Here is a 53,889-nt window from a genome sequence, read left to right as displayed (position 1 = left end):
GCGTGGAGCATCGAGGTGGCGACCGGGTCGGCGCCCAGGGTGAGGCCGCCGACGCAGTCGAAGTCCAGGTCCTGGGTCAGGTCGAGCATGACCTGACCCACGAGCGGCGCGGCCTCGCCGTCCAGCGTGATCCGGCGAAGGTCGATGTAGTAGTCGGCTTCCAGACCCGACGAGAGGGTCACCTTGCCGTGCACCACGGCCTTGTCCTTGATCTGCTGGAGCAGTTCAGCGCGTACGTCAGTCATGCCCCCGAGCTTAAGGGCGACGCCACGCCCAGACGCTCTCGACCTCCAGCGGCTCGATGGGGGTGACCAGGTGCGGGTGGGTGTTGAGGCCGTTCGGAGGGCCGGACTGCGGCTCGACGCAGACCGCGTCCTCGGGCTCGTCGTAGATCACGACCCACGCGGCGCGGCTGGTCACCCTGAGCTCCAGCTCCTCCGGCCAGGTGAGGGTGACGTCGACGCCGCCGGGCATGCCGAAGCAGTCGTCCCAGGGGCCGGGGGTGGGGCCGATGCGGCGGCCGGTGGGCAGGTGGTCGTCGCCGCGCTCCTCCTGCCAGTCGGGCGTGAAGCCGATCCGTACGTCCTCGCCGCCCCGGCCGAGGTTCCGCAGGAACCAGGGGTGCCAGCCGGCCTGCGCCGGGAAGGAGTCGTCGTACGCCTCGACCCCGAACCGCAGCGTCAGCCGGTCCTCGGCCAGTTCGAGGACCTGGGTGACCCTGCCCTTGTACGGCCACGGGTCGCCGAGCTCGCAGGTGAGGACGGCCTCGGTGGCGGAGACGCGGGCCACGGTCCAGGTGATGTCGCGGACGGTGCCGTGGATGGCGTGCGGGTCCGCGTTGACCGGCAGTCGGTGGGTGGTGGCCCCGTCGCGGAACACGCCGTTCCTGGTCCGGCCGCACCAGGGCACCATCGGGAAGCTGCCGTAGCGCTCGCCCTGCTTGAGGACCTCGGTGCCGGCGATGCGCAGACTCTCGATCCGGCCGCCGTGCTCGGGGTTGATGGTCAGCTCGGCGTCGCCCGCCGTCAGTCGCGTCAGGTTGCTCACGCCCCGAACCCTAAGTCCTGGGGCCCGGTCGATCGGACCGTTTCGACGGCGTGCGTCCGCGACGGCACGCCGTCGGCAGTACGGCGGGGGGGGCAGGACGCCGGGGGCGGTACGCCGGGGCAGCAGGTCGGCGCCAGTACGTCAGCGGCGGCGCCGCAGCGCGCGTCCGACGATCACCGCGGAGGCGAGGGCGAGCGCGGCGGCGGGGGCGACCCAGCGGAGGGTGGCGCCGGCGCCGCTCGGCTCGGGGGCGGGCACGGGGGCGTACCGGCCGCGCGGCGGCGCGTGGTCCACCTCCTCGGCGCTCCGGCCGATCATCGTCCGGCGGGCGTGGGCGGCCTCGGCCGCGGGCGCGGCGGGGATCTCCACGGGCGCGGCGGGGGCGGCCGGCTCGGGCAGGACGTCCTCGTCGAAGCCGGGGCCGCCGTCGAAGGCGCCGGTGCCGAAGGAGGTGTCGCCCCCGGGGGCCTCCGCGGCGGTCTCGGCCGCGAGGGCGGCGACGGCCTCCACGAAGGCGTCCAGGAGCCGGAGGCGGGCCGCGTCCCGGGCCTCCTCGGGCTCCTCGGCGAGCCGGCCGGTGGCCGTCAGGGCGCCGGTGAAGCCGAGTCCGGTCCCTTCGGCCGCCGGGGTGAGGACGACGGTGAGGGAGATCTCGGCGACGCCCTTGCCGCGCGCCTCGGTGCCCTCGCCCTCGTAGGTGATGGCGCCGTCCCGTTCGACGATCCGCAGACCGCCCCGGTAGGTGATGGTGTGGCCGCCGACCCGGAGCCGGAACCGCCCGACGAGGTCCTCGCCCGCGCCGGAGGCCGCCTCGGAGACGTCGCGCTGGAAGCCGGGGACGCAGCGCGCCACCCTGGCCGGGTCGGTGAGGGTGGCCCGCAGGGCCTCGGCCGGGACCGGGACGAACACCTCATGCTCCATGGGATCCGAGCCTACTCAGCGGGGCGCCCGGCGTCGCCCGTTCGTCCCGGGAGCCGCGCCCGGGTCCCGCTCAGTCGCAGTACCGGGGGTGCACGAGGGTGGACGGCGGCAGCCCGGCGATCCGGGTCCGCTCGGCCCGGCGGGCGGCGGCGGCCAGGTCGCGGCGGGCGAGGGAGCGGAGCGGGGGCGCGTCGGCGGCGAGCCCGAGGACGGGCGGCCGGGCGCCGCGGACGGCGAGCAGGAAGCCCCAGTCGTCGGGGTCGTGCCGGGTGCCGCTGTCCCGGTCGGCGCGGTCGGGGCCGGCGGCGAAGCCGGGGGCGCGGCCCTCGGTGCTGTACGGCCGGGTGGAGTAGCCGGCGGCGCGGAGGGTGGCGTCGGCGGTCCAGTAGGTGCGGGGCCGGTCGGTGGCGGGGCCGGCGTGCACGACGAGCCGGCCGCCGTCGCCAAGGACGCGGGCGGCGAGGCCGTAGAACTCCTGGGCGTACAGCTTGGTGCTGTGGGTGATCCCGGGGTCGGGCAGATCGGAGATCAGCACGTCGTACCGTTCCTGCACGTGCTCGGCGGTGCCCCTCAGCCAGTTGAAGGCGTCGGCGTGGACCACCCGCACCCGCGGGTCGCGGAACGCCTGTCCGTTGAGCGCGGCGAGCGCGGGGTCGGTGCGGGCGAGCCGGACGACGCCCGGGTCGAGTTCGACCACGGTGACGGAGCGGACGTCGCCGTAGCGGAGCACCTCGCGGGCGGCGAGGCCGTCGCCGCCGCCGACGATGAGGACGCGCGCGCGGGGACCGTTCATCGCGGGGTGGACCAGGGCCTCGTGGTAGCGGTACTCGTCCGCGCCGGCGACCCGCAGCCGGCCGTCGAGGTAGAGGTCGGGCGGGCCCTCGCGGCCGCCGGTGACCACCACCTCCTGGAGGTCGGTGTGGACGGCGACCCGGACCCGCTCCCCGTACACGGCGCGGCGGGCCGCCTCCTCGAAGTCGTCGACGAGGACGGTGGCGGTGGCGAGCACGCCGAGGACGGCGACGTTGACGCCGACGACGAGGGCGCGGGTACGGGCGGTGAGGTCGCGGCGGAAGAGCCAGAGCACGAGGACGGCGCCCGCGACCGCGTTGACCGCGCCGGTGACGAGCGCGCCGGTGAGCTGCCCCAGCCAGGGCAGCAGCAGGAACGGGAAGGCCAGGCCGCCGACGAGCGCGCCCACGTAGTCGGCGGCGAAGAGGTCGGCGACCGTGCCGGCCGCGTCGTCGGGGTCGCCGGCCCGGCCCGACCGGCCGGTGCCGACGGACCGGCCCGGCGCACGCTGTATGAGCGACATCAGCAGCGGGATCTCCGCGCCGATCAGCACCCCGATGGCGAGCGAGAAGGCCACCAGGACCCACCGCGATTCGCCGAACCAGGCGAAGCAGGCGTACAGCACCAGGGCCGAGGTGCCGCCGATGAGCGCGAGCGCGCCCTCGACCAGGCCGAAGCCGACGGCGGCACGGCAGCGCAGCCGCTTGGCGAGGAGCGAGCCCAGGCCCATCGCGAAGACCATCACGGAGAGCACGACGGACGCCTGCGTGACCGAGTCGCCGATCAAGTACGAGGCGAGGGCGACGAGTTCGAGCTCGTAGACGAGACCGCAGGCGGCGCAGACGAAGACGACGGCGAGGACCGGCCACCGCACCGTGTCGCGCGGCCGCGGCGGCGGTCGGCGTCGCACCCTCGTGGGTGGCAGGGTCACGGTCGGCTCGATCATGCCCGTAACGCTACGTCACGACCCCTTCGCCCCTTGTCACCCACACGAGTGCATCTGGGGCTCTTGGGGGTGCATTCAGAGCGTGGCGGGCATACGGGCGCCGATCCTGGTGCGGGTGACCACGAGCTGGCCTTCCTGCGGGTAGGCGTGCCAGGTCCGCCAGCGCACCTGGCCCTCGTGACGCTGCGCCAGCATCGCGGTGAAGGCGTGCGGCGAACCGGGGAACGTCCCGGCCAGGCCGTGGGGGTGGTCGGCGACCAGCGCGAGCAGCTCGGAGGCCCGGCCCGCGAAGGAGCCCTGGGTGAGCGTCTCGACGCGGGCCGCGAATTCGTACTCCCATTCGCCGATCCGCTTGGAGACGCCGAGCGGCAGCGGGGTGCTGCTGCCCGGCATGCAGGCGACGGTCTCGGAGCAGCTGCGGCCCTCCTCCTCCAGGAGGACCTGGTGGGAGGCGCCCAGCAGCCGCAACTGGAGTTTGGCGCCGGAGAGTTCGAGATCGAGCACGGCGAGCGCGGGCAGCGGCTCGCGGCCCAGCGCCCAGGCCAGGTCGGCCGCGCGGGTGTCGGTGTAGGAGGTCTTCAGGGTGGTGAGCATGGGTCGGCTCCGCAAACACGGTTTGGCGGGTGGGCCGGGGGCGCCCCGGAGAGGGTTTCAGCGGGAGTGGGGGTATCGCCGACTCGGGTCCACACACGGTCCGAGGGCTGTCTCTGACAGGAGCGAGGGAACCACGTGTGCCGGACGACTCGCAGCGTTTTTACCCAACTTGCCGTAGTTTCCATCCCCTTCGGGGACCCCACAGTTCACTTGTTCAAGCGGATTCGATCGCCGGACGACCGGCAGGAGCGCTCAGGACGCCAATCCCGCACCACACCGCGGCCGTTGTCCCAACCGTCCCGTCAGTCACCCCCGCCACCACCGCCACAGCCGCCGCCCCCGCAGCTCGAACCGCACGAGCTCGATCCGCCGCAGCCGCTCCCCCCGTCGGACCAGCCGCCGCGCCGCCGCTTCCGCCCGCCGCCCGTGGCACCCGAGACGATCATGCCGACGATCACCGCACCGATGACCGCGAAGACCAGGAACTCCATGGCCGTCCTCCCCCGTCCGGCGGCTCCCTGCCGCCTCTGCCCCGGGGATTCCCGGCCCGCTCACCGCCCAAAGCGCACTTGAGCAAGTCCAGAGCTTCGGCCCAGGATGACCGGCATGACACGACCGCTGCTCAACCGCCGGCTCGCGGAGTTCGGGACCACGATCTTCGCCGAGATGTCCGCGCTCGCCGCCAGGACCGGGTCGATCAACCTCGGCCAGGGCTTCCCCGACACCGACGGCCCCGAGGAGGTGCGCGAGGCGGCCGTACGGGCCCTGCGCGACGGCCACGGCAACCAGTACCCGCCCGGCCCCGGCGTCCCCGAGCTGCGCACCGCGATCGCCGACCACCAGCGCGCCCGCTACGGCCTGGAGTACGACCCCGACACCGAGGTCCTGGTCACGGCCGGCGCCACCGAGGCCATCGCCGCGGCCCTGCTCGCCCTGGTCGAGCCCGGCGACGAGGTCGTCGCCCTGGAGCCGTACTACGACTCGTACGCGGCCTGTGTCGCGATGGCCGGCGGCACCCGCGTCCCGGTCACCCTCCGGCCCCACGAGGGCCGCTACGTCCTCGACCTCGACGAGCTGCGGGCCGCCGTCACCCCCCGGACCCGCCTGATCCTCCTCAACACCCCGCACAACCCCACCGGCACCGTCCTCACCCCCGCCGAGCTCACCGCCGTCGCCGAGCTGGCCGTCGAGCGGGACCTCCTCGTCGTCACCGACGAGGTCTACGAGCACCTGGTCTTCGACGGTGCCGCCCATGTGCCGATCGCGACCCTCCCCGGCATGCGGGAGCGGACCGTCACCATCGGCTCAGCCGGCAAGACGTACTCCTTCACCGGCTGGAAGGTCGGCTGGACCACCGCGAGCCGCGAGCTGACGGCGGCCGTCCGCTCGGCCAAGCAGTTCCTCACCTACGTCTCCTCCGGCCCGTTCCAGTACGCCGTCGCCGAGGCCCTCCGCCTCCCCGACGCCTACTACGACGGGCTGCGCGCCGACCTCCAGGCCAAGCGGGACCTGCTGAGCGACGGGCTCGCGGAGGCCGGCTTCGAGGTCTACCGGCCGCGGGGGACGTACTTCGTCACCACCGACATCCGGCCCCTCGGCTCCGGCGACGGCTTCGCGTTCTGCCGCTCGCTGCCCGAGCGGGCCGGCGTCGTCGCCATCCCGAACGCCGTCTTCTACGACCACCGCGAGGCCGGCGCGCCCTTCGTCCGCTTCGCCTTCTGCAAGCGGACCGAGGTCCTCCAGGAGGCGGTCGACCGGCTCAAGCGGCTGGCCTGAGACGCCGGAAGCCGGGTCCCCCGCGGGGGACCCGGCTCCTGTGCGGTCGGTCGCGGCGGGGCTGTCAGCCCTCTTCGCCGTCCTCGGTCTTCTCCTCCGGGGAGGCCAGACCGAACTGCTCGACGATCCACTTGTCGAACTCGATGGAGGCGCGGACCCAGCTCACCGTGGAGGAGACGAAGTGCTCCAGGGCGACGCCGGTGCCGATCAGCATCTGCGCCTCACCGATGAGGCGGAGGGTGGCGGAGCCGTCCTCCTCCTCGTGCAGGTGGGTGTAGACCTTGGGCCACAGGGTGCGGCGGTTCCAGTCGTCGATCGCGTCGAGGATCCTGGCGCGGTCGTCGGCCGCGTGCGGACGGTCGTAGAACGTGCGCACCGAGAACACCTGCTGCTCGTTCTCGCCGCGGAACATGAAGTACGTGCGGAAGTCCTCCCACGGCGCCGCGAGGTCACCCTCGTCGTCGACGACGTACTTCAGCTCCATCTGCTCCAGGAGCTGCTTCACGAGGTCCTGGTCGGGGACGACGGGGCCCGCCGGTCCTGCCTGGGGCTGGGGCTGTCCCCCGAAATTCGGAATCGAGGACGGGTCGATGCTCACCGTGAATTTCCCTTCGTACGGATGTTGCCATCCTCCCCCATCCCGGCCGGTCCGTGGCAACCCCGTGCCGCTCAGAACAGGCCGAGCTTGCGGATGAGGGCCCGATCCAGGTCCCTCGGCCCGTCGGCGTCGAGCGCGCCCCGGAACGCGCCGAAGCGCGCGGCCGGGCCGACGGAGTGGATCCGGCCGGTCAGGACGCGCGTCGGTCCGCCGCCGGACTCGATCACCGGACGGCAGATCGTCGGGGCGGCGCTCGTCGACGTCGTCGCGACCGTGACCCATCGAGGTCGCGATGACGTCGACGAGCGGATCACCCTCTCGCACCACGCATTACAGGGCGGCGGGCCCGACGATCAGGCCGTCCTCGAAGCGGTCCACGCGGACGGTGTCGCCGTCGCGGACCTCGCCGGCCAGGATCTCCTTGGCGAGCCGGTCCCCGATGGCCGTCTGGATGAGGCGGCGCAGCGGCCGGGCGCCGTACGCCGGGTCGTTGCCCTCCTCGGCCAGCCACTCCAGGGCCTCCGGGGTGACGTCCAGGGTGAGCCGGCGGTCGGCGAGCCGCTTGGCGAGCCGGTCGATCTGGAGGCGCGCGATGCGGCCCAGCTCGGCCCGGTCGAGCGCCGAGAAGACCACCAGGTCGTCGAGGCGGTTCAGGAACTCGGGCTTGAAGCTGGCCCGGACGACCTCCAGGACCTGCTGCTTCTTCTCCTCGTCGCTGGTCAGCGGCTCCACCAGGTACTGGCTGCCCAGGTTCGAGGTGAGGATCAGGATGGTGTTGCGGAAGTCCACGGTCCGGCCCTGGCCGTCGGTGAGCCGGCCGTCGTCGAGGACCTGGAGCAGGATGTCGAAGACCTCCGGGTGCGCCTTCTCCACCTCGTCGAGGAGCACGACGCTGTACGGGCGGCGGCGGACGGCCTCGGTGAGCTGGCCGCCCTCCTCGTAGCCGACGTAGCCGGGGGGCGCGCCGACCAGACGGGCCACCGAGTGCTTCTCGGAGTACTCCGACATGTCGATGCGGACCATGGCCCGCTCGTCGTCGAAGAGGAAGTCGGCGAGCGCCTTCGCCAGCTCGGTCTTGCCGACGCCGGTGGGACCGAGGAAGAGGAAGGAGCCGGTGGGCCGGTCGGGGTCGGCGATCCCGGCGCGGGTGCGGCGCACCGCGTCGGAGACGGCCCGGACGGCCTCGGACTGGCCGATGAGCCGGCGGCCCAGCTCGTCCTCCATACGGAGCAGCTTCTGCGTCTCGCCCTCCAGGAGGCGCCCGGCGGGGATGCCGGTCCAGGCGCCGACGACGTCGGCGATGTCGTCGGGGCCGACCTCCTCCTTGACCATGGTGTCCTTCTGGACCTCGCGCTCGGCCTCGGTGGCCTCCGCCAGCTCGCGCTCCAGGGTCGGGATCTCGCCGTAGAGCAGCTTGGAGGCGGTGTCGAAGTCGCCGTCGCGCTGGGCGCGCTCCGCCCGGCCGCGGGTCTCGTCGAGCCGTTCCTTCAGCTCGCCGACCCGGTTGAGGGACTGCTTCTCCTTCTCCCAGCGGGCGGTGAGGCCGCGCAGCTCCTCCTCGCGGTCGGCGAGGTCGCGGCGGAGCTTCTCCAGGCGCTGGACGCTGGCCGGGTCGGTCTCCTTGGCGAGGGCCAGCTCCTCCATGCGGAGCCGGTCGACGGAGCGCTGGAGCTCGTCGATCTCGACCGGGGAGGAGTCGATCTCCATGCGGAGCCGGGAGGCGGCCTCGTCGACGAGGTCGATGGCCTTGTCGGGGAGGAAGCGGGAGGTGATGTACCGGTCGGAGAGGGTCGCGGCGGCCACCAGGGCGGAGTCGTTGATCTGCACCTTGTGGTGGGCCTCGTACCGGCCCTTGAGGCCGCGGAGGATGGCGACGGTGTCCTCGACGGACGGCTCGGCGACCAGGACCTGCTGGAAGCGGCGCTCCAGGGCGGGGTCCTTCTCGATCCGCTCGCGGTACTCGTCGAGGGTGGTCGCGCCGACCATGCGGAGCTCGCCGCGGGCCAGCATCGGCTTCAGCATGTTGCCGGCGTCCATCGCGGAGTCGCCGCCGGCGCCCGCGCCGACGACGGTGTGCAGCTCGTCGATGAAGGTGATGATCTGGCCGTCGCTCTCCTTGATCTCGGAGAGGACGGTCTTCAGCCGCTCCTCGAACTCGCCGCGGTACTTCGCGCCGGCGACCATCGCGCCGAGGTCCAGGGAGACCAGCCGCTTGTTCCGCAGCGACTCGGGGACGTCGCCCTTCACGATCCGCTGGGCGAGGCCCTCGACGACGGCGGTCTTGCCGACGCCGGGCTCGCCGATGAGGACCGGGTTGTTCTTGGTCCGGCGGGAGAGGACCTGGACGACGCGGCGGATCTCGTGGTCGCGTCCGATCACCGGGTCGAGCTTGCCCTCGCGGGCGGCGGCGGTGAAGTCGGTCCCGAACTTCTCCAGGGCCTTGTACGAGCCCTCCGGGTCGGCGGTGGTCACGCGGCGGCCTCCCCGGGCCTTCTCGAAGGCGTCCTGGAGCCGGCGGGCGGTCGCGCCCTGCTGGTCGAGGACCTGGCCGGCCTGTCCGCCCTTGGCGGCGAGGCCGATGAGCAGGTGCTCCGTGGACAGGAACTCGTCGCCGAGCTTCTTCGCGCGGTCGGCGGCGTCGGCGATGACGGCGAGCAGCTCGCGGTTGGGCTGCGGGGGCGCGACGGTCGCGCCGGTCACGCTGGGCAGGGCGGCGAGCAGCCGCTCCGCGCCGGCGCGGACGGCGGCCTGGTCGGCCTCGACGGCGGCGAGCAGGTCGGTGATGTTCTCGTTGTCCTGACCCGCCAGCAGCGCGAGAAGAAGATGGGCCGGGGTCAGGTCGGCGTGGCCCTGGGACACGGCGCGGCTGCTCGCCGCGTTCAGCGCGTCCCGGCTCCTGTTGGTCAGTTCGGCGTCCACGTGCGGGGTCTCCTCCTGGGTGTGGTCCTCTGGTGCCCTGATCTCTACTGACTCATACAGCGTACATAAAGTTGAGTCTATTCCGCTCAAGGTATCGGAGGCCGGCGGAACGGCGGTAGTTTCCGGGCATGGCGACTGACCCGAGGAACCCCACGGACTCGTATCTCAGCTTCTGGCGCGAGTACCACATGAGCACGCTGACCACCCCTCGCCCGGACGGCACCCCGCACGTGGTGGCCGTCGGCGTCACGTACGACCCCGAGAACGGACTGGCCCGGGTCATCACCAACAAGCACAGCCGGAAGGTCGCGAACGTGCTGGCGGCCGGCGCGGACGGGGCGCGGGTCGCGGTCTGCCAGGTCGACAAGGGGCGCTGGGCCACCCTGGAGGGCGTCGCCCGCGTCCGCACCGAGGCGGACACGGTCGCCGACGCGGTGGCCCGCTACGCGGACCGCTACGGGCGCACCCCGACCCCCAACCCGGACCGGGTCGTCATCGAGATCACCCTCACCCGGGCGATGGGCCGCGCCTGAACCCGGGAAACCGGAGAACGGGAGAATGGGAGAACCGGGGAACGGGAAACCCGGGAACCCGGGAACCCGGGAAGCACAACGGCGCCATCGCGTTTCAGGTCCGCGATGGCGCCGTTGTGTGGGGGAAGCACCTGAGCGATCTACAACGACGGGGGCATCGCTCAGGCACTGCGGGGGGTGGCGGTGATGGTCTCGGGCTCGATCAGCTGATGGTCCCGCTGATCGAGATTGACGAAGATCATGCCGTACCGGACGGCACAGCGAATGGGCTGCGGCGCGCCGCGAGGCCGCCTCAGACACCGGTACGCCCGGACGTCCTCGTCCTGTTCCCGTGCGACGACCACAGGTTCTCCGAACAGGGTGACCTTCAGCGAGTCGCCACGGTGGGGGATGGCCGTGACGAGATCGACGAAGTGCCAGCCGGACCGGTAGGCCGAAGCCATCTCCCTGCGGAAGACCCGGTCGTCCGGAGGTACGGTCATGCGCCCGCGCCCTTGGGGGCGATCTCCCAGGAAGGCTCGGAGGGAGACGCGGGCAGGGCGTCGGCGGGCGTACTCTCCCATGAGGGCTCACCCGGCTTCGCCAGCACGGAGTGCGCCGGGGTGCTCTCCCACGAGGGCTCACCGACCCCGGCGAGGGCGCCGAGAGCAGCCGCCGCAACGGCTATGGCGCTAAGTGCACGAACCATCCTGGTCATGGCCGATCTCCACCTCTTTTGATCACTACCTCCCCCGCGCCTAGAACGATGGCTCACGCGCATCCCTTTCCACCACCCAAGCCGGGCATCATGTTCCTGTAATTCATGACCCTGAGGGGGGTGCACATGGGGCGAGAATGCGACATATCCGCTCATAACCACAGTCACGGTGAGCTATGCGACGTGGGGAGGGAGCTGTACGCGGACGCTCTCCGCAAAGGTCGCATCACCCGTTCCGAGGCCGAGGCCGCCCCGTGTCTGACGGACATGGCCCTCCTCCACCCCGACCCGGACGACAGCCAGTGGCTGCACCCGGTGCCCCCCTCGCTCGCGCTCAACCAGCTCATCCGCCCCATCGAGCAGGAGATCCAGGCGCGCCGGCAGCACGCCGTCGCCCTGGCCGACGCCTTCGAGCCGTTCATGGCCATCCACACGCAGGACCCCTCCGCCACCCAGGCGATCACCGTCCTCGAAGGACTCAGCGTCATCAACGCCGCGCTCGACCGGGCCACCGGCGAGTGCGCCGTCGAGCTGCTCACCATCCAGCCGGGCAGCGGACGCCGTCCGGAGACCCTGGAGAAGGCCCTGCGCCGCATGGAGCCCCTGCTCGACCGCGGCATCACCATGCGCACCCTCTACCAGCACACCGCCCGGCACCACCCGGCCACGCTCGCGTACGTGGAACGGGCCGCCCCCTACGGGCTCGCGCTGCGCACCCTGGAGGAGATCGTCGACCGGCTGATCATCGTCGATCGCAAGGTCGCCTTCGTGCCCGCCCGCAGCGACCGCCAGGTCGCCCTCGAACTGCGCCACGAGGGCCTCGTCCAGTACCTCGTCGGCGTCTTCGAGCAGTTCTGGCTGCACGCGGTCCCCTGGGACGAGGAAGTCCCCTACAGCCCCGCCGTCGACGGCATCGGCGGGGTCCAGCGCTCCATCGCCCGCCTCCTCGTCGAAGGCCACGTCGACGAGGCCATCGCCCGCCGGCTCGGCATGAACGTACGGACCTGCCGGGCCCACATCGCCAAGCTCGCCGCCACGCTGGGGAGCGGGAGCCGGGCACAGCTCGGGTACCTGATCGCCCGGTCCGGCATTCTCGAACGGGACAACTGACCACCGTGCACGCACGCATCGCGCTCGACGGCCGCGCCGGCACCCTCCGGGTCTCCGGGGCGGGGCTGCCCGTCGTGGAGCTCGTCCGGACGGCGGGGACGCCGGCCGACGAGCACACCCCCATCGGCACCCGGAAGGCCGCCCGCCTGACGCTCACCGTCGACGGCGCACCCGCCGTGATCCGCCCGTCCCGCGGACGGCTGCTGCGGCGCTCGTACCGGGTCGACGTCCGGGCCGGCGGCTTCCGGTACCGGCTCGTGCCCTGCTCGTACGCCGAGAGCCGGCTGACCCGGGACGGGCGGCGGATCGGCACCCTGGACTCCAGCGGCGACGGACGGGTGACCGACGAGTGGGACGCAGGACCCACTCCGCTGGACCTCGCCGTCGGCACCGCGCTGGCCGCCGCGTTCGGCACCGGCGCCGCGCCCTGGTGGGAGACGCTCGGCGACATCGTCAGCGAACTCGTCGCCCCCTGAACGCGCGCGAGGGCCCCTTCCCGCCCGGGAAGGGGCCCTCGCGCGCTCGCTCAGTCGCCGCGCTTCGGCGCCGGACGCCAGACCACCAGCGCGCTGGTCTGCTGGACGTCCTGGTACGGGACCAGGTCCCGCCGGTAGGAGGCGTGCACCTGGGCCTCGCGCTGCCGCATCGCGGCCGCCGCGCCCTCGACGGCGGTCGAGAGTTCGGCGACGCGGGCCTGGAGCGCCGCGACCTGGTTCTCCAGCTCGATGATCCGCTTGATGCCGGCCAGGTTGATGCCCTCGTCCTGCGACAGCTGCTGCACCTGACGGAGCAGTTCGATGTCGCGGGCCGAGTAGCGGCGGCCCCGGCCGGCCGTGCGGTCCGGGGAGACCAGACCCAGGCGGTCGTACTGGCGCAGCGTCTGCGGGTGCAGACCCGACAGCTGGGCCGCCACCGAGATCACGTACACCGGAGTCTCGTCGGTCAGTTCGTACGCCCTGCCGCCGAATCCGGACTGTCGCCTTCGTCCTTCCACCGCGTCACGCTCCCTTCGCCGCCTGGAACAGCTCCGCCCTGGGGTCCGCGTCGGCGGTCGCCGTCCGGTACTGCTCCAGGGCCTCGCGGGCCTTGTCGTCCAGCTCGCTGGGCACCGCGACCTCCACCGTCACCAGCAGATCGCCGCGGGTGCCGTCCTTGCGGACCGCTCCCTTCCCGCGGGCGCGCATGGTCCGGCCGTTCGGCGTGCCCGCGGGCAGCTTGAGCGTGACCGCGGGGCCGCCGAGGGTCGGCACCTTGATGTCGCCGCCGAGCGCCGCCTCCGTGTAGGAGACCGGCACGGTGAGGGTGAGGTTGTCGTCCTTGCGGCCGAAGACCGGGTGGGCGTCGACGTGCACCACGACGAACAGGTCGCCGTTGGGCCCGCCGCGCTCGCCCGGGGCGCCCTTGCCGCGCAGCCGGATCTTCTGGCCGTCGGAGACGCCCGCCGGGATCCTGACCTGCATGGTCCGCGAGGACTTGGCCCGGCCGGAGCCCTTGCAGACCTCGCAGGGGTCCTCGGCGATCAGGCCGCGGCCCTTGCAGTCCACGCACGGGTCGGTGAGCGAGAAGCCGCCGCCGCTGCCGCGCGAGACCTGGCCGGTGCCGACGCAGGTCGGGCACACCCGGGGGGTGCCGTTCTTGTCGCCGGTGCCGGAGCAGGCCGTGCACGGCTGCTGGCTGGACATCCGCAGCGGCACCGTGGCGCCCTCGATGGCCTCGGTGAAGCTGAGCGTCACCTCGGACTCGATGTCCTGGCCGCGGCGGGGCTGGGTGCGGGCACCCGTACCGCCGCCGCGGTTGAACAGTCCGCCGAAGACGTCCCCGAGTCCGCCCCCGCCGCCGCCGAAGCCACCGGCTCCGCCTTGGGCACCGCCGCCGAAGAGATCCCCCAGGTCGAAGTTGAACGAGCCGCCGCCCCCGGGAGCGCCGGCCCGGAAGCCGCCGTTCCCGAAGAGGGCGCGCGCCTCGTCGTACTCCTTGCGCTTCTTGGGGTCGCCGAGGACGTCGTTCGCCTCGGAGATCTCCTTGAAACGCTCCTCCGCCTTGGTGTCACCCTTGTTGGCGTCCGGATGGTTCTCGCGGGCGAGCTTCCGGTACGCCTTCTTGATCTCGGCCTCGGTGGCGTCCTTGGGGACGCCGAGGACCTTGTAGTAGTCCTTCTCGACGAAGTCCTTCGTGCTCATCGACGTCCCTCCTCCCGCACGCGGGTACGGCTGTTACTCGCTGTCCTTCTCGGACGTGTCGGCGTCTTCCGACTCCTCGGCCTTGCCCTGCGCCCCGGGCTGGGGCTCGGCGACGGCCACGCGGGCGGGCCGGATGGTCCGCTCGCCGATCCGGTACCCCGGCTGCAGGATCGCGACGCAGGTCGTCTCGGTGACGTCCGGCGCGTACGAGTGCATCAGGGCCTCGTGGATCGTCGGGTCGAAGGGCTCGCCCTCCTTGCCGAACTGCTGGAGCCCCATCTTGGCGACGACGGTCTCCAGCGACTCGGCGACCGACTTGAAGCCGCCCACGAGCTCGCCGTGGTCCCGGGCCCGGCCGACGTCGTCGAGGACCGGGAGCAGGTCGGACAGGAGGCTCGCCACGGCGATCTCCTTGACCGTGACCCGGTCCCGCTCGACCCGGCGCCGGTAGTTCTGGTACTCGGCCTGGAGCCGCTGGAGGTCCGCGGTGCGCTCGGAGAGCGCGGCACGGGCCTGGTCCAGGGCGGCGGTGAGGCCGGCGTCGGCCGCCGGCGTGCTGTTCGCGTCCCCGGCCGGGGCCGCCGTGTCCTCGGTGGACTCGGCGGCCTCGGCGGCGTCGCCGGAGGGGACGTCGGGCTTCTCCTCGAAGCCCGGGGTCTCCTCGCTCACGCCTGACCGTCCTTCTTGGGCTCGTCGTCGACGATCTCGGCGTCGACCACGTCGTCGTCGGCCTTGGCCTCACCGGCGGGGGCGCCGGCCTGCGCGGCCTGGGCGTCCGCGTACATCGCCTGGCCGAGCTTCTGCGAGACGGCGGCCAGCTTCTCGGTGGCGGTGCGGATCTCGGCGGAGTCCTCGCCCTTCAGCTTCTCCCGCAGGTCGGCGAGAGATGCCTCGACCTCGGTCTTCACGTCGCCCGGGACCTTGTCCTCGTTGTCCTTGAGGAACTTCTCGGTCTGGTAGGCGAGCTGCTCGCCCTGGTTGCGGGACTCGGCGGCCTCGCGGCGGCGGTGGTCCTCCTCCGCGTACTGCTCGGCCTCCTGGCGCATCCGGTCGACCTCGTCCTTCGGCAGCGAGGAGCCGCCGGTGACGGTCATCTTCTGCTCCTTGCCCGTGCCCAGGTCCTTCGCGGTCACGTGCATGATGCCGTTGGCGTCGATGTCGAAGGCGACCTCGATCTGCGGGACGCCGCGCGGGGCCGGCGGGAGGCCGGTCAGCTCGAACATGCCGAGCTTCTTGTTGTACGCCGCGATCTCGCGCTCGCCCTGGTAGACCTGGATCTGCACGGACGGCTGGTTGTCCTCGGCCGTCGTGAAGATCTCGGACCGCTTGGTCGGGATCGTGGTGTTGCGCTCGATGAGCTTGGTCATGATGCCGCCCTTGGTCTCGATGCCGAGGGACAGCGGGGTGACGTCGAGGAGCAGGACGTCCTTGACCTCGCCCTTGAGGACACCGGCCTGGAGGGCGGCGCCGATGGCGACGACCTCGTCCGGGTTCACGCCCTTGTTGGCCTCGTTGCCACCGGTCAGCTCCTTGACGAGCTCGGCGACGGCCGGCATGCGGGTCGAGCCGCCGACCAGGACCACGTGGTCGATCTCGGAGAGGGCGATGCCCGCGTCCTTGATGACGTTGTGGAACGGGACCTTGCAGCGCTCCAGCAGGTCCGAGGTGAGCTGCTGGAACTGGGCGCGCGTGAGCTTCTCGTCCAGGTGCAGCGGGCCCTCGGCGGAGGCCGTGATGTAGGGCAGGTTGATGGAGGTCTCGGTCGAGGACGAGAGCTCGATCTTCGCCTTCTCGGCGGCCTCGCGCAGACGCTGGAGGGCCATCTTGTCGAGCGCCAGGTCGACGCCGTGACCGTTCTTGAACTGGGTCACCAGGTAGTCGACGACGCGCTGGTCCCAGTCGTCGCCACCGAGGTGGTTGTCACCGTTGGTGGCCTTCACCTCGACGACGCCGTCGCCGATCTCCAGGAGGGACACGTCGAAGGTGCCGCCACCGAGGTCGAAGACGAGGATCGTCTGGTCGTCCTTGTCGAGGCCGTAGGCCAGGGCGGCCGCGGTCGGCTCGTTGACGATGCGCAGGACGTTGAGGCCCGCGATCTCACCGGCCTCCTTGGTGGCCTGGCGCTCGGAGTCGTTGAAGTACGCCGGGACGGTGATGACCGCGTCGACGACCTTCTCGCCCAGGTACGCCTCGGCGTCGCGCTTCAGCTTCTGCAGGATGAAGGCGCTCATCTGCTGCGGGTTGAAGCTCTTGCCGTCGATCTCGATCTTCCAGTCGGTGCCCATGTGGCGCTTGACCGACCGGATGGTCCTGTCGACGTTGGTGACGGCCTGGCGCTTGGCCACCTCGCCGACGAGCACCTCGCCGTTCTTGGCGAAGGCGACGACGGACGGCGTGGTCCTGGCGCCCTCCGCGTTCGTGATGACGGTGGGCTCGCCGCCTTCCAGAACGCTGACGACGGAGTTAGTCGTGCCCAGGTCGATGCCGACCGCACGTGCCATTTCGATTCCTCCAGCTGACTGACTTGAGTGGAACTGACTCAAGGATGCATGACGGGACGCACGACGTCAACAGAGCTGAGTCGAGGCGACTCAACTCTCCGTCGGCCCCTTCACTCAAAGAGACGCGGGAAGCGCGTCGCTCCCTGACGCGCGACGCGAGAAATGGCAGAGTCCTGGTGCCCCGTGTCGGGCAAAGCGGGCATATTCCACGAACATCCCATGATCTCAGTCGGAGGGGTCCGGGGCATGACGGCGAACCGTACGCACCACACGCACCGCGGGCTGGACCTCAAGCGCGCCTTCGACCTGCTGGGGGGCGCGGCGCTGCTGCTGGTGCTCTCCCCCCTCCTCGCCGCCGTCGCCCTCTCGCTCGCCCTGGGCGGCCAGGCCCCCGGCGGCACCCCGCTGCTGCGCCGCCGCACGGTGGCGGGCCGGGACGGCCGCCCCTTCACCATGCTGACCTTCCGCACCAGGAGCCCGCTGGCCGCGCTGCCGCTGCTGCTGCACGTCGTCCGGGGCGAGATGTCGCTCGTCGGCCCCTGCCCGCTCTCGCCCACCCACCGGGAGTGCACCGGCGAGGCCCGGCGCCGGCTCTCCGTGCGCCCGGGGCTGACCGGACCCTGGCAGATCAGCGACCGCTCCGACCTGCCCTGGGAGGAGCGGGAGCTCCTCGACCTCCACTATGTGGACCACCACTGGCTCGGCATGGACCTGGCCGTCCTGGCGCGTACGCTTCCAGCAGTCCGCCGTCGTCGCCTCCGGCGCGCCTCCGCCCGTCCGGCAAGGCTTGCCTGAGCGACACAGATCACCGCGAGGGCCGCTACAAGAGGGGCGCCCGTACCGGTAATCTCAGCACGGACTAATTAAGTTACCGCTTAGTAGGCTCTGGGCGATGGTGAGGGTGAGGCGAGCACAGGCCGCCCCCGCCGCTCCCCGGGCCCGCCCGAGGAGCCCGTCATGCAACTCGCCGCGATCATCGTGTCGCTGACGCTGACCGTGGTCGGCGTTGCCCTGCTCGCTCGCGCCATCGGCCAGTTCGTCTCGTACTTCAAGCTCGGCCAGCCGGTCCCGGCCGGGACCCGTACGGACAACCCCTACCAGCGCAGCGTCACGCTGGTCCGGGAGTTCCTGGGCCACACCCGGATGAACCGCTGGGGCATCGTCGGCTTCGCGCACTGGTTCGTCGCCGTCGGCTTCCTGACCCTGCCGCCGACCCTCGCGCAGGCGTTCGGCCAGCTCTTCCAGGCCGACTGGACGCTGCCGATCATCGGCGGCTTCCTGCCGTTCGAGCTCTACATCGAGTTCATCGGCGTCATGACGATCCTCGGCATCGCCGTCCTGATCGTGATCCGCCTGCTCAGCCTGCCCGGCCGCGCCGGCCGCAAGTCCCGCTTCGCCGGCTCCAAGGCCGGCCAGGCGTACTTCGTCGAGTACGTGATCCTCACCATCGGCCTCGCGATCTACGTGCTCCGCGGCCTGGAGGGCGCGATCCACCACGTCGAGCACTACGAGGCCGCGTACTTCGCCTCGTACCCGCTCGTCCTGCTCTTCAAGGGCCTCTCCCTCTCCACCCTCCAGACGCTCATCTACTTCACCGCCATGGTGAAGATCAGCACCTCGTTCATCTGGATGATCGTGGTCTCGCTGAACACCAACATGGGCGTCGCCTGGCACCGCTTCCTCGGCTTCCCGAACATCTGGTTCAAGCGCAACGCCACCGGCGAGACCGCCCTCGGCGCGCTCCAGCCGATGACGACCGGCGGCAAGCCGATCGACTTCGAGGACCCGGGCGAGGACGACGTCTACGGCGTCTCCCAGGTCGAGCAGTTCTCCTGGAAGGGCCTCCTCGACTTCTCCACCTGCACCGAGTGCGGCCGCTGCCAGTCGCAGTGCCCCGCCTGGAACACCGGCAAGCCCCTCTCCCCCAAGCTCCTCATCATGTCGCTGCGCGACCACGCGCACGCCAAGGCGCCGTACCTGCTCGCGGGCGGCGGCAAGGACATGGAGGGCAACGAGAAGGCGACCGAGGAGCAGCTCAAGGACGTCCCCGCGGCCGCCCTCGCCGAGGCCGAGCGCCCGCTGATCGGCACCGCCGAGGAGAACGGCGTCATCGACCCGGACGTCCTGTGGTCCTGCACCACCTGCGGCGCCTGCGTCGAGCAGTGCCCGGTCGACATCGAGCACATCGACCACATCGTCGACATGCGCCGCTACCAGGTGATGATCGAGTCCGCGTTCCCGTCCGAGGCGGGCACGATGCTCAAGAACCTGGAGAAGAAGGGCAACCCCTGGGGTCTCGCCAAGAAGCAGCGCGTCGAGTGGACCAAGGAGGTCGACTTCGAGGTCCCGATCGTCGGCAAGGACATCGAGGACCTCTCCGAGGTCGACTACCTCTACTGGGTCGGCTGCGCCGGCGCCCTGGAGGACCGCGCCAAGAAGACCACCAAGGCGTTCGCGGAGCTGCTGCACATCGCGGGCGTCAAGTTCGCGATCATGGGCGGCGACGAGAAGTGCACCGGTGACTCCCCCCGCCGCCTGGGCAACGAGCCGCTGTTCCAGCAGCTCGGCCAGGAGAACGTCGCGATGCTGAACATGGCGTTCGGCGAGGACGACGAGGACGAGTCGACGAAGAAGCCGAAGTCGGCGAAGAAGATCGTCTCGACCTGCCCGCACTGCTTCAACACCATCGCCAACGAGTACCCGCAGCTCGGCGGCGAGTACGAGGTCATCCACCACACCCAGCTGCTCCAGCACCTCATCGACGAGGGCAAGCTGATCCCGGTGACCCCGGTGGACGGCCTCATCACCTACCACGACCCGTGCTACCTGGGCCGTCACAACAAGGTCTACACGCCGCCGCGCGAGATCATGTCGGCCGTCCCGGGCCTGCGCCAGCAGGAGATGCACCGCCACAAGGAGCGCGGCTTCTGCTGCGGCGCCGGCGGCGCGCGGATGTGGATGGAGGAGCGGATCGGCAAGCGCATCAACACCGAGCGCGTCGACGAGGCCCTCTCCCTCAACCCGGACATCGTCTCCACCGCCTGCCCGTTCTGCCTCGTCATGCTGACCGACTCGGTCAACGGCAAGAAGAACGACGGCAAGGCCAAGGAGAGCCTCCAGGTCGTCGACGTGGCCCAGCTGCTGCTCGACTCGGTGAAGACGCCGATCGACCCGGAGCCGGAGCCCTCGGCCGAGGAGCCGGAGCCGGTCGCGTAACGGCACCGCGCCGCGGAAGGGCCGTCCCACCTGGTGGGGCGGCCCTTCGCCATGTCCGGGAAGCGTGGAGGACTCCAGCGGGGTCTCGCTGCCGACCCCACGGACACCACGGAGGCCACGGAGGCCACGGACACCACGGCACCACGGACCACGCATCGAGCGAGACGATCCGTCCGTTTTGTCGCGGCGGCCGCGCGACCGTCCGGCGGCCCGGGACCCCCCGGAGGTCCCCTAGGGGATGTCACAGCTCAGCACCGAAGGAGCGGGGCCCCCGCGGAAACGGGTACGTTCATGGACGTGGCTGGATTCAGGAACGGACGCGGCCGGGACAACCGCCCCCCGCAACAGCATCGACCGCAGCAGGCGCCGTACGGGTACAACGCGACGCCTCCGCAGGCGTACCCGCAGCAGCAGTGGCAGCAACAGCCACAGCAGCAGCAGCCCTACGGGGAGCCCGAGTACTTCGGCGACCCGCACGCGCAGCACCACCACGCGGCGGCGGCGAACAACCCGGGCCACACCCAGATGTTCAGCGTCGACGACCCCTACGGCCAGCAGGGCGGCCACCAGGCTCCCCCGGCCCCGGTGGGCCCGCGCCTCGGCTGGAAGGCCCTGCTGAGCGGCATCGTGCTGCGCCCGGCGGACACCTTCCTCCGGATGCGCGACCACGCGGTCTGGGGCCCGGCGCTGATCGTCACCTTCCTCTACGGCCTGCTGGCGATCTTCGGCTTCGACCAGGCCCGCGAGGAGGTGCTGAACGCGACGCTCTCCAGCACCATCCCGTACGTCCTGATGACCGGCGTCGGCTTCGTCGTCGGCGGACTGATCCTCGGCGCGGTCACCCACACCCTCGCCCGCCAGCTCGGCGGCGACGGCGCCTGGCAGCCCACGGTCGGCCTCTCCATGCTGATCATGGCCCTCACGGACGCCCCCCGCCTCCTCTTCGCCCTCTTCCTGGGCGGCGAGAACGGCCTGGTCCAGGTCATCGGCTGGCTCACCTGGCTCGCCGCCGGCGCCCTCTTCACCCTCATGGTCAGCCGCTCCCACGACCTCCCGTGGCCCAAGGCCCTCGGCGCCTCCGCCATCCAGCTGGCGGCCCTCCTGAGCCTCATCAAGCTCGGCACGCTGTAGCGACGGCACACGAAGGGCCCCCGCCGGAAACCCGGCGGGGGCCCTTCGCGCGTCAGGGGAGGCTCAGGCGTCGAGGACCTGGCCCTCACGCTTCACGACGGGCGGCTCGACCGACCAGGGGAAGTTGATCCACTCGTCCGTCTTCTTCCACACGTACTCGCACTTCACGAGGGAGTGCGACTTCTCGTAGATGACGGCGGAGCGGACCTCGGCGACGTGGTCGACGCAGAAGTCGTGGACCAGCTTCAGCGTCTTGCCGGTGTCCGCGACGTCGTCGGTGATCAGGACCTTCTTGTCGGAGAAGTCGATCGCGTCCGGCACGGGCGCCAGCATGACCGGCATCTCCAGCGTGGTCCCCACGCCCGTGTAGAACTCCACGTTCACGAGGTGGATGTTCTTGCAGTCGAGCGCGTAGGCCAGACCGCCGGCGACGAAGACGCCGCCGCGGGCGATCGAGAGGACGATGTCAGGCTCGTAGCCGTCGTCGGCGATGGTCTGCGCCAGCTCGCGGACGGCCGTCCCGAAGCCCTCGTACGTCAGGTTCTCGCGTACTTCACTCATGTCCGGCTACCGCCTCACACCTGGGTCCGATGGAAGTTCATGAAGGAACGGGAGGCCGTCGGTCCCCGCTGCCCCTGGTACCGGGAGCCGTACCGCTCGCTGCCGTACGGGAACTCGGCGGGCGAGCTCAGCCGGAACATGCACAGCTGCCCGATCTTCATCCCCGGCCAGAGCTTGATCGGGAGGGTCGCGAGGTTCGACAGCTCCAGGGTCACGTGCCCCGAGAAGCCCGGGTCGATGAACCCGGCCGTCGAGTGCGTGACGAGCCCGAGCCGCCCGAGGGAACTCTTCCCCTCCAGCCGCGACGCGATGTCGTCCGGCAGGGTGATGACCTCGTACGTCGACGCCAGCACGAACTCGCCCGGGTGCAGGATGAACGCCTCGTCACCCTCCGGCTCCACCTCGCGCGTCAGGTCGAGCTGCTCGATGGCGGGGTCGATGTGCGGGTAGCGGTGGTTCTCGAACACCCGGAAGAAGCGGTCGAGGCGCACGTCGATACTGGACGGCTGCACCATGGATTCGTCGTACGGGTCGATGCGCACCCGCCCGGCATCGATCTCGGCCCGGATGTCCTTGTCTGAGAGAAGCACGCCCCCACGATACGCAGAGGGCGCGGACCTCCCCAATCGGGACCGGTTCCGCGCCCCGCCCAGGTCAGCGCTGCTGGACCTCCACCGGCACCGCGTGCCTCAACCGCGCACACCGCGGACACCGGATGAGCCGCCCGGGCCCGATCCGCCCGGCCCCGAGCTGCTGAAGCGGAAACGAGGCGGTACTGAACACGTGCCCTTCGGCACAGCGGACGACGGTGCGTTCCACGGAACCCATCAAGTCCCTTCCCCTACACACATGCTGGACGAGGAAGCCACATTAGGGGATCAACGGGACACCCTCCACGCGGCACTCCGACCCACCGAGGAGAGGCGAACTACGCCACGAGTGGCGCATGGGGTACAGTGTGCAACGATGCGACCGGCTCATCCGGCCGCAATGCGGATGTAGTTTAATGGTAGAACATGAGCTTCCCAAGCTTATAGCGCGGGTTCGATTCCCGTCATCCGCTCTCCTTACGAAGCCCCAGGTCAGCGACCTGGGGCTTCGTCGTTCGCCGAGACACCCACCGCGACGACCACGCCTGGCCGAGGGCTCGGCCGCCGGTGGCGCCGTCGGCGCGGAGACCCCAGCGGCTCACCGGGGGATCAGGGCCGCCACCCCGTCGAGGATCCGCTCCAGGCCGAAGTCCAGCGGGCTCCCGTCCCGCGGAGCGAAGGCGCCCGCCGCGATCGCCTCCGTCAGGGCGGGAAAGCGCTCCTCGTGCCGCTCCATGACCTCGGCCGTCAGCCGCGCCCACTCTTCGCTCGCGGCCTCGTCCTGGTCGACGTACCGCTGAGCGACATAACGAATGTGGCCCACGAGCAGCAGAAACGTGTCATGTCGCTGGGGGGCGGACAGCCCCGTTCCGGCCAGCACGGCCAAGGCCGTGTCCAGCCACTCGAGTTGATGAGGGCCCATCATCTGGCGGCGCGTGCCGGTCGCCGCCAGGATCCACGGGTGGCGGCGGTACATCGCCAGGCACTGCCGCGCCCACTCGGTCAGTTGCGGGCGCCAGCCGCCAGGGATGCCGGCGACGGCTGCCGGGGGGCCGATCGCGAGGTCGACCATCAGGTCGAGGAGTTCCGTCTTGCCGGGAACGTACCGGTAGAGCGCCATCGCGGTGACGCCGAACTCCTTGGCGACCCGCGCCAGCGAGACCGCGGCCAGGCCCTCCCTGTCGGCGATCCCGATGGCCGCCTCCGCGATCCGCCCCGCGGTGAGCGAGGGCTTCGGGCCCCTGCTCGGCAGCTCCCGCTCACCCCAGAGCAACGCGAAGCTCGCCTTCACGTCGACCTGCTTCGGGGACTTCTTCGCGACCACCCGCGCCTCCTTCACCGATATCCGTTGACACCTCACCCTAACTGTTTATAGCGTATAGCCAATCGTTTACGTCATATACAGTTTTCCTCGCGGGAACCAGGGAGTCGTCATGATCGCCACCATCGCCATCACCTCCGCAGCTGCTCTCCTCGCCGCGCCCGCGATCGGCGTCCTCGGCCACCGCGCCCTCAAGCGTTCACGCAACGACTCCCTGATGAAGATCACTTCCCGGAACGGGATCGACGAGCAGGGCTTCGTCCGCATCGGCGGCATCGAGCAGTGGATCTCGATCCGCGGCGAGGACCTGGCCAATCCGGTCGTCCTGGAACTGCACGGCGGCCCCGGAGCCTCGACCGCGATCTTCGGGCCGCGCACGAGATCCTGGGAGAAGCACTTCACGATCGTCCGCTGGGACATGCGCGGCACCCTCAAGACCCTCGGCCGCAGCGGTCCGGAAGGTCAGGGCGAGATGACCTTCGACCGGATCTACGCGGATGCGGTCGAGGTCACCGACCACATCCGCACCCGTCTGGCCGTCGACAAGGTCGCGCTGCTCGGCCACTCCTACGGAAGCGCCTTCGGCCTGCGGCTCGCCCGCGAGTTCCCCGAGCGCTACTCCGCATATGTCGGCACCGACCAGAACATCCACGACGCCGGTCGCGACAACTCCGTACACCAGGCCCTGCTCGCCCGGCTGCGCGCGGCCGGAAAGCGCAAGGAACTGGCGGCGGTCGAGGCGCTCCACCCCGATGAGCGTCAATGGACGGCCCGCGAACGCGCGATGCACGCCAAGCTGCTGGCCACCAGCGACCCCCTGACCCTGGAGACGATGAAGAAGATCGTCATGGGGTCCCTGTGGTTCTCACCGCTGCACTCGCTGCGCGAGCTGGGGCGCTTCCTCAAGGGAATGACCCTCTCGGAGCAGATCGCTCAGGGCACCGCCGGGTTCGACGACTGGGCGGACGGCACGACGTTCGAGCTCCCCTTCTTCCTCTTCCAGGGCGAGAAGGACGTCCTCACCTCGCCGGAACTCGCCCGCCGGTTCTTCGACGACGTCCAGGCGCCGGTGAAGGCTTTCGCGCTGATCGAGGACTGCAGCCACTTCGCGGCGTTCCGACACCCGGGCCGGTTCCTGGAGCTGCTCCTGACCCATGTGCGTCCGCTCGTCACCGGAGAGTCGGCTCTCGCCGCAGAGGCATGACCTGGGTGTCGCTCAGCCGGCCGAACGGCCGCAGGATCGCTCCCGTGATCCGGGCGGACATGCCGAGACCCCACGCGAAGCCCGGTCCAGCCCGTGCCCCGTCCGTGCCCTTCGGAGCGGTGAACAGCGGTCGGCCCAGGTGACCCCAAGGTGGCCGGAGACGCCGCACCTCGGGACGATTTCGCAGGTCAGGCACCCGGTGGTCGAGCTGGGTGCCGGTGACTCCCAAGCTTGTAGCGCGGGTTCGATTCCCGTCATCCGCTCTTGAACGAAGGCCCAGGTCTCTGACCTGGGCCTTCTTCGTTGTCGAGATCTCTCGAGGCTGCCGTGGCCTCCGCGTGAGCCCGCTCCTCCTCAGCGACGTGAGCTGGCCTCATCCCCCTACGCTGCGGGGCTGCCGCTCAGGAGAGTGCCCGGCGGAGTGCGTGCTTGTCGGGCTTGCCGATGCCGCTGAGCGGGATGGACTTCAGGACGTGGAACGTGTGGGGGACATGGAGACCGCTCTTGCGGGCGGCGACGAAGCGGCGCAGCTCGTCGGCGTCGGCGCTGTGGCCGCGGGCGGGCACGACGGCGGCGTGGACGTGCTCGGACGTGCCGTCGTGGCGCATGCCGAAGACGGCGCACTGGGCGACGGCGGGGTGGGCCGTCAGCACCTCCTCGATCTCGCTGGGATAGACGCGGGTTCCGTCGACGGTGATCGTGTCGTGGCCTCGGTCGGCGAGGAAGAGGTAGCCGTCGTCGTCGAGGTAGCCGATGTCGCCGGTGCGCACCCAGCCGTCGCTCAGTACGCGGGCGGTCAGTTCGGGCTGCTTCCAGTAGCCGTTCATGGCGCTGTGGGCGCGGGCGTGGATCTCGCCTTCGCTGCCGGTCGGGAGGGCGCCGCCGTGCGGGGCGACGACGCGGAGTTCGACGCCGGGCATGGCGCGGCCGACTGTGATCTGTCCGTGCCGGCCGACGCGGTCGTGTTCTTCGGGGCCCACCTCGGTGAGCCCGAGCGTCTCGTTCTGCCCGTACCAGCTGTGCAGCACCTTGCCGAAGACGCCTTCGGTCTGCCGCAGCCTGGACGTCGACGCCGGGCTGCCGCCGTAGGTGACCTGCCGGACGCTGGAGGTGTCGGTGGCGGGCAGCGCGGGATGGTCGAGGAGCTGGTGCAGGAGAGGCGGCTGGAGGAACAGCCGGGTCACCCGCTCGCGTTCGATCGCCGCGAGGGCCTCGCCGGGCTCGAAGGCGGGCTGGAGGACGACGGAGCCGCCCTGGAGGAGCGCCACGTCCGCCCAGAGACCCGCGATGTGCGTGAGCGGCGTGCATGCCAGATAGCGGGGCGGGGCGCCCGTGGGGGTGCACAGGTGGTCCAGGGTGCGGCGGTACGGTCCGTGCTTCATCTGCAGGCTCTTCGGCAGCCCGGTCGTGGTGCCGCCGGTGTGGCGGATGCACCAGTCGTCGGCCGCGCCTACGGGCACGGTGACGGGTGCCGACGGCTGCCCGGCCGCCGCCGCGCGGATGTCGTCGGCGTGCGGATGCGGGCCCAGCGTCGCCAGCATCGGCACGTGAAGAAGCGGCTTCAGCCGGTCCAGGTCCGCGTACCGGGTCGGGTCGACCAGCAGCAGTTCGGTGTCGGCGACGTCCACCAGGTGCGCCAGGGCGCCCGCGTTGAGCCCGTCGTACAGGGGTGTCACGCGCGCCCCGGCCAGGTTGGCCGCGTAGCGCGCGACGAGCGCCTCAGCGGTGTTGCCGGTGAGCAGCGAGACGGTCTGCCCGCGCCGGACGCCACGCGTGATCAGCTCTCGGGCGAGCCGGTGGACGCTGTCGCGCAGCTCGCCCGCGGTGATCTGCCGGCGGTCAGGGCAGATGATCGCGGGCAGGCCGGGATCGCGCGCCAGGGTGCTGAGGACGGCTTCCGTGTAGGGGACGAAGCCGTGGTCGGCCGTCCCGGGCCGGAGGTCGGTCATCTGTGCCTCTTCGTAGGTGAGGGATGCGGTGGCGGACTGGTCGTGGGCCTCCGGAGCCGTCACGGGACCAGGGCGGCCGGCCTGGCGTGGTCCTCGAGGGCGGTGAGGTACGGCAGGTCGTCGAGGGGCTGATCGGTGAAGAAGCGATCCAGCAACTGGGACATCTCCGAGGGGCGTTCGAGGTGGCAGAGGTGGTCGGCGCCCCGGATCAGGGTGAAGACGCTTCCGGCGATGGTCGCGGCGACCTCGCGCCCGAGGCCGGGGTGGGTGAGGCTGTCGTGTTCTCCGGTGAAGACCAGCGCCGGAACGTCCCGGACACCGCCGGGCCGTAGCCCCTGCCAGTCGATGACACGGTAGGTCGAGGCGAGATGCCGGGGGATGTCGGCCTGCGTGACCGATCCCATCGTGCGGGCGAGGACGCGGGTGACGACGGCGCGCTTGTGGACGTCCCGCTCGGCGGAGGACAACAGGGCTGCGATGCTCATTCGGGCGTAGGCGCCGGCGTCTCCGGACTCCAGGGCGTCGGCCATCGTCCGCAGCGCGGCGCGCTGGTCCGGCGGGTAGACGGGAGCGGCGCCCACCAGGGCCAGACGGGCGACGCGTTCGGGATGCTCCTGGGCCAGGCCGTAGGCGATCGGCATGGCGTAGGAGGCCCCGAAGAGGTTCACCCGTCCCAGGCCCAGCTGGTCCAGCAGGTCCGCCAAGGCGCCGGTCAGGAAGTCGAAGCCGAACGAGGCGGGCAGTACATCGGCCGCGCCCGATCCCGGCAGGTCCACGCTGATGACGGTCGCGGACTCCAGCCAGCGCGCTTCGAGCCGCTGATAGGCGTACATGTCCTGGAAGGCGCCGCCGAGCACGACGACGGGCTCGGTGGCGGGAGCGGCGTTCTCGACGATCCGGCACCGGTAGCCGAAGCCGTCGAAGGCGAGGTGACGGATCCTCTCGATGTTCATGCCCGGTCAACAGGGACGTGCGGGCATAGGTCACGCGACGGGTGATCATCTGGCCCTTCCCGTCACGCGCGGCCTGTCCGGGAGCCCTCCGGCCGCCGGCTTGACGGACGGGCCGGCGGAGGGCGGCGGCGTGGCCGTCAGGGTCGTCCTTCGGCTGGTGCCAGAGGCGCTGAGGCCGCGGCTCGGTGGCCAGGCAGCAGTGCCGCCGCGATGACGGCGCAGAGGGCAAGGGCGGCTGTCAGGCCGAAGGCGTGGGCGAAGGCCGTGGCGGTGTGGCCTCCGCGCTGGAGCAGGACGGCAAGGGCGGCGATGCCGAAGGAGCCGCCGAGCTGCTGGAGGATGCGCGTTGTGGTGCTGGCGTCCGCGACCTCGGAGTCGTCCAGTCCCTGATAGGCGCCGACCGTGACGGCGAGGCTGACGGCGCTCGTACCGAGACCACGGAAGAACAGAGCGACACCGACGATCGAGCCCTCACCCACCGAGGCGGCGAAGGGCCACGTCGCGACCGCGCTCAGCAGCAGGCCGGTCACCACGACCGGACGCGGCCCGATCCTGTCGGTGAGCACACCGGCCACCCGCGCCGCCAGCGCGCCAATGCCCTGCGGAACGAGCAGGAGGCCGGTGGCGACGACGCCCTTGTCGAGTACGAGCTGGCAGTACAAGGGCAGCAGGAACAGCCCTCCGTACATGGTCGAACCGCCGACGAACATCAGCACCGACGTCGCGGCGAAGGAGCGCAGCCGAAACAGACGCATGTCGATGAGGGGCGCACTGCTCCGCAGGCTCCGTCCGACGAATGCGACGACCAGGACGGCCCCCGCCGCCATCGGCAGGAGTGCCCGCCCTTCTCCCTCGGCGTCCTGGCCGCCGCACTGCGAGAGCCCGTACACGAGCGCGGTCAGGCCCAGGCAGACCAGCACCAACCCCACGACATCGAGGCGGGAAGCCCGCCGGCGGGTATCCGGGGGCAAGCCTCGCCAGGCGAGGAACAGCGCGAGCGCGCAGACGGGCAGGTTGACGTAGAAGATCCAGCGCCAGTCGAAATGACCGAGCAGCAGCCCGCCGAACACCGGACCCAGGACTGGACCGAGGAGAGCCGGCAAGGAGACGACCGCGATGAGCCTCCCGACCTGTCGGCCGCCGCAGGCCCGGATGACGATGGTCTGCAGGACCGGCATCATCAGCCCTCCACCGGCCCCCTGCAAAGTTCTGAACACGATCAGCGACCCGGCGCTCCAGGCGCAGGCGCACAGCAGCGAACCGACGGAGAACAGGGCCAGCGCGCCCAGCCAGACCCGCCGCGTACCGAACCGGTCACCCGCCCAGCCGCTCATCGGCATGACCATCGCGAACGCCAGCAGGTAGGCGGTACTCACCCACTGCACGGTCGTCGTCGGGACGTCGAGGTCGTCGGCGAGGGCATCGACCGCGACGGAGACGATCGTGCTGTCGAGCAGCGGAGCGAAGGCACCCACAGCGAGAACGCCGCACAACCTGAGCAGGGCGGGATCAAGGCGTTCCTCGGGCATGTGGCCCCCTCGGTCTACACGGATTCGCTCCAGCCCTCGGGGTCCGAAGGCCGCGGAGAAGGAAGGGCGGAGCAGCCACCGCGGAATGCGGTGGGTGCTCCGCCACGCAGCGACCGCCCACCGATGCCGTGGAGAGGATGCGCCCCGACAACGATCAGAAGGCCGATGCCGTCACGGGCCGCCGCCCCGCCGCCCCGGCGCACACGCCGGACTCGGGCCGCCGCCCCGCCGCCCCGGCGCACACGCCGGACTCTGGGGCTGCGGTCGGCCCACTGGCACTGGGCGGTCGCTCGTCCTGGCATGAGAGGAGCAACTGGCCGCCACCCTCGATCACCATCCGAGCCGCTCAGCCGACCGTGCCCCAGCCGTGCGCTTCGGAGCGGTGATTCCCAAGCTTGTGGCGCGGGTTCGATTCCCGTCATCCGCTCTTCTTATGAAGTCCCAGGTCGGAGACCTGGGGCTTTTGCTTCTCGGCGAGACTCTTCTCAGCTACGCGGGCGCATACTGGCAGCAATGACAAAGCCCAGTGCACCGAAGCGTTTCTTGCCCACCAGCCCCTTCAAAGCCCCGGTCGCGCTGCCTCCCAAGCGGTTCGCCGTAGGCGACCAAGTCACACACGACGTGCACGGCCTCGGCCGGGTCGTCGGCATCGAGGACGGGATCGCGGCGGTCGTGGATTTCGGCTCGGCGCAGGAGCGGATCCTGAGTCCGTACGCCAAGATGAGCAAGCTGTAGGACCCCGTGCTCGGTCGCGGCACCCCAGACGCGTTCACGGACCCACGAGAAAGAGGACCCTCTCATCGACCTGACCTCGCCGTTCTCCGCTCCGGAAGAGGCGTCCCCCTGCGCCGCCGCAACATCACCGCAGCCCAGCACCCATCCCTTCCAGGCGGCCGACTTCGGGGAGCTCGACACCTTCCTGTCCGACGAGGACGCGCAAGCGTCGGCCTCGGGCAGCGTGGCCCGGCCGTGCCCCTCGGGGCGGTGAACAGCGGTCGACACGGGCGTCTCGGGACCGGCGAGGAATGCCGTACCGAGAAGCGTTTCCACAGATCGGACCACAGCTGATCGAGACGGGCGTCGGTGATTCCCGAGCTTGTGGCGCGGGTTCGCTTCCCGTCCTCCGCTCCATGACGATGCCCCAGGTCAGAGACCTGGGGCATCGCTGTCGTCGAGACCTCTCCGCCATGCGCCCCCGTGTGCTGCCCGTCAGCCGGACGCGGTGAACTGGCCGGTGCCCACGACCTTGAGGAGGGCGAGGCGTTCGGCGGTGTCACTGGCGACGGGCGGGGTGTACAGGACCACGCGCTGGTCTCCCTCCGGGGCGAGCAGGACCTGGCAGTCCAGCTCGACCGGGCCGATCAGCGGGTGCACGACGCGCATGCGCGAGGCCCTGCGTACGGAGACCTCGTGCAGCTCCCACAGGGCCGCGAACTCCTCTCCGAGCCCCAGGAGCCGCTGCACCAGGCGCGTCGCGGCGGGGTCGCCGGCTCTTCTGCCCACGGCCGCCCGGAGGTCCGCCACGTGCAGCCGGCTGTAGTAGTCGTGCTCCTCCGCCGGGTACGCGGCGCGCTGGGCCGGGTCGGCGAACCAGCGCCAGACCACGTTGCGGCCGTGCTCGGACACCGTGCACACACCGCCCAGCAGGGCTTCGGCCATCGCGTTCTGGGCCAGGACGTCACCGAGGTCGCCGAGCACCTGGACCGGGGTGGCGGGCAGCTGGTCCAGCAGGTGCAGCAGCCCGGGTCCGACGTGGTCGCCCGTGGTCCGGGCTGCGGGCGGGCGCCGGCCGGCGAGGAGGTGGAGGTGGTCGCGTTCGTCGTCGGACAGGCGCAGGGCGCGCGCCAGGGCGGCGAGCATCTCCGGCGAGGGCTGCGGGCCGCGAGCCTGTTCGAGGCGGATGTAGTAGTCGGCCGACATGCCGGCGAGCTGGGCGACCTCCTCGCGGCGCAGGCCCGGCGTCCGCCGCCGCGGTCCGACGGGCAGGCCGGCGTCCTGGGGCCGTACCCGGTCACGGGAGCGGCGCAGGAAATCGGCGAGTGCCTCACGGTCGATCTTCATACGGTCATCCTGCCGGACGGTCCGGGGCCCAGACAGGGACTGCCGATCCCAGGGCAGGGAGGGCTCTCCCGACCCTCTCCCAGCGGCGGCACCGTGGGTCTGGCCGGAGCACGAACGCCCCGGTCGACACAGCAGCAGGGAGCACCCCATGGCCATCGTCTCCGTCGACGGCGCGCAGGTCCACTACGAGAAGACCGGCTCGGGTCCCGCCCTGGTCCTGGTCCATGGCACCGGGTCGGCGGGCGCCGCCGTCAACTGGGGGCAGACGGCGCCCCGGTTCACCCCGCACCGCACGGTGATCACTCCCGACCTCTCCGGCACCGAGGCCACCGACGACGACGGCGCTCCGCTGACCGCCGAAGGGCTCGCCGCCCAGGTCATCGCCGTCATCGAGGACGCGGCGGACGGGCCCGTCGACCTGCTCGGCTTCTCCATGGGCTCCACCGTCGCCGCCACCGTCGCCGCCCTGCGCCCCGACCTGGTGCGACGCCTGATCCTGGTCGCCGGCTGGGCCCACACCGACAGCGACGAGTACCTGCGCAGCCTCTTCACCCTCTGGCAGGACCTCGGCACCTCCGACCCCGCCTCCTTCGGCCGCGCGGTGGCGATGACCGGCTTCAGCCGCGGATTCCTCAACTCCATCGGCCGCGAACAGTTCGAGGCCCTCATCCCCAACATGCCGCCCACCCGCGGCACCCTGCGCCACATCGCCTACGACCTCAGGGTGGACATCCGGCCCCTGCTGCCCCGCATCGAGGCCCCCACGCTCGTGATCGGAGGCACCCAGGACATCACCGTCCCCGTCGAGCACAGCCGAGCCCTCCACGCCGCCATCGCCGACAGCTCATACGCCGAGATCGACGCGGGCCACGTCATCTTCTTCGAGCAGGAGGACGCCTTCGTCAAGCTCGTGACCAACTTCGTCGACGACCCCGCGACGGCCGGCGCGTGAGGCGACCGTCACCGTGCCGAGCGCCTGCCCCAGCCGTGCCCTTCGGCACGGTGTGCAGCGGTCACCACCGGTGCGGACAGCCCCTGCCGCGAGACCCGCGACAGAGGGCACCTGCCGCGGTCCCGGGCACACGCCGACGATCCGCCTCCCGGGGCGGGGGCGGGTGCCGGCCGGGCGCGGGGAGGGCGGGTTCGAGGGTGGCCCGGCCCGGGAGGGCGGGGTGTCAGCTCTGCGGGGTGTCGCCGTCCGTCTGTGCGCCGCCTTCGGCCGTGCCCGTCTTCTCGCGCATCTTGCGCAGCAGCTCCGCCTTGCGGTCGGCGGCGCCCTGGCGGTCGAGGTTGCGGTGCGGCCCGTTGTTCTGGCGCTCGGCGCGGGACTGCCTCTTGCGCTGGCCTCCGCCCTGGCCCACGGGGTTGTTGATGTTCTTGCTGTCGGTCACGGGTTCTCCCGGTAGTGGATGTGGAGTGATCTGCGGGTTCGTCGGTGGGGACGGGGGTCGACGCCGAAGGGCGCCGGCGGAGGCCCGTCACGCGCTCACTCGAACATGGGCGCCTGGAAGAACATGCCGAAGACGTTACCCGCTTCCGTCGCCCCCGCACGCCGGGCCGCGAGGCGACGGAAGCGGGCGCGCCGGTCAGTGGTGGGGGAGGTCGGTGAGGTCGGAGAGGTCCTGGGGGGTGAGGGGGACGGTGGGGGCGGCCTGGTTCCGCGCGAGGTGGGTGAGGGAGGTCGTGCCGGGGATGGGAAGGAGGGCGGGGGACTGGGCCAGGGTCCAGGCGAGTTTGACCTGGGCGGGGGTGGCGCCGTGGCGGGCGGCGATGCGGGAGAGGGGTTCGGTCGGTTCGGGGCGGCCGAACGTCTCCAGGGAGAAGAAGGGGACGAAGGCGATGCCGCGGCGGGTGCAGGCGTCGAGGACGTCCGGGTGCGGGCGGTGGAAGAGGGCGTACATGTTCTGGACCGCCGCCACCGGGGCGATGTCCTGGGCCCGGTCGAGTTGGGCGACGGTCGTGTTGCTGAGGCCCAGGTGGCGGATCGTGCCCTCGTCGCGGAGGGCGGCGAGGGCGGCGAAGCGGTCGGTGAGGGCGGGGCCTTCGCCTTCGTCGCCGTGGAGCCGCAGGTAGACGAGGTCGAGGTGGTCACGGCGCAGTTCGCGCAGGGTGCGGTGGACCCCCTCGACGAGTTCGGCGGGGCCCGCGGGGGCGCCCCAGGTGCCGTCGGGGTGACGGACGGGGCCGACCTTGGCCGCCAGGACCAGGCCCTCGGGGTAGGGGTGGAGGGCTTCGCGGATCAGGCCGTGGGCGGAGAGGGCGCCGTGGAAGTAGAACCATGCGGTGTCCATGTGGTCGACGCCGAGTTCGACGGCCCGCCGCAGGACGGCCATCGAGGCGGCCGGGTCGTTGGCGGGTCCGGCGAGCTCCCGGGCCGGGAGGCGCATGGTCCCGAAGCCCATGCGGGCGACGGGGAGGTCTCCGCCGAGGAGGAAGGGGGAAGGCGGCGTGCCGTGGGCTGTCGTCATGACACGGATCCTCGGGAACCGTCGTGCCGGCGGCGAGCGGGTGGCAGGTTGGTGCCATGACGACGGGGATCGTGACGCTGCGGGGCGAGGAGGAGCTGGCGCGGCGGGCGGGCGCGCTCTTCGCGGGCGCCCGGCGGGAGTTCCTGTGCGCCGCCGGGGAGGCCGGGACCTGGTCGGCGGCCGCGGCGACGGCGGCCGGCTCCCGGACCGAGGTCGCGGAGGGGCTCGTCGTACGGAAGTTGTACGGGCCCGACGCCCTCCTGGCCTCCGGCGGGCGGGAGTTGCTCGTCCGTCTCGCCGCCGCCGGGGCCGAGGTGCGGATCTCGCCCGCTCCCCCGGCCCAGGAGGCGATCGTCGTCGACCGGCGCCTCGCCGTGCTCGCCGGTCCCCGCCCGCCGGGCGGAGGACCCCGTACGTACAGCGTGCTCCGGGAACCGGGCGTGGTGGACGGCGTACGGGCCCTGTTCGGCACGGCCTGGGAGACCGCGGCGGAGCTCACCGTCCACCTGCGGGCGCCGCTTCCGCGCCTCGACGCCGACGGACGGGCCGTCCTGCGCTCGCTGGCGGCCGGCCACACCGACGAGACGGCGTCCCGTCTCCTCGGCCTCTCCCTGCGCACCTACCGCCGCAGGGTGGCCGCCCTGATGACCGCCCTCGGCGCGCGTTCCCGCTTCCAGGCCGGCCTGATGGCCGGCGAACTCCTGGGGGCGGGGCGGCCGGAGGACGGGTGAGGGCATCCGAGGCCGGCGTCCGGAGCGATCGGGACGCCGGGTGCGTGACGCGCATCACACGCCTTCCGGTGGGCGGGGATGTCACGGACTGCGGGTCTGGCCAACCTTCTCTTCTGTAGCCACCAGGAGGTTGTTGACCATGAGGATCCTGCTCGCCGGCGCGACCGGCGCCATCGGACGCCCGCTGACCCGCGCCCTGACCCGGGAGGGGCACGAGGTGATGGCCCTGGCCCGTTCGGAGGGGTCGGCGGAGACGGTACGCGCGCTGGGCGCGACGCCCGTCCGCGCGGACGCGCTCGACCGGGAGGGCCTGCTGCGGGCGCTGGACGGGCTGACCGCCGACGCGGTGGTCCACCAGCTGACCGCGCTCAAGGCTCCGCGGCTGAGGCTCACGGCGGACGATCCGAGCAATGTGCTGCGGGAGCGGGGCACGGCGCACCTGCTGGAGGCGGCGGGGGTGCTCGGGGCGGCCCGGTTCGTCACCCAGTCGCTGGTCCTGGGGTACGGCTACCACGACCACGGTGACCGGCCGGTCACCGAGGAGGACCCGTTCGGCGTCCGGAACGGCACGGTCGCGGACCATGTGATCACGGGCCTCGTGGAGGCGGAGGAGCGGCTGTTCGCCGCCGGCCACGTGGCGGGCACGGCGCTGCGGTACGGCGTCTTCTACGGCCCCGGCACCTGGTTCGACCCGACGCCGGGCAGCCGCCCGTTCCCCGTCTCGCTGGGCGGCGGCGGGACCATGTCGTGGGTCCACGTCGAGGACGCGGCCGCGGCGACGGTCGCGGCGCTGGAGCGGGGCCGGGCGGGCGAGGCGTACAACATCGTCGACGACCGGCCGTCCACCTGGGGCGAGCTGGCCGCCGCCCGCGGCTCCCGGCTCCGGCTCCCCGGCCGGCTGCTCCGTCTGGCCGTCCCCTACCTGGGCGCCCTGATGCTCGACACCCACCTGCGCGTCTCGCACGCGAAGGCCACCCGCGAACTCGCCTGGGCCCCCCGGTACGGGGACCACAGGGCGGGAATGCGGGCGGTCTGACGCGAGCGGCGAGCGCTCCGGGCCGGGGCCCGCGGGGCCGCGGGGACGGGAGCGGTCAGGCCGCGGGGACGGGGGCCGTCAGGCCGCGGTGGCCTTCTTGATGAGGGCCTCGATGCGGGACTCGACCTCGGGGGTGAGCGTGGTGAGGGCGAAGGAGGTGGCCCAGATGTCGCCGTCGTCGAGGGTGGCGAGGTCGCTGAAGCCGAGGGTGGCGTAGCGGGCCTTGAACTTGGCGGCGCTCTGGAAGAAGAAGACGACCTTGCCGTCCTTGGCGTAGGCGGGCATGCCGTACCAGGTCTTGCAGGTGAGGTCGGGGGCGACCTTCTTGACCAGGGCGTGGACGCCCTCGGCCAGGGCACGGTCCTCGTCGGCCATCTCGGCGACCTTGGCGAGGAGGTCGGCCTCGCCGTCGGCCTTGGCGCGGGCGGAGGGGCGGCCCTTGGTGGTCTTCAGCTCCTTCGCGCGCTCCTTCATCGCGTCCCGCTCGTCCTCGGTGAAGCCGTCGTAGGACTTGGTGCTCTTGGTGGCCATGGTCGTTTCCCCTCGTCGTGGTCCGTGCCGCTGTGGTGCGTCTTTCCCGGTGTGGTGCGTCTTTCCCGGTGTGGTGCGTGGTCCCGATGTGGTGCGTGGTCCAGCTGTGGTGCGTGTTCCCGGTGTCGTGCGTGGTCCCGGTGGTGTTCTCCAGGCTAGGTTCCGGGGTTTCCGGGCGCTTCTCCGAAACTGACGGGCCGGCTCAGGCGAGCCAGGCGCCGTCGCGCATCAGGGTGCGGCCGTCGAGTTCGTCGGCCTCGCGCCAGGCGTGGACGCGGCGGGGCCGGATCAGGAAGTACTGGTACGGCTGGGCCAGTTCGCGCGGGTCGAAGCCGGTCTTCGCGGCGAAGGCGTCGCCGGTGCCGGCGGGCAGGTCGGCGAGGTCCACGGGCTCGGCGGTGCCGTCGATCATCACGACGTCGCGGGTGGGGCCGAGGGCGAGCCGGACGCGGCCGTCGGCCAGCAGGTTGCGGCCGGTGAGGGAGGCGCGCGGGGTGGAGATCAGGACGCCGGCGCCGTCCCAGAGGAAGGAGAGCGGGACGAGGTGGCCCTGGGTGGCCACCCAGAGGTCCACGTCGGTCTCCAGCCGGGTCAGGGTGTCCTTGAGGCGTTCCTCGCGGGGCCTCGGCGCGGGTGCGGTCGTCATGCGGTCGTCCCCCATCGGTTTCTTCCCCGGGTGGCGCTTCCCCGGGTCGTGCGGAGTGCGGTGACGAAGGCGTACGGGGTGGTGCCGTACGCCTGGGTGAAGCTGCGGTGCAGGGCCCCCGCGGTGAGGCCCGCGGCCCGGGCCAGGGCCGGTACGTCGAGCGGGCGGGCGTACTCGCGGTCGATGCGGTCGCGGATCCTGCGCAGGTCCCTCAGCGCCTGGAGCCGTACCGCCGTGGTGCGGGCCGCCGCCCATGCGGGATGGCACATGCCGGTTCCCCCCTCCGGGTCTCAGCCCAGTTCCTGGATGCGGATCAGGTTGCCGGCCGGGTCGCGGAAGGCGCAGTCGCGGACGCCGTAGGGCTGCCGGGTCGGCTCCTGGACGACCTCGGTGTCGCCGGCGGAGACCTTCTCGAAGACGGCGTCGAGGTCGGGAGCGGCGAGGAGGATCCAGCCGTACGTGCCCTTCGCCATCATCTCGGTGATGGTGCGGCGCTCGTCCTCGGTGATGCCCGGGTCGACGGCCGGCGGGGCGAGGAGGATCGAGGTGCCGGGCTGTCCGGCGGGGCCGACGGTGATCCAGCGCATCTTGCCCTGGCCGACGTCGCTGCGGACCTCGAAGCCGAGGACGTCGCGGAAGAAGGCGAGGGAGGCGTCGGGGTCCTCGTGCGGGAGGACGGTGGTGTGGATGGTGATGTCCATACGGATCAAGGTAGTTGGCGGAACGCGGGCCCGCTTCTCGAATCCTGACCGGAGTCGCGGGGGAGGGCCGGCGGAGGGGGTCAGACGAGGGTGACCGCCGTGACGGCGAGCGCGGAGCCGGCGAAGACGAACGCGTGCCGCACGTTCTGGAGGGTGCGGGTCCAGGCCGGGAAGGCGCCCTCGGCGGCCTTGAGGAAGGCGGGGACGTCGATACGGACCAGCTCGGGGTCGCCCTTGCGGCGGAAGGCGGCGGCGACGGACCGCGCGGCGCCGAGCTGGCTGTGCAGGATCGCGAGGTTGGCGAGGAAGGCGATCGAGGAGAAGACCCAGGTCAGCGTGGTGCCCCAGGAGCCGCCCGCCAGGTTGAGGGCGGCGACGGCGAGGTTGACGGCGGCGAAGGCGCCGGGGGCCCACCACTCGTGGCCGCTCGCGTCGAAGCGGAGGCCGTTCTCCTCCAGGACCTGGGGGCGGACGCCCTGGCGCCCCAGTTCGGTGCAGGCGGCGGCCTTGGCGGCGGGGCCGAAGCGGTGGCGCAGGAGGGGGATGCTCAGGAAGGCGAGGGCGACGGAGATCTGGGCGACGGCGGCGACGACGGCGGTGGCGGTGGGCGCGTTCATGACGGGTCCTCGTGCTTCTCTGTCCGGGTCCCACTTGCACTTAGTTCAAGTGGCGTTGCCAGAACCATAGAGAGCAGCTTGAACTAAGTGCAAGAGTTTTCTTGAACTAAGTACAAGAGTCTTCTTGAACTAAGTGCAGTCCTCGCCCGGGTGACCTATCGTGACCCCATGCCCCGCCCCGCCCTCACCCGCGACCAGATCGTCACCACCGCCGTCGAGCTCCTCGACGAGGACGGCCTGGAAGGACTCAACATGCGCGCCCTCGGGCAGCGCCTGAACTCCGCCGCCACCGCCGTCTACTGGCACGTGAAGAACAAGGACGACCTGGTCGCCCTCGCCGGCGACCGCGTCTGGGACGAGATCGGGCTTCCCGACCTCGCCGCCGTCGACTGGCGCACCGCCGCCACCGCCATGGCCGGCGACCTGCACGCCGTGTTCACCCGCCACCCGTGGCTCGTGCAGGCCCTCGCCACGCACCTCTTCCACGGCGAGGCCAAGGCCCGGCACGACGACCACAGCCTCGCCGTCTACGAGGCGGCGGGCTTCACCGGCTCCGAGGCCGACCGCGCCGCCGCCGCCGTGTTCACGTACGTCCTCGGCAACGCCTCCGGCGCCTCCGCCACCGCCGCCCTCACCCGCCGGATCCAGCGCGAGGGCCGCGACCCCGAGGAGGTCTTCGCCGCCACGATGAAGGAGGCCGCCGAGGCCGCCTCGCGGTTCCCCCGCCTCAAGGCCCGTGTCGACGCCATGGACACGGCCGCCGCCGCGTACGCCGAGGCGCCCGACGACACCTTCGCGTTCGGCCTCGCCGCGCTGCTCGACGGCCTCGCCGCGCGGCTCCCCTAGGCCGTCCCGGCGCCGCGCGGGCCCTCCGGCGCCTTCGGCACTGCCGGGCCGTCCGGCCTTCCCGGCCCCTCCGGCGCCCCCGGACCCTCCGGCTCCCCCGGTCCGTCCGGTGCGCCGGGCTCCCGCGGTCCGCCGGGCTCCCCCGGTCCGCCGGGCTTCCCGGACCGCTCGGCCTCGGCCGGCTCCGCCGGTTCCGCCGCGAGGAAGTCCGTCACCGCCAGGGCGAAGAGGAGGGCCAGGGCCAGGCCGATCACGACCCAGCCGGTCGGGTGCGGCCAGAGGACGAAGGCGAGCGCGGCGGCCGCCACCAGGATCCACACGATCCAGGTGTGGAAGCGCCGTACGAACGGGCCGACCGGGCCCAGCCGCATCCCCGACCGGTCCGCGGTCGTGCGGCTGGCGGCGATGCCCGAGTGCCACAGGCCGCGCACCAGGACGGCCGGGCGGCTCGGCCCGGAGAGCCAGGCGACCAGCGCGACGAGGACGCCGATCACCGCGAAGACCCGGACCGAGGTGCGCAGGAAGCGGATCAGGGTGTCGTAGACCGCGCCGGCCGCCGCCGGGGAGACCGAGGCGGGCAGGGCGTTGAGGTAGACCGTACGGAAGACCGTGAGGGCGATCCCGAGGACGAGGGCCGCCACCGCGAAGCCCAGGGCCCCGGCGACCAGCGCCCGGCGCTTGCGCACCGCGAGCAGCACCCCGCCCGCCACGCACAGCACGGCGATCACCGGCAGCCACACGCCCAGCGTCTGGAGCAGCGCGAAGCCGGTCTTCGCCTTCCCGATGTCGTCGGAGCGCAGGACCGTGAAGTCGGTGTGGATCTCGGGGATGTTGGAGGCGACCGTGAGCCCGGAGTCGACGAGACGTTCCTTCACCCGGTCGATGACGGGTGCCAGGTCGATCGTCACGCTGTCCGTCTCGATCTTCACCGCCCCGTCCTCGTCACCGGTCAGGGCCCGGTCGAGGGAGGTGTGGATGGCCCGGTTGGCGTCGGCCCAGATCGTCTGGAAGGCCGGAGAGGCGACGACGTCCTGGGCCCGGTCGTGGACGAAGCTGGAGAGCGCGCTCTCCAGCGAGCCGCCGAGCTTCCCGAGCGCCTTCTCCACCAGCGGGCGCTCGGCGGGGGCCACGCCTTCGAGGAGCGCGGGGAGGTCGACGTGCTCCATCACGGCGCCGGTCACCCGGTTCGCGACCGCCGCCTGCACGTCCGGGTCGGAGGCGAGCGGGGTCACCGTCTGCACGTAGCGGTCGGTGTCGCCGAGGATGTCCGCGGTCCAGGCGGCGACCAGACCCAGCGGCACGAGGAGGCAGCCGAGGAACACCAGCACCCCGGAGAAGAACGAGCGGAGCCGGTGGTGCTCCCGCCGGGGCGGGCCCTGCGTGGACGTGGCTTCGAGTGCCGCCACCCGGGCCCGCAGCATGGTGAGTTCGTCGTCGGCTCCACCGCTTGGTGCTCCCATGCGGCCACTGTGGGGCCGGGCCGGGGTCCCGGCGCTCCGGGCGGTGCCGAACGGGTGAGCCGCCGGACCGGGGACCGGGCGGACGGGCGGGCGGGCGGGCGGACGGGCGGACGGGCGAGCCGCAGGACCGGCGACCGGGGAGGCCGGGCACCCCGGGCACCACCCGACAGCGCGCCGGGCACCCCCCGACACCCCCGGACACCACCCGCCGCCCCGGGCACCTCCGGGCACCCCCGGGCAGGCGGCGCTGCGGCGGCGCGGGCCGGTGCGCGATCATGCCCGTATGACTCCGCTGCCGCGCTGTGCCGTGCTCGACGACTACCAGGGTGCCGCCCTCTCCTCCGCCGACTGGAGCCCGCTCGACGGGCGGGTGGAGGTACGGGTGCTGCGCGAGCACCTGACGGACCGGGACGCGCTCGTCGCCGCCGTCGGGGACTGCGAGATCCTGGTGGTCATGCGCGAGCGGACGCCGCTCGACGCCGCCCTGCTCGACCGGCTCCCCCGGCTGCGGCTGGTCGTCACCTCGGGGATGCGGAACGCCTCGGTGGACCTGGCGGCCTGCCGGGAGCGCGGGATCACGGTCTGCGGCACGGCCAGCGGTTCCGAGCCGCCCGTCGAACTCACCTGGGCGCTGATCCTGGGGCTCGTCCGGCACGTGACGACGGAGGCCCGGGCGCTGCGCGAGGGCGGGCTCTGGCAGTCGACGGTCGGCGGCGACCTGGCCGGCCGCACCCTGGGCCTGCTCGGCCTGGGGAAGATCGGCGGCCGGGTCGCCGCCGTCGGCCGCGCCTTCGGCATGGACGTCCTCGCCTGGAGCCCGAACCTGACGGAGGAGCGGGTCGCCGCGCACGGCGGGGGCGTCCGGCTGGCGAAGGACAAGGCCGAGCTGTTCGCGGGCAGCGACGTGGTCTCGCTGCACCTGGTGCTCTCCGACCGCACCCGCGCCCTCGTGGGCGAGCAGGAGCTGCGGGCGATGCGGCCGGGCGCGTACCTGGTGAACACCTCGCGGGCCGGGCTGGTGGACGGTGCGGCGCTGCTGCGGGCGCTGCGCGAGCGCTGGTTCGCCGGGGCGGGGCTCGACGTGTACGAGACCGAGCCCCTGCCGGCCGGCGACCCGTTCCGTACCCTCCCGAACGTGCTCGCCCTCCCCCACCTCGGCTATGTCACCGAGGCGAACTACGCCCGCTACTTCGGGCAGGCGGTCGAGGACGTGGAGGCGTACCTGGCGGGCGCGCCGGTCCGCGTGCTGGAGTAGCCGCCGCCGGAGCCACGACCGCGACCACGACCGCGGCCACGGCCACGACCACGACCGGGGCCACGGGGCGACGGCCTCTGGAGCGACGGCCGCCCCCACAGCTGCTATTGGAGTCCGGCGCGGGCCAGGTCGAGGAACTCGTCGTCGGTGAGGCCCATGTCGCGGGCCTCGGCGGCGGCCTCGCGGAGGCGGGTGACGAGGCGGGCGCGGTCGGGGGCGGTGGCGCCGGGGACGATGAGGGCGCCGCGGCCGCGCCGGAGTTCGATGAGGCCCTCCTCGCGGAGCCGCTGGTAGCCGCGGAGGACGGTGTGGACGTTGACGCCGAGGGAGTCGGCGAGTTCCCGGGCGGCCGGGAGCCGTTCGCCGGGGGCGGCGGTGCCGTCGGCGAGGGCTCCGCGGACGCAGGCGGCGATCTGGTCGCCGAGCGGGACGGAGGAGGCGGGGTCGACACGGAAGAGCACGGTCAGAGCCTTCCACGGCGTTCGACGAGGGTGTTGAGGAGGGCGGCGGCGGTCCGCGCGTCGGGCACGGTGACGGCGAACTCGCGCCCGTTCCCGCGCCGGACGACCAGGGCCTCGCCGGAGCGGAGGATCACTCCGGTGCGGTGGGCGCGGACCCGGTAGCCCCAGCCGCCGAACTCGCGGAGCGCGGTCACGTCCCGGACGTCGGCGCCGGTGATGTCGGCGAGCGGCACGTGGACGCGGGGGCGGGGGGCGAGCGTCGAGCGGACGGTGAGGCCGTGGCGGTCGACGTTGACGCGGACGCGGGCGAGGGCCAGGCCGGGGAGGCCGACGAGGACGGCGAGCAGGAGCAGCGGCCAGGGCCCGAGGAGCGCGGCGACGGTGCCGCCGGCGAGGAAGAGCAGGCCGAGCGCGGTGAGCGGGCCCGAGGCGGTGGCGCGGGACCAGCCGGCGACCTCGCCGGCGCCGAGGTCGAGCCGGGGCGCCTCGGGGTCGGGGGCGGTCCCCGGGCCGGCGGGCGCCTCCGGGACGAGCCGGGAGAGGCCGTGTCCGGCGAGGGCGAGGACGGCGCCGGCGCCGGCCGCGACGGCGAGGTGGGAGAGCGGCGAGACGACCCGGGCGGGGTCGGCCGCGTCGAGGTTGTCGCCGACGACGAGGCAGAGCAGCGTGCCGAGCAGACCCGCGGTCAGCCAGGCGCCCCACAGCGCGTTCCGCTGGACGAGGACGGTCCAGCCGGCGCCGAGGGCGAGCAGCAGCGCCGTGCCGACGAGGGCGAAGGCGGTCCTGCCGGTGAAGCCGTCGGCCTCGCCCCCGGTGGAGAAGTGGGTGGCGAGCGGGTCGGGCAGCCGGTCGGACCATGCGGCGACGAGCAGCGGGTACGTGGTGGCGGCGAGCACGAACGGCAGTGCGGCGAGGGCGCGGAGCCGGGGCGGGACGCGGAGCGCGGCGGAGAACGGAGCAGTGGTCATGTGAACCTCCCTTGTTCGCACTCTACTAGAACAATGCGGGTTATGGGCAGGGCTCCGCCCCCTCTCCGCTCCGGATGCGCACCTCCACGGCCGGTTGTTGAATTGGTCAAATAAGCGACAAGTGCTGATGTATACCGTCGAATGGGGAGCCTTCATGCGCCGTCGGTCCGCCGCCGCCCTCACCGCCCTCGCCACCCTCACCGCGGTCCTCGCCACCGGGTGCGGCAGCGACGAGGAGCCCGACCCGCTGCGGAACCAGCAGTGGGCCCTCGACGCCCTGAAGCTCCCCGGCGCCTGGGGCACGGCCGCGGGGGACGACACGGTCATCGCGGTCGTCGACACCGGCGTGGACCCCGGCCATCCGGACCTCCAGGGGCGACTCGTGGACGGCTACGACTTCGTGGACGGCGACGACGAGCCGAAGGACCTGAACGGGCACGGCACCCACGTCGCCGGCATCGCCGCCGCCCACACGGACAACGGCGTGGGGATCGCGGGCGGCGCGCGCGGCGCCAAGATCATGCCGGTACGGGTGCTGGGCGCCGACGGCAGCGGCAGCGACGCGAACATCACCAAGGGGATCGTCTGGGCCGCCCAGCACGGCGCCGACGTCATCAACCTCTCCCTCGGCGAGTCCGGTCTGATGGCGCGGCTGCTCAAGGGCGGCGTACTCAACGAGGCGATCTCCGTGGCCGACGCCAAGGGCGCGGTGGTGATCGCCGCCGCGGGCAACGACGCGACGGTGCTCCAGCCGTACGAGGTGGAGACCCCGGTCCTGGTCGTCAACGCCGCCGACCGGAACGGGCAGCCGGCCACCTTCACCAACTTCGGCGCGCGGGACGCGGTGGCGGCGCCCGGCGTGGACATCCTCTCCACCCTGCCGACCTACACGGCCAGGGAGACGCTCAAGAACACCACGGGGTACGGGAAGCTCTCCGGCACCTCGATGGCCTCGCCGTACGTCTCCGCCGTGGCCGCGCTCCTGCACCAGCAGGGCCTGAGCCCGACCGAGATCATGCGGACCATCCGGGACACGGCGGTGAACCCGTCGGACGACCTCAAGCTGGGCCTCGGCAACGTGGACGCGGCCGCCGCGGTGAAGGCGGCGGCCGCCACGAAGTGACGCGGGCCCCGGGGGAGTCCGGGGTCCCGGTGGTCAGCCCTCCAGGACCGCCCGCAGCGCCTTCGCGAACTCCTCCGGCGCCCCCCGCTGCCCGAACTCGCCGCCCAGGAAGCCTCCGTGGTGGCTGGGGAAGACGGCGAGCGGGGTGCCGAGGCGGTCGGCGAGCGCGGCGGCGGCGCGGGCGGCGAGCTCCTCCCGCGACTCCTCGCCGGCGGCGACGACGATCCGGGTGGCGGCGGCCCGGAGGGCCTCGACGTCGGGGGCGTAGGAGGTGCAGCCGCGCAGGTTCCGGCCGAGCAGCGGGTCGTCGCGGCGGCCGTCGTCCCCGGCGGGCAGGCCGTAGGTCTCCGGCGGCGGGACGGGCAGCCCGGCCCAGTCCGCCGGGATCGGGCCCGTGCGGCCGGTGAGCGCGATGAACTTCGCCATCCCGGCGCCCCAGCCGTCGCTCCGGTAGGTGGCGTGGACGTCGGCGCAGGCGGCCAGGGCCTCGGCACCGTCGGGGACGAGCCCGACGGCCGGCGGCTCGTGGGCGACGAGCGTGCGCACGAGCCCGGGACGGCGGGCCACCAGGTCCAGCGCGTTGACGGCGCCGCCGCTGCTGGCGAAGACGTCCACCGGGCCGGCGGCCAGGTCCTCGATCAGCCGGGCCAGGTCGTCGGCGTGCTCCTCCGGCCGGATCTCCAGCGGGGCGCCCTCGGCGGTCTCGCTGCGGCCGACGCCCCGGGGGTCGTAGGTGACGACGGTCCGGTCGGCGAAGTGGGAGGCGAGCGTGGTGAATCCGGTCGCGTCCATGGGGGAGCCGATGAGCAGCAGCGGACGCGGGTCCGCGCCGGTGCCGGAGCGGACGTCGTAGCGCAGGGTCGCGCCGGCGGTCTCCAGGGTGCGGGTGGTGGGCTCGGTCATCGTTCTCTCCTCCGTGGGTGGTCTCACGGGGGTGGACGGCGGCCGGGCGGAGAACTCATCGCCGCCGGGGCGGCGACTTCGGCCGTCTTCCCTACTCGCCGCACTCGTGGGCGGAGGGGTCGACGACGACCCGGTCCAGGAGGCCGCGGAGGAGGGTCTGTTCGGTCTCGGTGAGGTCGGCGAAGAGCTCCCGCTCGGCCTCGCCGACGGCCTGGTCGATGCGGTCGAGGGCGGCGGCGCCGGCGGGGGTGATCTCGACGATGTGGCGGCGCCGGTCGGCGGGGTCGCGGCGGCGCTCGGCCAGGCCCTCGGTCTCCAGCTCGTTGAGGATCGCGACCAGTTGGCTGGGATCGACCTCCATCGCGGCGGCCAGCTCGCGCTGGCTCATCGGCGCGGGGGCGAGGCGCATGAGGGTCATCGCGTTGCGGGGGTGCAGCCCGACGACACCGAGGGCGGAGCGGATGCGCGCGCTCGTCAGCTCCCCGCGGAAGGAGAGGAGGAAACCGAGCCGGTCGGTCGGGTGGGCTGCCATGCCGTCCACCGTAGCAACAACCCCATTGTGGAGCGAGATAAATCGTTGTTACTCTTCAATGGTTTCCGTCCCCGGATCGTTGGAGTTCCACCATGTTCATCGGCTATGCCGTTCTCGCCGTCCTGCTGGCCCTCGCCCTGTCCGCCTCCGCCTTCATGACCTTCACCCGCAACCCGGCGGTGGCGGGGAACATGACGAAGCTGGGGGTGCCGGACAGCTGGCTGCCCTGGCTGGGCACGGCGAAGGCGGCCGGCGCGCTCGGCCTGCTCGCCGGCCTCGCCGTCCCGGCGCTCGGCGCGGCCGCGGCCGTGGGCCTGGTCCTCTACTTCGCCGGGGCGGTCGTCACCCACCTGCGGGCGAAGGACTACGAGCTGGCGCCGGCGCTGGTCCTGACGGTCCTCCCGGCGGCCGCGCTGGTGCTGCGCATAGCCGGCTCCTGACTCTCATTTCGCGAGACGAGACGATCCGTCTTGTCAATGTGCCCTCCATGCCGTACGGTCGAGACATCGAGACGAACCGTCTCGTCACATGTCCTGGGTTCCCGACGGCAGGAGACCGCCCTTGTTCCGTGCACAACTCACCGAGGTCACCAAGCGCTACGACGACCGGTACGTCCACCACCGGACCGTCCTCGACCGTGTCTCCCTCACCGTCCGCCCCGGCGAGCGCCTCGGCGTCGTCGGTGACAACGGCTCCGGGAAGTCCACCCTGCTCCGGCTCCTCGCCGGCCTCGAGAGCGCCGACAACGGCACCGTGGCCGTCGACGCGCCCGGCGGCCTCGGCCATCTCGCCCAGACCCTCGACCTCCCCGCGACCGCGACCGTCGGCGACGCCGTCGACCACGCGCTCACGGAGCTCCGGGAGCTGGAGCGGGAGATCCGGGAGGCGGAGGGCGCCCTCACCCCCGAAGGACTCGACCGGTACGCCGGACTGCTCGCCGCCTACGAGGCGCGCGGCGGCGCCGGGGCCGACCGGCGGGTGGCGACCGTGCTGCGCCGGCTCGGCGAGACCGCGCCGCTCGACCGGGACCGCCCGCTCGGCACCCTCTCCGGCGGGCAGCGGGCCCGGCTCGCGCTGGCCGGCGTCCTCGCCGCCGGCCCGGAGCTGCTGCTGCTCGACGAGCCGACCAACGACCTCGACGACCGGGCCGTGGCCTGGCTGGAGGAGCGGCTCCGCGCCCACCGGGGCACGGTCGTCGCCGTCTCCCACGACCGCGCCTTCCTCGACCGGGTCGCCACCTCCGTCCTGGAGGTCGACGAGGACCGGCACACCCTGCGCCGCTACGGCGACGGCTACTCCGGCTACCTCGCCGGACGCGCCGCCGAGCGGGCCCGCAGGGTCCGCGAGCACGAGGAGTGGAAGGCCGAAGTGGCCCGCCACCGGGACCTCGCGGACAGCAACATCGACCGCTTCGGCGCCATCCCGCGCAAGGCCCCCGCCGCGTTCAGCGGGGCGGGTGCCTTCCGGGCCCGGTCACGGGCGCACGGGGCCATGAGCAGGATCCGCGCCGCCCGCGAGCGGCTGGCCCGGCTCGCCGAGAGCCCGGTGCCGGCGCCGCCCGAGCCGCTGGTCTTCCGGGCGGACCTGGCGGAGGCGGGCGGGGGCGCGGCCGTGGAGCTGACCGCGGCCGGGGTCGAGGGGCGGCTGGCGCCGGTCACCCTGCGCCTGGAGCCGGGCGAGCGGCTGCTCGTCACCGGGCCCAACGGCGCCGGGAAGACGACCCTCCTCAGGGTCCTGGCGGGCGAACTCGCCCCGGACACGGGCACCATGAGGGCACCGCGCCGGACCGGGCTGCTCCGCCAGGACACGGCTCCGCCCACCGACCCCCGTACGGTCGGCGAAGCCTTCGGCGAGGGCCGCGAGGACGAACTGCTCTCCCTCGGGCTCTTCGCCGCCCGGGACCTGAGGACCCCGGTACGTCTGTTGTCGGCGGGCCAGCGCCGCAAGCTGGAGCTGGCCCGGCTGGTGACCGCCCCGGCCGACCTGCTCCTCCTGGACGAGCCGACCAACCATCTGGCGCCGGCCCTCGTCGAGGAGATGGAGGCCGCGCTCGCCGGCTACCGGGGCACGCTGGTGATCGTCAGCCACGACCGCCGGCTGCGCCAGGGCTTCCTGGGCCGGCGCCTCGAACTGGCCCCGGCCCGGGCCCTCGTGACGATCCAGACGATCGGAGGGGCCCGGCCGTCGCCTTCGGATCCGGCCGGGCTCGCGGCGTGACCCGAAAGGAGCGGCCTACTCGTCGCCCTCCAGGTCGCCCTCCGTCTCCAGGAACACCTGGCGCAGGGCGGCCAGGGTCTCCGGGTCCGGCTTCTCCCACATGCCGCGCGACTCGGCCTCCAGGAGGCGCTCCGCGATGCCGTGCAGGGCCCAGGGGTTGGCCTCCTTGAGGAACGCCTGGTTCGTCTCGTCGAGGACGTACTCCTGGGTGAGCTTGTCGTACATCCAGTCGGCGACGACACCGGTGGTGGCGTCGTAGCCGAAGAGGTAGTCGACGGTCGCGGCCAGCTCGAAGGCGCCCTTGTAGCCGTGGCGGCGCATCGCCTCGATCCAGCGCGGGTTGACCACCCGGGCCCGGAAGACCCGGGAGGTCTCCTCCACCAGGGTCCGGGTGCGGACGGACTCCGGGCGGGTCGAGTCGCCGATGTACGCCTCGGGGGCGGTGCCCCGCAGCGCGCGGACGGTCGCCACCATGCCGCCGTGGTACTGGAAGTAGTCGTCCGAGTCGGCGATGTCGTGCTCGCGGGTGTCGGTGTTCTTCGCGGCCACCGCGATCCGCTTGTACGCGGTCTCCATCTCGGCGCGCGCCGGGCGCCCTTCGAGGCCGCGGCCGTACGCGTAGCCGCCCCACACCGTGTACACCTCGGCGAGGTCGGCGTCGGTGCGCCAGTCCCGCGAGTCGATCAGCTGGAGGATGCCGGCGCCGTAGGTGCCGGGCCGGGAGCCGAAGATGCGGGTGGTGGCGCGGCGTTCGTCGCCGTGCTCGGCGAGGTCGGCCTGGGCGTGGGCCCGGACGTGGTTGGACCCGGCGGGCTCGTCGAGGCCCGCGACCAGCCGGACGGCGTCGTCGAGGAGGCCGATGACGTGCGGGAAGGCGTCCCGGAAGAAGCCGGAGATGCGCAGGGTGACGTCGATGCGCGGGCGGCCCAGCTCCTCCAGGGGGATGGGCTCCAGGCCGTTGACGCGGCGGGACGCCTCGTCCCACAGCGGGCGGACGCCGAGCAGGGCCAGCGCCTCGGCGACGTCGTCGCCGGCGGTGCGCATGGCGCTGGTGCCCCACAGGGAGAGGCCGACGGAGGTGGGCCAGTCGCCGTTGTCGGCGCGGTACCGCTCCAGGAGGGAGTCGGCGAGCGCCTGACCGGTCTCCCAGGCGAGCCGGGACGGCACGGCCTTCGGGTCGACGGAGTAGAAGTTCCGGCCGGTCGGCAGCACGTTGACCAGGCCGCGCAGCGGGGATCCGGACGGGCCGGCCGGGACGAAGCCGCCGTTCAGGGCGTGCACGGCGTGGGTCAGCTCGTCGGTGGTGGCGGCGAGGCGGGGCACGACCTGCTCGCAGGCGAAGCGGAGCACGGCCTGGACCTCGGGGCCGTGGTCGCCGGCGACCGCGGGGATCGCGTCGGCGGCCCAGCCGGCCGCCTCCATCGCCTCGACCAGCTCGCGGGCCTTCGCCTCCGCCTCGTCGGCGCCGGTGCGGGTCGCGGCGGACTCGTCCAGGCCGAGGGCCTCGCGCAGCCCGGGCAATGCCTGTGTGCCGCCCCAGATCTGGCGGGCGCGGAGGATGGAGAGGACCAGGTTGACCCGGGCCTCGCCCTCCGGGGCGCCGCCGAGGACGTGCAGGCCGTCGCGGATCTGGGCGTCCTTGACCTCGCACAGCCAGCCGTCGACGTGCAGCAGGAAGTCGTCGAAGCCGTCGTCGTCGGGGCGCTCCGCCATGCCGAGGTCGTGGTCGAGCTTGGCGGCCTGGATCAGGGTCCAGATCTGGGCGCGGATCGCGGGCAGCTTCGCCGGGTCCATGGAGGAGATCTGCGCGTACTCGTCGAGGAGCTGCTCCAGGCGCGCGATGTCGCCGTACGAGTCGGCGCGGGCCATCGGCGGGACGAGGTGGTCGACGAGGGTGGCGTGGACGCGCCGCTTGGCCTGGGTGCCCTCGCCGGGGTCGTTGACGAGGAACGGGTAGACCAGCGGAAGGTCGCCGAGGGCCGCGTCGGGGCCGCAGGCGGCGGAGAGGCCGGCGTTCTTGCCGGGCAGCCACTCCAGGTTGCCGTGCTTGCCGAGGTGGACCATGGCGTCGGCGCCGAAGCCGCCGTCCTGCGCGCGGGCCGCGATCCAGCGGTAGGCGGCCAGGTAGTGGTGGGAGGGCGGCAGGTCGGGGTCGTGGTAGATCGCGATCGGGTTCTCGCCGAAGCCGCGCGGCGGCTGGATGAGGACGAGGAGGTTCCCGCGGCGGAGGGCCGCGAGGACGATGTCGCCCTCCGGGTTCCGGGAGCGGTCGAGGAACATCTCGCCGGGGGCCGGGCCCCAGTGCTCCTCGACCCGCTCGCGCAGTTCGGCCGGGAGCTCGGCGTACCAGCGCTTGTAGTCGGCGGCCGGGATGCGGACCGGGTTCTTCGCCAGCTGCTCCTCGGTGAGCCACTCCTGGTCGTGGCCGCCGGCCTCGATGAGGGCGTAGATCAGCTCGTCGCCGTCGCCGGAGACCAGGCCGGGGAGGTCCTCCTCCGGGCCGAAGTCGTAGCCCTCGGCGATCAGCCGGCGCAGCAGGGAGACGGCGGAGGCGGGGGTGTCGAGGCCGACCGCGTTGCCGATGCGGGAGTGCTTGGTGGGGTACGCGGAGAGGACGAGCGCCAGCTTCTTCTCGGCGTTCGGGATGTGCCGGAGGCGGGCGTGGCGGACGGCGATGCCGGCCACGCGGGCGGCGCGCTCGGCGTCGGCGACGTAGGCGGGCAGGCCGTCGGCGTCGATCTCCTTGAAGGAGAACGGGACGGTGATGAGGCGCCCGTCGAACTCGGGGACGGCGACCTGGCTGGCCGCGTCCAGCGGCGACAGGCCCTCGTCGTTCTCCTCCCAGGCGGAGCGCGAGCCGGTGAGGCAGAGCGCCTGGAGCACCGGCACGTCGAGCGCGGCGAGCGCGCCCGCGTCCCATGCCTCCTCGTCGCCGCCCGCCTGGGCGGCGGCCGGCTTGGTGCCGCCGGCGGCGAGGACGGTGGTGACGATGGCGTCGGCGCCGCGGAGGACGGCGAGCAGCTCCTCCTCGGGGGCGCGCAGGGAGGCCACGTAGAGCGGGAGGGGGCGGGCCCCGGCGTCCTCGATCGCGTCGCAGAGGGCGCCGACGAAGGCGGTGTTCCCGCTCATGTGGTGGGCGCGGTAGTAGAGCACGGCGATCGTCGGGCCGGGCACGTCCCGGGCGGCCCGGTCCAGGGGGCCCCAGGTGGGGGCGGCGGCCGGGGCCTCGAAGCCGTGGCCGGTGAGGAGGACGGTGTCGGAGAGGAAGCGGGCCAGCTGCTCCAGGTTGGCGGGGCCGCCGTGGGCGAGGTAGGCGTGCGCCTCGGTGGCGACGCCGACCGGCACGGTGGAGGCGGCCATCAGCTGGGCGTCGGGGGCCTGTTCGCCGCTGAGGACGACGACGGGCCTGCCGGTGGCGAGGACCGCGTCGAGGCCCTCCTGCCAGGAGCGGACGCCGCCGAGGAGGCGGACGACGACGAGGTCGGCGCCGTCGAGGAGGCCGGGGAGGTCGGCGAGCGGAAGCCGGGAGGGGTTGGCGAAGCGGTACGGGACCGGGCCCTCGGGCGCGGCCGCGTTGGCCGCGCGGGCGCTGAGCAGGTCGGTGTCGGAGTGCGACAGCAGCAGGAGCATGGCGAGGCTCGGGCCTTCCTCGGGGTTGTCCGCGCCCCGGGTGGTCGTTGGGTTGGGGCCTCCCCTCGCTCGAGCGAAGCCGAGAGCGTGGGGAAGGGAGTTCCTGACTCACCCGGGCCGTCGCCGGCTCGGGCTCACAGTGGCGGGACCGCGCCGGATTCTCACCGGGCTTCCTCCCCGGGGTCCTGGGACCCCATGCCGATCTGCATAGTAGATCGTGGCGTCGGCGGGCCGGAGAGGGTCGGGGAGTCGGCCGGATCACACTCGGTGGCCGCCCGGTTCCCCGTGGGTATGCTCGCCGCCATGCCGCCGACCCCGCCCAGCCCGCCCGAAGCGGGCGAACCTCGCATACGGGACCGAGGCGACGCGTGCCCGGGGGCGCTCCGGCTGCACGCAGCCGCCGACGGTCCCCTCGCCCGACTCCGCCTTCCCGCAGGGCGATTGACGAGTCGTCAGCTCGATGTGCTGGCGGCCGCCGCCGAGGACCTGGGCGACGGCAGCCTCTCCGTCACCTCGCGCGGCAACGCCGAGCTGCGCGGTCTGCGCGACGGCTGCGGCGCCCGCCTCGCCGCGCTCCTCGCCGACGCCGGACTGCTGCCCTCCCCCACCCACGAGCGGGTGCGGAACATCGTCGCCTCCCCCGCCTCCGGACTCGACGGACTCGGCCACGCCGACGTCCAGTTGTGGGCCCGCGCCCTGGACGCGGCGCTCTGCGCGGAGCCCCGCGCGGCGGCCCTCTCCGGCCGCTTCCTCTTCGTCCTCGACGACGGCCGCGGCGACGTCACCGGCCTCGGCGGCGATGTGACCTTGATCGCAGCACCGGGCGGCGCCGCGCTCCTGACGGCCGGCGCCCGGACCTTCCGGCTGCCCGCCGCCGACGCCGTCCCGGCCGCGCTCGCCTGCGCGCTCGCCTTCCTCGACGCCGCCGAGGCCGCCGGCACCGGTGCCTGGCGCCCGCGCGAGCTCCCCGCCGGGCACCTCCCGGAGTGGGCCGGTGCCCTGGCCCGCGCGGGGATCGCCGCGGAGCCCGTACCCTCCTCCTCCCCTCCGCCGGCGCTCCCGCCCGCACCCGGCCCGCTCGGCGGCCACGCCCTCCACGTCCTCGCCCCCCTCGGCCGGCTGACCGCCGCCCAGCTGCGGGCGCTCGGCGGGGGCGCGGCCGAGGTGCGGCTCACCCCGTGGCGCGGGGTGGTCGTCGTGGGGCCGTCCCCGGACCTGCTCCCCGCGCTCGCCGCCCACGGCCTGATCACCGACCCCGCCGCCCCCGGCACCGGCGTCACCGCCTGCACCGGGACCCCCGGCTGCGCCAAGTCCCTCGCCGACGTGCGGGCGGACGCGGCGCGCGCGCCCGGCGGACCGCTGCCCGTGCACTACTCCGGCTGCGAGCGCCGCTGCGGGCATCCGCACGGCCTCCGGATCGAGGTCACCGCACGGGACTCCGACACCTACCTGCTGGACGGCGCCCCCGTCCCCCGTTCCGCCCTGGCCGAGGCCGTCGCGGCGGCCCGCCAGAGACCGATGGAGAGCCGATGATGTACGAGTACGAGAAGGACGGCGCCGAGATCTACCGCCGCTCCTTCGCCACGATCCGCGCCGAGGCGGACCTCGGCGCCCTGCCCGCCGACGTCGCCACCGTCGCCGTCCGCATGATCCACGCCTGCGGCATGACCGACCTCGTCCGGGACATCGCGTACTCCCCCGCGGTCGTCTCCCGCGCCCGCGCGGCCCTCCAGGCCGGCGCCCCCATCCTCTGCGACGCGCAGATGGTCGCCTCCGGCGTCACCCGCAAGCGGCTGCCCGCCGACAACGACGTGCTGTGCGCGCTCTCCGACCCGAACGTCCCCGCCCTCGCCGCCGAGCTGGGCACCACCCGCTCCGCCGCCGCCCTCGAACTGTGGCGGGACCGCCTCGAAGGCTCCGTCGTCGCCATCGGCAACGCCCCCACCGCCCTCTTCCACCTCCTGGAGATGATCGCGAAGGGCGCGCCGAAGCCCGCCGCCGTCCTCGGCATCCCCGTCGGCTTCATCGGCGCCGCCGAGTCCAAGGACGCCCTCGCCGCCAACGGCCTCGGCCTCGACTACCTCGTGGTCCGCGGCCGGCGCGGCGGCAGCGCCATCACCGCCGCCGCCCTCAACGCCCTCGCGCACGAACCGGAGATCCAGGCATGACCACCCCCGTGACCGGCAAGCTGTACGGCGTCGGGCTCGGCCCCGGCGACCCGGAGCTGCTCACCCTGGCCGCCGTGAAGGCCATCGCCGAGGCCGACGTGATCGCCTACCACTCGGCCCGGCACGGACGCTCGATAGCGCGCTCCATCGCCGCCGGCCACCTGCGCGAGGACCACATCGAGGAGCGGCTGATGTACCCGCTCACCGTGGAGACCACCGACCACCCCGGCGGCTACCGGGGCGCCCTCGACGACTTCTACGAGGAGGCCGCGGCCCGGCTCGCCGCCCACCTCGACGCGGGCCGCACGGTCGCCGTCCTCGCCGAGGGCGACCCGCTCTTCTACGGCTCCTACCAGCACATGCACAAGCGGCTCGCCGACCGCTACGACACCACCGTCATCCCCGGCGTCACCTCCGTCAGCGCCGCCGCCGCCCGGCTCGGCGAGCCGCTGTGCGAGGCCGAGGAG

At 72.7% G+C, this 53,889-nt stretch carries 54 protein-coding genes, 1 tRNA gene and 1 riboswitch (2 of these 56 running past the window's edge); of the genes, 21 read left to right on the top strand and 34 right to left on the bottom strand.

Features of this window, described 5'->3' with window-relative positions; genetic code table 11:
- The 6 genes from pyrE to ACFVU3_RS09595 form a co-directional block, all read right to left on the bottom strand.
- A protein-coding gene (gene pyrE, locus ACFVU3_RS09620) for an orotate phosphoribosyltransferase (RefSeq protein WP_390065159.1) crosses the window boundary here: on the bottom strand, positions 1-245 show its 5' end (the start). Its footprint begins 295 nt before the window's first position; the window shows 245 of its 540 coding nt (coding positions 1-245); the start codon lies at positions 243-245; the stop codon falls past the left edge of the window.
- Between the two features lie 10 nt (positions 246-255).
- Positions 256-1,047: an aldose 1-epimerase gene (locus ACFVU3_RS09615; protein WP_390065158.1), complete on the bottom strand. Its 792-nt coding sequence runs from the start codon at positions 1,045-1,047 to the stop codon at positions 256-258.
- 141 nt (positions 1,048-1,188) lie between these two features.
- The gene (locus ACFVU3_RS09610) at positions 1,189-1,968 is read right to left on the bottom strand and encodes an SRPBCC family protein (RefSeq protein WP_390065157.1); all 780 of its coding nucleotides are present in this window, start codon (positions 1,966-1,968) and stop codon (positions 1,189-1,191) included.
- A gap of 70 nt (positions 1,969-2,038) precedes the next feature.
- Entirely contained in the window at positions 2,039-3,706 is a 1,668-nt protein-coding gene (locus tag ACFVU3_RS09605; RefSeq protein WP_390065155.1) for a polyamine aminopropyltransferase, read from the bottom strand.
- 75 nt (positions 3,707-3,781) lie between these two features.
- Positions 3,782-4,300, bottom strand: a complete 519-nt coding sequence (locus tag ACFVU3_RS09600) for a DUF2617 family protein (protein WP_390065154.1) — start codon at positions 4,298-4,300, stop codon at positions 3,782-3,784.
- Positions 4,301-4,602: 302 nt separating this feature from the next.
- Entirely contained in the window at positions 4,603-4,791 is a 189-nt protein-coding gene (locus ACFVU3_RS09595; protein ID WP_390065153.1) for a hypothetical protein, read from the bottom strand.
- Between the two features lie 106 nt (positions 4,792-4,897).
- On the opposite strand from ACFVU3_RS09595, the gene ACFVU3_RS09590 reads away from it, so the two are divergent.
- Complete coding sequence (locus ACFVU3_RS09590; protein WP_390065152.1) at positions 4,898-6,076, top strand: pyridoxal phosphate-dependent aminotransferase; 1,179 nt, start codon at positions 4,898-4,900, stop codon at positions 6,074-6,076.
- Between the two features lie 64 nt (positions 6,077-6,140).
- Here the strand turns inward: ACFVU3_RS09590 and ACFVU3_RS09585 are convergent, their stop codons facing one another.
- From ACFVU3_RS09585 to clpB, 3 genes are all read right to left on the bottom strand, one after another.
- Positions 6,141-6,674 carry a YbjN domain-containing protein gene (locus ACFVU3_RS09585; protein ID WP_390065150.1) on the bottom strand — a complete coding sequence of 178 codons (534 nt, stop codon included), beginning with the start codon at positions 6,672-6,674 and terminating at the stop codon, positions 6,141-6,143.
- 71 nt (positions 6,675-6,745) lie between these two features.
- Entirely contained in the window at positions 6,746-6,901 is a 156-nt protein-coding gene (locus ACFVU3_RS09580; protein WP_390065148.1) for a hypothetical protein, read from the bottom strand.
- Between the two features lie 103 nt (positions 6,902-7,004).
- Positions 7,005-9,593, bottom strand: a complete 2,589-nt coding sequence (clpB, locus tag ACFVU3_RS09575; protein ID WP_390065146.1) for an ATP-dependent chaperone ClpB — start codon at positions 9,591-9,593, stop codon at positions 7,005-7,007.
- Between the two features lie 128 nt (positions 9,594-9,721).
- Between clpB and ACFVU3_RS09570 the strand changes: the two genes are divergently transcribed.
- Entirely contained in the window at positions 9,722-10,126 is a 405-nt protein-coding gene (locus ACFVU3_RS09570) for a pyridoxamine 5'-phosphate oxidase family protein (protein WP_390065144.1), read from the top strand.
- Between the two features lie 161 nt (positions 10,127-10,287).
- On the opposite strand, the gene ACFVU3_RS09565 is transcribed toward ACFVU3_RS09570, so the two are convergent.
- On the bottom strand, positions 10,288-10,608 hold the full coding sequence (locus ACFVU3_RS09565; RefSeq protein ID WP_031008718.1) for a hypothetical protein: 321 nt from the start codon (positions 10,606-10,608) through the stop codon (positions 10,288-10,290).
- A 320-nt stretch (positions 10,609-10,928) separates the two neighbouring features.
- Between ACFVU3_RS09565 and ACFVU3_RS09560 the strand changes: the two genes are divergently transcribed.
- Both ACFVU3_RS09560 and ACFVU3_RS09555 read left to right on the top strand, forming a co-directional pair.
- The gene (locus ACFVU3_RS09560) at positions 10,929-11,933 is read left to right on the top strand and encodes a helix-turn-helix transcriptional regulator (protein ID WP_390065142.1); all 1,005 of its coding nucleotides are present in this window, start codon (positions 10,929-10,931) and stop codon (positions 11,931-11,933) included.
- 5 nt (positions 11,934-11,938) lie between these two features.
- Positions 11,939-12,409, top strand: coding sequence for a hypothetical protein (locus ACFVU3_RS09555; RefSeq protein ID WP_390065141.1), 471 nt, complete (start codon positions 11,939-11,941; stop codon positions 12,407-12,409).
- 50 nt (positions 12,410-12,459) lie between these two features.
- Here the strand turns inward: ACFVU3_RS09555 and ACFVU3_RS09550 are convergent, their stop codons facing one another.
- From ACFVU3_RS09550 to dnaK, 4 genes are read right to left on the bottom strand one after another with little or no spacing between them, the layout of a single operon-like run.
- Complete coding sequence (locus tag ACFVU3_RS09550) at positions 12,460-12,927, bottom strand: heat shock protein transcriptional repressor HspR (RefSeq protein ID WP_390065139.1); 468 nt, start codon at positions 12,925-12,927, stop codon at positions 12,460-12,462.
- Positions 12,928-12,931: 4 nt separating this feature from the next.
- The gene (gene dnaJ / locus ACFVU3_RS09545) at positions 12,932-14,113 is read right to left on the bottom strand and encodes a molecular chaperone DnaJ (RefSeq protein WP_390065138.1); all 1,182 of its coding nucleotides are present in this window, start codon (positions 14,111-14,113) and stop codon (positions 12,932-12,934) included.
- A 33-nt stretch (positions 14,114-14,146) separates the two neighbouring features.
- On the bottom strand, positions 14,147-14,782 hold the full coding sequence (gene grpE, locus ACFVU3_RS09540) for a nucleotide exchange factor GrpE (RefSeq protein WP_390065136.1): 636 nt from the start codon (positions 14,780-14,782) through the stop codon (positions 14,147-14,149).
- Entirely contained in the window at positions 14,779-16,614 is a 1,836-nt protein-coding gene (gene dnaK / locus ACFVU3_RS09535; RefSeq protein WP_390065135.1) for a molecular chaperone DnaK, read from the bottom strand. The genes grpE and dnaK overlap by 4 nt, the downstream gene beginning before the upstream one ends.
- A gap of 246 nt (positions 16,615-16,860) precedes the next feature.
- Between dnaK and ACFVU3_RS09530 the strand changes: the two genes are divergently transcribed.
- The 3 genes from ACFVU3_RS09530 (at position 16,861) to ACFVU3_RS09520 (ending at position 20,961) form a co-directional block, all read left to right on the top strand.
- Entirely contained in the window at positions 16,861-17,409 is a 549-nt protein-coding gene (locus ACFVU3_RS09530; protein ID WP_390065134.1) for a sugar transferase, read from the top strand.
- Positions 17,410-17,571: 162 nt separating this feature from the next.
- A complete protein-coding gene (locus tag ACFVU3_RS09525; protein ID WP_390065132.1) occupies positions 17,572-19,830 on the top strand; it encodes a (Fe-S)-binding protein in 2,259 nt (752 codons plus the stop codon).
- 297 nt (positions 19,831-20,127) lie between these two features.
- Positions 20,128-20,961 carry a Yip1 family protein gene (locus tag ACFVU3_RS09520; protein WP_390065131.1) on the top strand — a complete coding sequence of 278 codons (834 nt, stop codon included), beginning with the start codon at positions 20,128-20,130 and terminating at the stop codon, positions 20,959-20,961.
- Between the two features lie 63 nt (positions 20,962-21,024).
- Here the strand turns inward: ACFVU3_RS09520 and ACFVU3_RS09515 are convergent, their stop codons facing one another.
- Complete coding sequence (locus ACFVU3_RS09515) at positions 21,025-21,522, bottom strand: phosphoribosyltransferase (protein WP_024755952.1); 498 nt, start codon at positions 21,520-21,522, stop codon at positions 21,025-21,027.
- Positions 21,523-21,536: 14 nt separating this feature from the next.
- The gene (gene dcd / locus ACFVU3_RS09510; RefSeq protein ID WP_062754053.1) at positions 21,537-22,112 is read right to left on the bottom strand and encodes a dCTP deaminase; all 576 of its coding nucleotides are present in this window, start codon (positions 22,110-22,112) and stop codon (positions 21,537-21,539) included.
- A gap of 402 nt (positions 22,113-22,514) precedes the next feature.
- Between dcd and ACFVU3_RS09505 the strand changes: the two genes are divergently transcribed.
- Positions 22,515-22,585: transfer RNA gene (locus ACFVU3_RS09505), tRNA-Gly, on the top strand.
- A gap of 125 nt (positions 22,586-22,710) precedes the next feature.
- Here the strand turns inward: ACFVU3_RS09505 and ACFVU3_RS09500 are convergent.
- Positions 22,711-23,436, bottom strand: a complete 726-nt coding sequence (locus ACFVU3_RS09500) for a TetR/AcrR family transcriptional regulator (RefSeq protein WP_390065129.1) — start codon at positions 23,434-23,436, stop codon at positions 22,711-22,713.
- 109 nt (positions 23,437-23,545) lie between these two features.
- Here ACFVU3_RS09500 and ACFVU3_RS09495 point away from each other — a divergent pair, with 109 nt between their 5' ends.
- Positions 23,546-24,637, top strand: coding sequence for an alpha/beta fold hydrolase (locus ACFVU3_RS09495; protein WP_390065127.1), 1,092 nt, complete (start codon positions 23,546-23,548; stop codon positions 24,635-24,637).
- A 401-nt stretch (positions 24,638-25,038) separates the two neighbouring features.
- On the opposite strand, the gene ACFVU3_RS09490 is transcribed toward ACFVU3_RS09495, so the two are convergent.
- From ACFVU3_RS09490 to ACFVU3_RS09480, 3 genes are all read right to left on the bottom strand, one after another.
- The gene (locus ACFVU3_RS09490; RefSeq protein WP_390065125.1) at positions 25,039-26,649 is read right to left on the bottom strand and encodes an AMP-binding protein; all 1,611 of its coding nucleotides are present in this window, start codon (positions 26,647-26,649) and stop codon (positions 25,039-25,041) included.
- Entirely contained in the window at positions 26,646-27,539 is an 894-nt protein-coding gene (locus ACFVU3_RS09485; RefSeq protein WP_390065123.1) for an alpha/beta fold hydrolase, read from the bottom strand. The genes ACFVU3_RS09490 and ACFVU3_RS09485 overlap by 4 nt, the downstream gene beginning before the upstream one ends.
- A 137-nt stretch (positions 27,540-27,676) precedes the next feature.
- Positions 27,677-29,068 (bottom strand): DHA2 family efflux MFS transporter permease subunit, encoded by a 1,392-nt coding sequence (locus ACFVU3_RS09480; RefSeq protein ID WP_390065121.1) that lies wholly within the window; start codon positions 29,066-29,068, stop codon positions 27,677-27,679.
- Positions 29,069-29,581: 513 nt separating this feature from the next.
- On the opposite strand from ACFVU3_RS09480, the gene ACFVU3_RS09475 reads away from it, so the two are divergent.
- A complete protein-coding gene (locus ACFVU3_RS09475) occupies positions 29,582-29,803 on the top strand; it encodes a hypothetical protein (RefSeq protein ID WP_390065120.1) in 222 nt (73 codons plus the stop codon).
- A gap of 474 nt (positions 29,804-30,277) precedes the next feature.
- Here ACFVU3_RS09475 and ACFVU3_RS09470 read toward each other — a convergent pair whose 3' ends face one another.
- A complete protein-coding gene (locus ACFVU3_RS09470) occupies positions 30,278-31,129 on the bottom strand; it encodes a helix-turn-helix transcriptional regulator (RefSeq protein ID WP_390065118.1) in 852 nt (283 codons plus the stop codon).
- Between the two features lie 148 nt (positions 31,130-31,277).
- On the opposite strand from ACFVU3_RS09470, the gene ACFVU3_RS09465 reads away from it, so the two are divergent.
- The gene (locus ACFVU3_RS09465) at positions 31,278-32,081 is read left to right on the top strand and encodes an alpha/beta fold hydrolase (protein ID WP_390065116.1); all 804 of its coding nucleotides are present in this window, start codon (positions 31,278-31,280) and stop codon (positions 32,079-32,081) included.
- A 223-nt stretch (positions 32,082-32,304) separates the two neighbouring features.
- On the opposite strand, the gene ACFVU3_RS09460 is transcribed toward ACFVU3_RS09465, so the two are convergent.
- Entirely contained in the window at positions 32,305-32,520 is a 216-nt protein-coding gene (locus ACFVU3_RS09460) for a DUF6243 family protein (protein WP_390065115.1), read from the bottom strand.
- A 195-nt stretch (positions 32,521-32,715) separates the two neighbouring features.
- Positions 32,716-33,597, bottom strand: coding sequence for an aldo/keto reductase (locus tag ACFVU3_RS09455; RefSeq protein ID WP_390065113.1), 882 nt, complete (start codon positions 33,595-33,597; stop codon positions 32,716-32,718).
- Between the two features lie 56 nt (positions 33,598-33,653).
- On the opposite strand from ACFVU3_RS09455, the gene ACFVU3_RS09450 reads away from it, so the two are divergent.
- On the top strand, positions 33,654-34,328 hold the full coding sequence (locus ACFVU3_RS09450; protein ID WP_390065112.1) for a DNA-binding response regulator: 675 nt from the start codon (positions 33,654-33,656) through the stop codon (positions 34,326-34,328).
- Positions 34,329-34,467: 139 nt separating this feature from the next.
- A complete protein-coding gene (locus tag ACFVU3_RS09445) occupies positions 34,468-35,364 on the top strand; it encodes an NAD-dependent epimerase/dehydratase family protein (RefSeq protein WP_390065110.1) in 897 nt (298 codons plus the stop codon).
- 78 nt (positions 35,365-35,442) lie between these two features.
- Here the strand turns inward: ACFVU3_RS09445 and ACFVU3_RS09440 are convergent, their stop codons facing one another.
- The 5 genes from ACFVU3_RS09440 to ACFVU3_RS09420 form a co-directional block, all read right to left on the bottom strand.
- On the bottom strand, positions 35,443-35,895 hold the full coding sequence (locus ACFVU3_RS09440) for an iron chaperone (protein ID WP_390065109.1): 453 nt from the start codon (positions 35,893-35,895) through the stop codon (positions 35,443-35,445).
- Between the two features lie 202 nt (positions 35,896-36,097).
- Positions 36,098-36,541, bottom strand: coding sequence for a pyridoxamine 5'-phosphate oxidase family protein (locus ACFVU3_RS09435; RefSeq protein WP_390065107.1), 444 nt, complete (start codon positions 36,539-36,541; stop codon positions 36,098-36,100).
- A complete protein-coding gene (locus ACFVU3_RS09430) occupies positions 36,538-36,810 on the bottom strand; it encodes a hypothetical protein (RefSeq protein WP_390065106.1) in 273 nt (90 codons plus the stop codon). Before ACFVU3_RS09430 ends, ACFVU3_RS09435 begins: the two co-directional genes overlap by 4 nt.
- Before the next feature lie 21 nt (positions 36,811-36,831).
- Complete coding sequence (locus ACFVU3_RS09425; RefSeq protein ID WP_390065104.1) at positions 36,832-37,242, bottom strand: VOC family protein; 411 nt, start codon at positions 37,240-37,242, stop codon at positions 36,832-36,834.
- Positions 37,243-37,322: 80 nt separating this feature from the next.
- The gene (locus tag ACFVU3_RS09420) at positions 37,323-37,859 is read right to left on the bottom strand and encodes a hypothetical protein (RefSeq protein ID WP_390065102.1); all 537 of its coding nucleotides are present in this window, start codon (positions 37,857-37,859) and stop codon (positions 37,323-37,325) included.
- Between the two features lie 168 nt (positions 37,860-38,027).
- Between ACFVU3_RS09420 and ACFVU3_RS09415 the strand changes: the two genes are divergently transcribed.
- Positions 38,028-38,705, top strand: coding sequence for a TetR/AcrR family transcriptional regulator (locus ACFVU3_RS09415; RefSeq protein WP_390065100.1), 678 nt, complete (start codon positions 38,028-38,030; stop codon positions 38,703-38,705).
- On the opposite strand, the gene ACFVU3_RS09410 is transcribed toward ACFVU3_RS09415, so the two are convergent.
- Complete coding sequence (locus tag ACFVU3_RS09410) at positions 38,702-40,165, bottom strand: hypothetical protein (RefSeq protein WP_390065099.1); 1,464 nt, start codon at positions 40,163-40,165, stop codon at positions 38,702-38,704. The two genes, ACFVU3_RS09415 and ACFVU3_RS09410, sit on opposite strands and share 4 nt — an antisense overlap.
- A 283-nt stretch (positions 40,166-40,448) precedes the next feature.
- Here ACFVU3_RS09410 and ACFVU3_RS09405 point away from each other — a divergent pair, with 283 nt between their 5' ends.
- A complete protein-coding gene (locus ACFVU3_RS09405) occupies positions 40,449-41,420 on the top strand; it encodes a D-2-hydroxyacid dehydrogenase family protein (RefSeq protein WP_390065098.1) in 972 nt (323 codons plus the stop codon).
- Between the two features lie 104 nt (positions 41,421-41,524).
- Here ACFVU3_RS09405 and ACFVU3_RS09400 read toward each other — a convergent pair whose 3' ends face one another.
- Positions 41,525-41,881, bottom strand: coding sequence for a GntR family transcriptional regulator (locus ACFVU3_RS09400; protein ID WP_390065097.1), 357 nt, complete (start codon positions 41,879-41,881; stop codon positions 41,525-41,527).
- A 2-nt stretch (positions 41,882-41,883) separates the two neighbouring features.
- Positions 41,884-42,849, bottom strand: coding sequence for a hypothetical protein (locus tag ACFVU3_RS09395; protein ID WP_390065096.1), 966 nt, complete (start codon positions 42,847-42,849; stop codon positions 41,884-41,886).
- A 154-nt stretch (positions 42,850-43,003) separates the two neighbouring features.
- On the opposite strand from ACFVU3_RS09395, the gene ACFVU3_RS09390 reads away from it, so the two are divergent.
- Positions 43,004-43,972, top strand: coding sequence for a S8 family peptidase (locus ACFVU3_RS09390; protein WP_390065094.1), 969 nt, complete (start codon positions 43,004-43,006; stop codon positions 43,970-43,972).
- 33 nt (positions 43,973-44,005) lie between these two features.
- Here ACFVU3_RS09390 and ACFVU3_RS09385 read toward each other — a convergent pair whose 3' ends face one another.
- On the bottom strand, positions 44,006-44,875 hold the full coding sequence (locus ACFVU3_RS09385) for an alpha/beta fold hydrolase (RefSeq protein WP_390065093.1): 870 nt from the start codon (positions 44,873-44,875) through the stop codon (positions 44,006-44,008).
- A 91-nt stretch (positions 44,876-44,966) separates the two neighbouring features.
- The gene (locus tag ACFVU3_RS09380; RefSeq protein WP_390065091.1) at positions 44,967-45,407 is read right to left on the bottom strand and encodes a MarR family winged helix-turn-helix transcriptional regulator; all 441 of its coding nucleotides are present in this window, start codon (positions 45,405-45,407) and stop codon (positions 44,967-44,969) included.
- Positions 45,408-45,499: 92 nt separating this feature from the next.
- Between ACFVU3_RS09380 and ACFVU3_RS09375 the strand changes: the two genes are divergently transcribed.
- Together ACFVU3_RS09375 and ACFVU3_RS09370 are read left to right on the top strand one after the other, a co-directional pair.
- Complete coding sequence (locus ACFVU3_RS09375; protein WP_390065090.1) at positions 45,500-45,847, top strand: DoxX family protein; 348 nt, start codon at positions 45,500-45,502, stop codon at positions 45,845-45,847.
- Positions 45,848-45,935: 88 nt separating this feature from the next.
- A complete protein-coding gene (locus tag ACFVU3_RS09370) occupies positions 45,936-47,624 on the top strand; it encodes an ABC-F family ATP-binding cassette domain-containing protein (RefSeq protein WP_390065089.1) in 1,689 nt (562 codons plus the stop codon).
- A 15-nt stretch (positions 47,625-47,639) separates the two neighbouring features.
- Here the strand turns inward: ACFVU3_RS09370 and cobN are convergent, their stop codons facing one another.
- Positions 47,640-51,254 carry a cobaltochelatase subunit CobN gene (cobN, locus tag ACFVU3_RS09365; protein WP_390065088.1) on the bottom strand — a complete coding sequence of 1,205 codons (3,615 nt, stop codon included), beginning with the start codon at positions 51,252-51,254 and terminating at the stop codon, positions 47,640-47,642.
- 78 nt (positions 51,255-51,332) lie between these two features.
- Positions 51,333-51,466: riboswitch (cobalamin riboswitch) on the bottom strand.
- A gap of 79 nt (positions 51,467-51,545) precedes the next feature.
- On the opposite strand from cobN, the gene ACFVU3_RS09360 reads away from it, so the two are divergent.
- The 3 genes in view from ACFVU3_RS09360 to ACFVU3_RS09350 are tightly spaced (each overlapping or abutting the next) and all read left to right on the top strand, a layout consistent with a single transcriptional unit that may run on beyond the window.
- Positions 51,546-52,787, top strand: a complete 1,242-nt coding sequence (locus tag ACFVU3_RS09360; RefSeq protein ID WP_390065086.1) for a cobalamin biosynthesis protein CobG — start codon at positions 51,546-51,548, stop codon at positions 52,785-52,787.
- A complete protein-coding gene (locus tag ACFVU3_RS09355) occupies positions 52,787-53,422 on the top strand; it encodes a precorrin-8X methylmutase (protein WP_390065456.1) in 636 nt (211 codons plus the stop codon). Before ACFVU3_RS09360 ends, ACFVU3_RS09355 begins: the two co-directional genes overlap by 1 nt.
- Positions 53,419-53,889, top strand: the 5' end (the start) of a protein-coding gene (locus tag ACFVU3_RS09350) for a precorrin-2 C(20)-methyltransferase (RefSeq protein ID WP_390065084.1). It continues 1,026 nt past the right edge of the window; the window shows 471 of its 1,497 coding nt (coding positions 1-471); the start codon lies at positions 53,419-53,421; its stop codon lies beyond the right edge, outside the window. Before ACFVU3_RS09355 ends, ACFVU3_RS09350 begins: the two co-directional genes overlap by 4 nt.

The sequence above is a fragment of the Streptomyces sp. NPDC058052 genome (assembly GCF_042885515.1).
In the GTDB taxonomy this organism is placed as follows: domain Bacteria; phylum Actinomycetota; class Actinomycetes; order Streptomycetales; family Streptomycetaceae; genus Streptomyces.
This window is presented reverse-complemented; position numbering and strand designations above follow the sequence as displayed.

Excerpts from the sequence above, each read along its gene's own strand:
- ACFVU3_RS09470 (WP_390065118.1), bottom strand. The coding sequence starts at position 31,129 with ATGAAGATCGACCGTGAGGCACTCGCCGATTTCCTGCGCCGCTCCCGT.
- ACFVU3_RS09465 (WP_390065116.1), top strand. The coding sequence starts at position 31,278 with ATGGCCATCGTCTCCGTCGACGGCGCGCAGGTCCACTACGAGAAGACC.
- ACFVU3_RS09425 (WP_390065104.1), bottom strand. The coding sequence starts at position 37,242 with ATGGACATCACCATCCACACCACCGTCCTCCCGCACGAGGACCCCGAC.
- ACFVU3_RS09390 (WP_390065094.1), top strand. The coding sequence starts at position 43,004 with ATGCGCCGTCGGTCCGCCGCCGCCCTCACCGCCCTCGCCACCCTCACC.
- ACFVU3_RS09440 (WP_390065109.1), bottom strand. The coding sequence starts at position 35,895 with ATGGCCACCAAGAGCACCAAGTCCTACGACGGCTTCACCGAGGACGAG.
- ACFVU3_RS09570 (WP_390065144.1), top strand. The coding sequence starts at position 9,722 with ATGGCGACTGACCCGAGGAACCCCACGGACTCGTATCTCAGCTTCTGG.
- ACFVU3_RS09560 (WP_390065142.1), top strand. The coding sequence starts at position 10,929 with ATGACCCTGAGGGGGGTGCACATGGGGCGAGAATGCGACATATCCGCT.
- ACFVU3_RS09600 (WP_390065154.1), bottom strand. The coding sequence starts at position 4,300 with ATGCTCACCACCCTGAAGACCTCCTACACCGACACCCGCGCGGCCGAC.
- ACFVU3_RS09590 (WP_390065152.1), top strand. The coding sequence starts at position 4,898 with ATGACCGGCATGACACGACCGCTGCTCAACCGCCGGCTCGCGGAGTTC.
- ACFVU3_RS09450 (WP_390065112.1), top strand. The coding sequence starts at position 33,654 with ATGACGACGGGGATCGTGACGCTGCGGGGCGAGGAGGAGCTGGCGCGG.
- ACFVU3_RS09480 (WP_390065121.1), bottom strand. The coding sequence starts at position 29,068 with ATGCCCGAGGAACGCCTTGATCCCGCCCTGCTCAGGTTGTGCGGCGTT.
- ACFVU3_RS09385 (WP_390065093.1), bottom strand. The coding sequence starts at position 44,875 with ATGACCGAGCCCACCACCCGCACCCTGGAGACCGCCGGCGCGACCCTG.
- ACFVU3_RS09565 (WP_031008718.1), bottom strand. The coding sequence starts at position 10,608 with ATGACCGTACCTCCGGACGACCGGGTCTTCCGCAGGGAGATGGCTTCG.
- ACFVU3_RS09515 (WP_024755952.1), bottom strand. The coding sequence starts at position 21,522 with ATGAGTGAAGTACGCGAGAACCTGACGTACGAGGGCTTCGGGACGGCC.
- ACFVU3_RS09495 (WP_390065127.1), top strand. The coding sequence starts at position 23,546 with ATGATCGCCACCATCGCCATCACCTCCGCAGCTGCTCTCCTCGCCGCG.
- ACFVU3_RS09410 (WP_390065099.1), bottom strand. The coding sequence starts at position 40,165 with ATGGGAGCACCAAGCGGTGGAGCCGACGACGAACTCACCATGCTGCGG.
- ACFVU3_RS09415 (WP_390065100.1), top strand. The coding sequence starts at position 38,028 with ATGCCCCGCCCCGCCCTCACCCGCGACCAGATCGTCACCACCGCCGTC.
- ACFVU3_RS09430 (WP_390065106.1), bottom strand. The coding sequence starts at position 36,810 with ATGTGCCATCCCGCATGGGCGGCGGCCCGCACCACGGCGGTACGGCTC.
- ACFVU3_RS09445 (WP_390065110.1), top strand. The coding sequence starts at position 34,468 with ATGAGGATCCTGCTCGCCGGCGCGACCGGCGCCATCGGACGCCCGCTG.
- ACFVU3_RS09360 (WP_390065086.1), top strand. The coding sequence starts at position 51,546 with ATGCTCGCCGCCATGCCGCCGACCCCGCCCAGCCCGCCCGAAGCGGGC.
- ACFVU3_RS09605 (WP_390065155.1), bottom strand. The coding sequence starts at position 3,706 with ATGATCGAGCCGACCGTGACCCTGCCACCCACGAGGGTGCGACGCCGA.
- dnaJ (WP_390065138.1), bottom strand. The coding sequence starts at position 14,113 with ATGAGCACGAAGGACTTCGTCGAGAAGGACTACTACAAGGTCCTCGGC.
- dnaK (WP_390065135.1), bottom strand. The coding sequence starts at position 16,614 with ATGGCACGTGCGGTCGGCATCGACCTGGGCACGACTAACTCCGTCGTC.
- ACFVU3_RS09405 (WP_390065098.1), top strand. The coding sequence starts at position 40,449 with ATGACTCCGCTGCCGCGCTGTGCCGTGCTCGACGACTACCAGGGTGCC.
- cobN (WP_390065088.1), bottom strand. The coding sequence starts at position 51,254 with ATGCTCCTGCTGCTGTCGCACTCCGACACCGACCTGCTCAGCGCCCGC.
- ACFVU3_RS09610 (WP_390065157.1), bottom strand. The coding sequence starts at position 1,968 with ATGGAGCATGAGGTGTTCGTCCCGGTCCCGGCCGAGGCCCTGCGGGCC.
- ACFVU3_RS09370 (WP_390065089.1), top strand. The coding sequence starts at position 45,936 with ATGTCCTGGGTTCCCGACGGCAGGAGACCGCCCTTGTTCCGTGCACAA.
- ACFVU3_RS09395 (WP_390065096.1), bottom strand. The coding sequence starts at position 42,849 with ATGACCACTGCTCCGTTCTCCGCCGCGCTCCGCGTCCCGCCCCGGCTC.
- ACFVU3_RS09420 (WP_390065102.1), bottom strand. The coding sequence starts at position 37,859 with ATGAACGCGCCCACCGCCACCGCCGTCGTCGCCGCCGTCGCCCAGATC.
- ACFVU3_RS09455 (WP_390065113.1), bottom strand. The coding sequence starts at position 33,597 with ATGACGACAGCCCACGGCACGCCGCCTTCCCCCTTCCTCCTCGGCGGA.
- ACFVU3_RS09525 (WP_390065132.1), top strand. The coding sequence starts at position 17,572 with ATGCAACTCGCCGCGATCATCGTGTCGCTGACGCTGACCGTGGTCGGC.
- ACFVU3_RS09355 (WP_390065456.1), top strand. The coding sequence starts at position 52,787 with ATGTACGAGTACGAGAAGGACGGCGCCGAGATCTACCGCCGCTCCTTC.
- ACFVU3_RS09485 (WP_390065123.1), bottom strand. The coding sequence starts at position 27,539 with ATGAACATCGAGAGGATCCGTCACCTCGCCTTCGACGGCTTCGGCTAC.
- ACFVU3_RS09475 (WP_390065120.1), top strand. The coding sequence starts at position 29,582 with ATGACAAAGCCCAGTGCACCGAAGCGTTTCTTGCCCACCAGCCCCTTC.
- ACFVU3_RS09435 (WP_390065107.1), bottom strand. The coding sequence starts at position 36,541 with ATGACGACCGCACCCGCGCCGAGGCCCCGCGAGGAACGCCTCAAGGAC.
- ACFVU3_RS09530 (WP_390065134.1), top strand. The coding sequence starts at position 16,861 with ATGACGGCGAACCGTACGCACCACACGCACCGCGGGCTGGACCTCAAG.
- ACFVU3_RS09375 (WP_390065090.1), top strand. The coding sequence starts at position 45,500 with ATGTTCATCGGCTATGCCGTTCTCGCCGTCCTGCTGGCCCTCGCCCTG.
- ACFVU3_RS09595 (WP_390065153.1), bottom strand. The coding sequence starts at position 4,791 with ATGGAGTTCCTGGTCTTCGCGGTCATCGGTGCGGTGATCGTCGGCATG.
- ACFVU3_RS09380 (WP_390065091.1), bottom strand. The coding sequence starts at position 45,407 with ATGGCAGCCCACCCGACCGACCGGCTCGGTTTCCTCCTCTCCTTCCGC.